The following is a 48,458-nucleotide window of genomic DNA, read 5'->3' on the forward strand; positions in this document are numbered from 1 at the left end:
GGCGATTGTCTTCGCCGCTGCGGCCAGGATCACCTGCCTTTCCCGGCAACAGTCCTTCGATACGCTGCCATTGCGCGCTGCTCAGTTCATATCGACGTGCCATCCACCGCTCTCCAGATCGAATCTGGAAGCCTATGAATCATGCATCAACGCGATTTTGAATCCTGAATGTCCATTGGTCCTAGAGCAGTCACCGACCGGCCAGCCTGTGAGCAGCAAAATTCTTCAGCTGCGCTTCGGCGCCCCTGTTCACTCGCCCAATATCACACCGGAGGCGACAATCTGCGCGGTTCGGGCGGTGAGCTTCTCGCGCTTTACAAGCGTGGGCTTTTTATAGGGCGTTTTCATCTCACCGTTCCGGGCAACCAGGCTGCCTGTGCTGGTCAAGACTGTGAACGCGCTGGCACTGCTTGCGTTCCGCAGGGCGCGTTGGCGGGTTGGAGGTGAGCCCTCTAGTGTGGGCGCGCTCGCTGCACCGGTGGCGCCGCATTTGCCGATATAAAGTCTGCTCCAGTGCCTTGCGGGCCCCGCTTGTAGATCAGCCGAATGACAAGTCCGGCATATCCAATCTGGAGAATAATCATCGCAAGCATAGCGCAGCCAAGCGCCTTCCAGGCGGAGCCGGTTTGCAGCCCGACCCAGATTGCGACCGTGAACGAACTCGCGAACATGCCCACCAGAAATTGCGGAAAATACATCGCCAGTACCCTCGACCCTTAAAGCGCCCGCCGCTCCATCGCGGAGCGGCGGGCCCCCCAAAATACCCCCCGGCTACCGAGGCACAGTCCACCCCGGCATTGCTGACAGTGCAATTGCGATGCCAGACACGGTGGCCCATTACGGGACACCTATGCCGTTGATGCAAGGCGTTGGCGCCGATTAATATTAACCGTGGCTAATATGCAACCCTGGGGGCCGTGAGAGACCAACTTCTGTGAGTTGTGGTCAAGCCGATGGCCGGCTAGCGCCGCTGAAACGCCACGCGAGATTTAGCGGCTTCAACCGCGCGCCAGCAGCGCCTCGACTTCCTGGAGCGTCGGCATGGAAGGCGCGGTGCCCGGCCGGGTCACCGAAATGCCTGCGACGGCACAGGCGAAGCGCACCGCCTCCAGCGGCTCGACGCCCTTGGCAAGCGCCGCCGCAAGTCCACCATTGAAGGCGTCGCCCGCCCCCGTGGTTTCGATTACAGGGCCGGCACTGACGGCGCCGACGTGATCGGATCGCTCCCTGGTGTGCAGCAGCGCGCCCTTCTCGCCAAGCGTCACGATCACGGCGCCGACGCCCTTTGCCAGCAGGCTGTCGGCGGCGCGGCGGGCATCGTCGACCGAAGAGACGGCGATGCCGGTCAGCCCTTCGGCCTCGGACTCGTTGGGTGTGACGTAGTCGCAAAGCGCGTAGATGCTGTCCGGCAGGGTGGCGGCCGGCGCTGGGTTAAGAATGGTAGTCACCCCTGCCCCGTGCGCAATTTGCAAGGCTTTCAGCGCCGCGTCGATCGGCTGCTCGAGCTGGGTGACGAAGACGCCCGCCGAGCGGATCAGGTCGGCATGCGCCTCGATGTCAGCGGACGAGATCAGCATCGCAGCACCCGGGCTGACGATGATGGCGTTGTTGCCGCTGCCCTCCTCGACAAAGATATAAGCCGCCCCGGTGTAGCTGTCCGGCGTGTCGATGACCGCGCTCTTGACGCCCGCATCCTTCCACGTCTGCTTGGCCATGTCGGCGAAGGCATCGATGCCGAGCCGGGTCAGGAAGGTGATGTCGGCGCCGAGTTTGCCGGCTGCGACCGCCTGGTTCGAGCCCTTGCCGCCGGGTCCGAGCTTGAACGAATTGCCGAGGATCGTCTCGCCCATGCGCGGCTGGCGGTCGGCGCGATAGGCGGTGTCGGCGACGAAGACACCCAGGATGACGACTGGCTTGCTGGCGGACATCTCCTTACTCCGCATCCGGCGGAATGACGCCCTTGCGGAAGGCAAAGCAGCCATAGAAGCGGCGCTCACCAGTCTGGATAACGCAATAAGCCTTCTTGGCCCGCTCGTAGAAGGCGTAGCGCTCGATCGAGATCATCGGCCAGGGTTTGCCCTCAGCCGCGTCGATCTCCTGCTGCACCTCCTTCTGCACCGGCGGGATCTCGTTCGGCTTGCCGACGATCTCCATGCGCGCGGCCGCGTCGTTGACGAAGCTGTCCAGCGGATAGAGCGACAGCACCGCCTTCACCACTTCGGCCGCCGGCGCATCGATGCGCAGCAGCTTGCCGAGCACCGTCTGCTTGGCGACGGAGTCGGATGGGAAATTGGTGTCGGCGATGATCAGGTCGTCGCCGTGCCCCATCGCCCGCAGTGCCTGGAGCACGTCGGCGTTGAGCAGCGGATTGATCCCTTTGAGCATTGGGTTTCCTCGATGTGTGTTTGCGGTCAGAGACGCTTGCCGGTCCCTGCGTCGAAGAGATGGACATGGTCGAGCCGCGGCCTGAGCTTCAGCGTATCGCCAGGCTTGAAGTCGTGACGCTCGCGGAACAGCGCCACCATCTCGCCCTCGCCGAAGCGCACGAACACCAGCGTTTCCGAGCCGGTCGGCTCGACCACCGAAATCGTGGACGCCACACCGTCGGGATGGATCTCCAGATGCTCGGGACGGACGCCATAGACGACGGCCTGGCCGTCCGCCGCGGCGATGCTGGCAGGCATCGGAAAGGCCGAGCCTGCTATGTCGACCTCCGGCCTTTCACCCTTCTTCACCGTGCCCTTGAGCAGGTTCATCGCCGGCGAGCCGATGAAGCCCGCGACGAACAGGTTGGCCGGCCGGTCGAACAGTTGCAGCGGCGCGCCGATCTGCTCGATGCGGCCGTCGCGCATCACCACAATCTTGTCGGCCATGGTCATGGCCTCGATCTGGTCGTGTGTGACGTAGATGGTGGTGGTCTTCAGCCGCTGATGCAGTTCCTTGATCTCGGTGCGCATCTGCACGCGCAGCTTGGCATCGAGGTTTGAGAGCGGCTCGTCGAACAGAAACACCTGCGGGTTGCGCACGATCGCGCGGCCCATGGCGACGCGCTGGCGCTGGCCGCCGGAAAGCTGGCGCGGATAGCGCTTGAGATAGGGATTGAGGTCGAGGATGTCGGCCGCACGCTTCACCCGCTCGGCGACGATGGCCGGATCGGTGCCGCGCAGCTTCAGCGCGAAAGCCATGTTCTGCTCCACCGTCTTGTGCGGATAGAGCGCGTAGTTCTGGAACACCATGGCGATGTCGCGCTTGGCCGGCGGCAGGTTGTTGACGATGCGGTCGCCGATCGAAATCGTTCCGCCGGAAACCGTTTCCAGCCCCGCCACCATCCGCAGCAGCGTGGACTTGCCGCAGCCCGAAGGGCCGACCAGGACGACGAATTGACCGTCGGCGATATCGACGCTGACCTCATGTAGAACCTTGACGGTTCCGAAAGCCTTGGCCACATTGGCGATCGCGACTTGAGCCATTGTCTCCCCTATCTTTTTTGGTGAAGCTAGCCATTGCCAACGGCAAGGGCAAGTCGGTATCTTATAGATAAAAAGCCAATCTTGTTGACAAGGTAATCGATTACGCGAATAGTGACGAGTGCCAATCCGAATGCCGGTCCTTATCCCGAAAATCGGATCTCCAGGCGACGCAGGGTGGGGTCCCACGCTGCCCTATGGTATAGGAGAACCGCAGACGTTTCGACGTCCGAGAGATTGGCAGAATCAATTCACGACTGAAGTTCTGGGAGGAACCTTGAGATGAGAGTCGATCTTTACGAAAAACTGGTGCGCACCGGGGCGACCCGCCGCGATTTGCTGAAGGGCGCGGCCAGCATGGCGGCGCTCGCAGCGGCGTCCGGCACGGGGCTTGGCGCGCTGACCAGGCCGGCGGCTGCCGCCGACGACCTGCGCGCGAAAATCCTGCAGATACCCGGCGTCGGCAAAGGCCAGCCGACGGACGCCGACTTCCAGAAAGTCGGTGAGCTCTGCCTGGAAGCGACCAAGGCCAACGTCAAGCAAGGCGAGTTCGCCGGTGTCGAGCTCACCTTCATGGGCCTCAACAACCAGAACCTGCACAACGTGCTGTTCCGCGGCTTCCTGAAGCCGTGGGAGGCCTATACCGGCGCCAAGATCAGCTGGATCGACCTCGCCCAGGCCGACTACAACGCCCGTCTGCAACAGTCGATCGCGACCAAAACCGTCGACTTCGACATCATCGAGATGGGTGCGCCCTTCGAGGGCGACGTCTGCGGCAAGGGCCTCACCTCGGAGATGCCCGACTGGGTCAAGAAGCAGATCGACATGGACGATCTCGTCAATTACCTCAAGCCGCCGGTCGGCACCTGGGACGGCAAGCAGTATCGTGTGACCATCGACGGCGATACGCACAACTTCAACTACCGCACCGACGTATTCTCCGATCCCGACCTCGCCAAGGCTTGGAAGGAGAGCGGCGCGACGACCGAATGGGGCGTGCCCAAGACCTGGCAGGAAGTGCAGGCCGTCACCAAGTTCCTCAAGGGCAAGCAGTTCAAGGGCCAGGACGTCTATGGCTATCTTGACGCGCCCAAGCCCTGGGGCGGCTTCGGTTTCTACTTCCTCGGCAGCCGCGCCTCTGCCTATGCCAAGCACCCCGACGACAAGGCCTGGCTGTTCGACCCGGATACGATGAAGCCGCGCATCAACAACCCGGCTTGGGTGCGGGCCATCCAGGACGTCATCGACGCCCTGCCCTCGGAGCCGCCGGATCAGATCAACGCCGATCCGAACACCACCGGCTTCCAGCAGTTCCTGGCCGGCACGGGGTCGATGATCCCGTGGTGGGGCGATATCGGCTCCAACGTCAAGACCAACGACTCTTCGGTCATCGGCGACGTCACCGGCTTCTCGATCCTGCCGGGCTCGGACGACGTCTACAATTCGAAGACCGGAAAGTGGGACAAGCTGGCCAGCGGCCCGAACTATGCGCCGAACTGCGCCTATCTCGGCTGGGGCGTCTACGTCATGGCCCGCGTCGACAGCGACGAGAAGAAGAAGAAGGCGGCGTGGTCGGCGGCGGCCCATCTCGGCGGCAAGGATCTGTCGCTGTGGTGCGCGGCCTATCCTTCCGGCTTCCAGCCCTACCGCAACTCCCATTTCAACATTCCGGAATGGGTGACGGCCGGCTATGACGAGGCCTTCATCACCTCCTATCTCAAGTCGGAGGGCGACTCCTACAACCATCCGAACGCCGCGATCGAGCCGCGCATCCCCGGCATCTTCCAGTACTACAGCGCCGCCGAGGATATTCTGGCCAACACCTTCGCCGGCAAGATGAAGGCGCAGGAAGGTGCGGATGCCATCGCCGCCGCCTGGGAGAAGCTGACCGACCAGATCGGCCGCGAGAACCAAATCAAGCTCTACAAAGCCTCGCTCGGCATGTAGGCTGTCCCATGAGAAGTCGCGGCCCGGCGACCTCGTCGCCGGGCCGCATGTTGACCGGCAATGGCCGGTCATTTGGACTTCCAGCAATTCCAGGAAAAGCGTGAAGCGGTTTTCCTCCGGAATTGCATCCAAGCAAGGTAGAGGCGAGAGGCGTGGCTGAGCAGACTTCAACCGCCAATGCATGGCCGGCTAACTCCGCAGCGATCGATCTGATTCCGCCCGGCCGCAAGCGCCTCGGCTGGGCCCTGATGATCGCCGCGACGCTCGTGCTGCTGGCGACGATCGTCATGCAGATCCTTTACAAGACTGAGGTCGACACGATCGGCTTCTATACCTGGCGTCCGGTGGTCTACGCCTATGTGCTGTGGGGCGTGGCGCTCGGCGCCTGGCAAGTGCTGACGCGCGGCGAGGACGGCCAGCGCGCGCTGTTCCTGCTGCCGGCGCTGCTCTTCACCGTCGCCATGGTGATCTTCCCGACGCTGTTCGGCTTCTATATCGCGCTGACCGACTGGAACCTCAGCTCCTTCGCTGGCCGCAGGTTCAACGGTCTCGACAATTTCTGGCAGATGCTGGCCGACCCCTACTACCGCAACGCGCTCTTCAACATGGTCCTCTATGTGCTGGCGGTGCTGGTCGAATATGTCATCGCCTTCGGACTGGCGCTGCTGCTCAACGCGCAGATCCGCGCCAGAAAATTCTTCCGTGTGGTCTTCCTGCTGCCGCTCATGCTGTCGCCGGTGGCGGTCTCCTGGATGGTTGGCAAGTCGCTGATGGAATACCGGTTCGGACCGGCATCGACGCTGGCGCGCCATCTCGGCTGGGACAATCCTGCCTTCTTCTCCGACCCGATCATCGCGCGCATCTCGATCATGGTGCTCGACGCCTGGACCTTCATTCCGTTCATGATGATCATGCTGCTCGCCGGCCTGCAAGCGATGTCGCGCGAGGTGATCGAGGCGGCGCGCGTCGACGGCGCGACGACGTGGCAGACCTTCTGGCAGGTTACTTTCCCGCTGATGCTGCCGGTGTCCGTGACGGCGGTGATCCTGCGCATCATCTTCAAGCTGAAGCTCGCCGACATCATCATTACGGTGACGTCCGGCGGGCCCGGCGGCGCCACCGATTCCGTTTCGAGCTTCATCTACCGCGAATATCGCGACCGTTCGAATGTCGGCTACGGCACCATGCTCGCCATGGTCTATCTGATCATCATCGTCGTGTTCGTCACCTGGCTGCTGAAGCTCGCCAGTCGCTTCGTGCGCAACGTCAACTGAGCGTCCATATGAGCGTCCAGACCACCGAATATACCGTTTCCGATATCCGCTCCCCGGCGGCCTTCCTCGCCAGCCGCGTCTTCATCTATGGCGCCCTGGTGTTCTGGTCCTTCGTCTGCCTGTTCCCGATCTATTGGACGATCACCACTTCGTTCAAGTCGGCGGTCGATGTCACGCAGGGGCACCTCATCCCCTTCGTCGACTTCCAGCCAGACTGGAAGGGCTGGCGCTCACTCGGCCTGTCGCCGGATTCGATCGTCCAGACCTCGACGGTGCGCGACGAGTTCCTGAAACGCTTCATGAACTCGGTCATTACCTCTGTCGGCGCGTCGAGCCTCGCCATCATCATCGGCAGCCTCGCCGCCTATGGCCTGACCCGATACCGCTACAAGTTCGCCTGGTTCAAGAACGAGGACATCTCCTTCTTCTTCCTCTCGCAGTTGATCCTGCCGCCGGTGGTGCTGGCGCTGCCCTTCCTGGTGCTTTACCGCGAAGTGGCCCTGCTCGACACCCGCATCGGCCTTGTGCTCCTCTACACGCTGATGGTGCTGCCGATCGTCATCTGGATCATGCGCGACCAGTTCAACTCCATTCCCGTCGAGCTCGAGGAGGCGGCACTCGTCGACGGCCTGTCGATCTGGGGCGCCTTCTTCCGCATTGTCATGCCGATCGCGCTCCCCGGCATGGTCGCCGCCTTCATCCTGGCGATGGTGCTCTGCTGGAACGAATATTTCTTCGCCGCCCTTCTGACGTCGACGGATGCCAAGACCATCCCCGTGATGGTGGCGAGCCAGACCGGCTCGCAAGGTATCAACTGGTGGTCGATGGCAGCCCTGGCGACGGCAGCCATCACGCCGCTGGCGATCATCGGCATCGCGCTCGAACGCTATCTGATCATGGGCATGACGGCCGGTTCGGTGAAGTAGCCGCCTTCCCCCTTCTTGTGGGAGAAGCGAGCTAGGCCCGCAATATCGCCCGCAAATGCTCGAGGATCATCGCCACACCCTTCCGGCCCAGCTCGGCCGAGGCATCTGATGCGCCTTTTGTGTACCAGCCGGTATTGTCCGCGAAATGACCGGCATCCACCGCTTCGGGACATAGCGCCTGCATCAGCGATGTCTCGCCGATGCCGGCATGGTCGAACGGATATTTGCCGGTCATTGTGGCCGGCATCAGCGGGTGCACCTGCACCCAGTTGAAGACGTTCTCGCCCTGGGCATGGCCAGCATAGTAGTCGACCATCTTCTCCGAGCCCCACCAGCCCTCGCCGCGTTCCTTCTCCAGGAAGCGGAAAATCGCCTGCCGGCCGGCGGTCTTGAAGGCGAGATCGGTCGGCATGCCGGCGACGAAATTCTCGGTCTGGTGATGGATGATGGCGTGAATGTTGCGGAAGCCGATGCGCAGCAGGCCATAGAACAATTCCTCCGCAAAGGGCGCCAGCACCGGACCGCCGACCTGCACCGAGCCGCTGCCTTCCGGCGGCGCCACGGCATAACTCGCCGCGCCATAATAGAAGGGCGGCAGGATGACGATGTCCCGCTCCTTCTCGATAAGCTCGAGCGTCTTGATGACGGCCAGCGTGTCCATGCCGACCGCCATGTGCTCGCCATGGTATTCGAGCACCCCGAGCGGCAGCGCGACCGGCCAGTTCTCCTCGATCGCCTTGCGGATCTGGTGCGGCAGCATCAGTTCGTAGCGCATGTCCTACTCCATGTTGGTGTGCCGGGCGCGCATCGTCTCCGGCGTTGCGCCTGTGAGCGCCTCGAGTTTCAGCACCATCACCTCGAACAACAGGAAAAGCGCTGCCTCGAACAGCGAGCCCATCGGCAGCACCGAGCTTCTGGCGGCGCCTTGGTCGCTCGCCATGGTCTGGGCCGGAACGAGCAGCGTGAAGTCCGCAAGCTTTGCCGCGCTGCCCGCCGGTTCGGCCGTGAGCAACACCACCTTGGCGCCGGCCTCCCGGGCCACGCGCATCAAGGTGAGAACGGTGGCGGTCTCGCCCGGTCCGGAACTCGCCAGGAATACATCGCCCTGGCCGAGTGGCGGCGTGGTCATATCGCCGACCACCGAAAACCGGCAGGCCGAGATGGAAGAGCCGCATTGCGAAACCCTTGACCTGCAGCGCTTCGCGGCCGCAGCCATAGACGACGATCTTGCCAGCGCCGGCGAGCATTGCGCAGGCGGCGTCAACCCGACCGTCATCGATGCGCCCCAACACGGCGCCGAGCTCGCCCAGCGCTGTCGCAAACAACTCCGATCCGGCTTGCGTCATGGCTGCCTAATCCTGTCTGCCGATGTCTTGATAGGCATGCGGCTTTGCGGTCGCGTTCGGCGCGAAACGCTTGTTTTCGTTCATGCTATCACCGCGAAAATTCGTGTCCAACGAGCCTCGGCGCTTTTGCTGTGCCACCGGCGTGATAGTGTCATGTCAGACAAATCAATCCAGGACATCGTGCGGATATGAAGACACGGCATTTCGACCGCATCGGCAATGGCGGCATCACCTTCACCGAGCTTGGTTTCGGCACCGCGCCGCTCGGCAATCTCTACCGCGCCGTCTCGGACGAGGATGCCAATGCCACGCTGCAGGCGGCATGGAAAACCGGCTGCCGCTATTTCGACACTGCTCCGCTCTATGGCCTCGGCCTTTCCGAAACCCGGCTCAACCCCTTCTTGCGCGGCAAGAAACGCGACGACTATGTGCTGTCGAGCAAGGTCGGCCGCCTCATGCGCGTCTCTGCGCCCGACCAGCGAACCGGCATCGGCAAGTTCTTCGAGACGCCCTCGCGCCGGGAAGTCTACGACTACAGCTACGACGGCGTGATGCGTTCCTTCGAGGCCTCGCTGGAGCGTCTCGGCGCCGACCGCATCGACATCCTTTATGTGCACGATGTCGACATCTTCACCCATGGCAGCAAGGAGGCTTCCGACCGGCGCATCGAGGAGTTCATGTCTTCGGGCTATTACGCGCTGCTCGCGCTGCGTGACCAGGGGGTGATCAAGGCTTTCGGAGGCGGTATCAACGAGTGGCAGGTTTGCCAGACGCTCGCCGAGCGCGGTGATTTCGACCTCTTTCTGCTCGCCGGCCGCTACACGCTGCTCGAGCAGGATGCGCTTGCGAGCTTCCTGCCGCTCTGCGAGCAGCGCGGCATCGGCATCGTTCTTGGCGGGCCCTACAATTCCGGCATACTGGCGACAGGGCCGAAGCCCGGCGCCTTCTACAACTACACAGAGGCGCCAAAAGACGTGCTCGATCGCGTGGCACGCATCGAGGCGGTCTGCAAGCGCCATGGCGTGCGACTGATCGAGGCGGCGTTGCAGTTCCCGCTGCGGCACCCTTCCGTGATGTCGGTAATACCCGGCGGCCAACGGCCGGCCGAAGTCGAAAGCAACCGTGCACTGCTCGACGTGAAGATCCCGGCAGCATTGTGGGCGGATCTCAAGCAAGAAGGCCTGATGCGCGCCGACGCGCCTACCGGCTGATGCCACACATATGCCCCTGGCGCGGGTCACAAAAAGGAAGAGCCGGGCAAGCCCGGCTCATCTGATCTTAAAAAGAAAAGGTCCTAGTTGACCGCGTCCTTGAGGCCCTTGCCGGCCGAGAACTTCGGCACGGTGCGCGCCGGAATCTTCACTTCCGCGCCGGTCTGCGGGTTGCGGCCGGTCGAAGCAGCACGTTTTGACACGGTGAAATTTCCGAAGCCGACAAGCCGGACATCGCCGCCCTTCTTCAGTTCGCCAGTGATCACAGAGAACACCGCATCGACGGCGGACTGCGCATCAGCCTTCGAAATGCTTGCGGAGTCGGCGACGGCGGACACCAGTTCGTTCTTGTTCATAAAAATTCCCTTCCATGAGAAAACCGGAACTACGACTCATCCGGCAGGAAACGGACTTTAGAAAGAAGCGTTCCGGAACCCAAGCCGAAAACCGCAGAATTCCGGGCTTTTTTCCACTTTTTCGGAGATTTTTCACATGAAAAAGCCGGGCTGAAAGCCCGGCTCTCTCTTTGTGCATTGCAACCTTAGAAGAAACTAATGCGCAAGCGACTTGCCGGCGTCGTCGCCGGCGTCCGCGCCGGCCGGCGGATTGACCGGCTCGACCCATTCGATCGGCTCCGGCATCCTGACCAGCGCGTGCCTCAGCACCTCGCCGACCCGCGACACCGGAATGATCTCCATGTTGTTCTTCACATTGTCCGGGATCTCCGCCAGGTCCTTGGCATTGTCTTCCGGGATCAGCACCTTCTTGATGCCGCCGCGCAGCGCGGCAAGCAGCTTCTCCTTCAGGCCGCCGATCGGCAGCACCCTGCCCCGCAGCGTCACCTCGCCGGTCATTGCCACATCGGCGCGGACCGGAATACCCGTGAGCACGGACACGATCGCCGTCACCATCGCCACACCCGCCGACGGGCCGTCCTTGGGGGTCGCGCCCTCCGGCACGTGGACGTGGATGTCGCGCTTGTCGAACAGCGGCGGCTCGATGCCGAAATCGATGGCCCGCGAGCGGACGTAAGAGGCCGCTGCAGAGATCGATTCCTTCATCACGTCGCGCAGGTTGCCGGTCACCGTCATGCGTCCCTTGCCGGGCATCATGACGCCCTCGACGGTGAGCAGCTCGCCGCCGACTTCCGTCCAGGCAAGACCCGTGACGACGCCGACCTGATCGTCGGCCTCGACCTGACCGAAGCGGAAGCGCGGCACGCCGAGATAATCGGCGAGGTTGTCGGCCGTGATCTTCACCGTCTTCTTCTTCGTCTTCAGGATCTCGGTCACCGCCTTGCGCCCGAGCTTCATCAGCTCGCGCTCGAGGCTTCTGACGCCCGCTTCACGGGTGTAGGTCTGGATGATGCCGCGGATCGCGTCCTCGCCGACCGAGAACTCGTTCGGCTGCAGCGCGTGATCGCGGATCACCTTCGGCATCAGGTGCCGCTTGGCGATCTCGATCTTCTCGTCCTCGGTGTAGCCGGCGATGCGGATGATCTCCATGCGGTCCATCAGGGGCGCAGGGATGTTCAGCGTGTTCGCCGTCGTCACGAACATCACGCTCGACAGGTCGTATTCGACTTCGAGGTAATGGTCCATGAACGTCGAGTTCTGCTCCGGATCGAGCACCTCGAGCAGGGCCGACGACGGATCGCCGCGGAAGTCCTGGCCCATCTTGTCGATTTCGTCGAGCAGGAAGAGGGGGTTGGACTTCTTGGCCTTCTTCATCGACTGGATGACCTTGCCGGGCATCGAGCCGATATAGGTCCGCCTGTGACCGCGGATCTCGGCCTCGTCGCGCACGCCGCCGAGCGCCATTCGGATGAACTCACGCCCCGTGGCCTTGGCAATCGACTTGCCGAGCGAGGTTTTGCCGACGCCGGGCGGGCCGACGAGGCACAGGATCGGACCCTTGATCTTCTTCTGACGGCTCTGCACGGCGAGATACTCGACGATGCGCTCCTTGACCTTGTCGAGGCCGAAGTGATCGGCGTCGAGCACGTCCTGGGCGTAGCCGAGATCCTGCTTGACCTTGGAGTTCTTGCCCCACGGGATCGACAGCAGCCAGTCGAGATAGTTGCGCACGACCGTCGATTCAGCCGACATCGGCGACATCGACCGCAGCTTCTTCAACTCGGCTTCCGCCTTCTCGCGGGCTTCCTTGGAGAGCTTGGTCTTCTTGATGCGCGCCTCGATCTCGGCAGCCTCGTCGCGGCCGTCCTCGCCCTCGCCAAGCTCCTTCTGGATCGCCTTCATCTGCTCGTTGAGGTAGTACTCGCGCTGCGTCTTCTCCATCTGGCGCTTGACTCTGCTGCGGATGCGCTTCTCCACCTGGAGCACGGAGATCTCGGCTTCCATGAAGCCCATCGCCTTCTCGAGACGCTCCTTGACGGAGAGCGTGGCGAGCATCTCCTGCTTCTCGGGAATCTTGATGGCCAGGTGCGAGGCAACCGTGTCGGCGAGCTTGGAATAGTCGTCGATCTGACTGGCGGCACCTACCACTTCGGGTGAGATCTTTTTGTTCAGCTTGACGTAGTTTTCGAAGTCGGTGACGACCGAGCGGGCAAGCGCCTCGATTTCGACCTCTTCCTCCTCCGGCTCGACCAACGCGGTGGCGCGGGCCTCGTGGAAGTCGGCACGATCGGTGAACGAGACGATCTTGGCGCGCGAGGCGCCCTCGACCAGCACCTTCACGGTGCCATCGGGAAGCTTCAGGAGTTGCAGCACATTGGCGAGCGTGCCGATGTCGAAAATCGCATCGGGCTCAGGATCATCGTCGGCTGCGTTCATCTGGGTGGCAAGCAGGATCTGCTTTTCCTGACCCATCACTTCTTCCAGCGCCTTGATCGACTTTTCACGCCCGACAAAGAGCGGGACGATCATGTGCGGGAACACGACGATGTCGCGCAGTGGGAGGACTGCAAACACGCCGTCGCCGGAAGCCCTGGATATTTTGGCCATTGTCCAACCTTTCATGTCGCGGCCGCTAATTGAGCCAACCGCGAATCTTATATTAACGACCGAGCGTCGTTCCGCCTACCACCGTTTGTGACGGGAATTTTACAGCGCAGAATTCTGGCCCTCGGCCTTCCGCTGTTAGGTGGATGCGGGCGGTGCAAAGATCAAGGGTTAGCATGCTTTGATCAGCCACTCCATCACCTACAGGTAAGCCCCTCACAGCAAAACGGCGCCACACGGGCGCCGTTCCATGAAAATTTGCCGGATCAGTGCCATTTCAGGCGCTGACATTGCCCTTCTTTTCCTTCTGCTCGGAATAGATGTAAAGCGGCCGGGCGTTACCCGAGACCACCTCTTCCGAGATCACCACCTCACGCACGCCTTCCAGCGCCGGAAGCTCGAACATCGTGTCGAGCAGGATCGCTTCCATGATGGAACGCAGGCCGCGCGCGCCGGTCTTGCGCTCGATGGCGCGCTTGGCGATCGCCGACAGCGCGTTCTCGTGGAAGGTGAGATCCACATTCTCCATCTCGAACAGCCGCTGATACTGCTTGACCAGCGCGTTTTTCGGTTCCGTCAGGATCTGGATCAGCGCCGGCTCGTCGAGGTCCTCGAGCGTCGCCAGAACCGGCAGACGGCCGACGAATTCCGGGATCAGGCCGAATTTCAAAAGATCCTCGGGCTCGACTTGGCGGAACAGGTCGCCGGTGCGGCGATCCTCGGGCGACGCCACGGTTGCGCCGAAGCCGATCGAGGTCTTGCGGCCGCGATCCGAGATGATCTTGTCCAGTCCGGCAAAGGCGCCGCCGCAGATGAACAGGATGTTGGCGGTGTCGACCTGCAGGAATTCCTGCTGCGGGTGCTTGCGGCCGCCCTGCGGCGGCACGGAGGCCACCGTGCCTTCCATGATCTTCAACAGCGCTTGCTGAACGCCCTCGCCCGAGACGTCGCGGGTGATCGACGGGTTGTCCGACTTGCGCGAGATCTTGTCGATCTCATCGATATAGACGATGCCGCGCTGGGCACGTTCGACATTGTAGTCGGCCGACTGCAAGAGCTTCAGGATGATGTTCTCGACGTCCTCGCCGACGTAACCGGCTTCGGTCAGCGTCGTGGCGTCGGCCATGGTGAAAGGCACGTCGATGATGCGGGCGAGCGTCTGGGCGAGCAGCGTCTTGCCGCAGCCGGTCGGGCCGATCAGCAGGATGTTCGACTTTGCCAATTCGACGTCGTTGTTCTTGCCGGCATGCGCGAGGCGCTTGTAGTGGTTGTGGACGGCCACCGACAGCACCCGCTTGGCGTAGGGCTGGCCGATGACATAGTCGTCGAGAACCTTGAGGATCTCCTGCGGGGTCGGCACGCCCTCGCGCGACTTCACCATCGAGGTCTTGTTCTCCTCGCGGATGATGTCCATGCACAGTTCGACGCATTCGTCGCAGATGAAGACGGTCGGACCGGCGATCAGCTTGCGCACTTCGTGCTGGCTTTTGCCGCAAAACGAGCAATAGAGCGTGTTCTTTGAATCGCCGCCGTTGTTGCTAACTTTGCTCATTTTTCTGTCCTTTCACCGCCTGCCAGCCGATGGTCTGGCCGCATTGGCGTCTCACCAATCTATCGCAGGAATCCGCCGGCGCCAGTGTCCCGGCTCACACAGCGCATTCCGTCCGAAACACAATCAGAAAACGCGACAATGATTCGCAGCAACCCCATGCAAAGCTAAGCCGTCGAAAATCAACATAGCCTTAACGTAGGCAATCCCGAACCTTGAGGGAACAGGCAATTGTGGCCGAAATGCCGCAAGCCGCGCCAAAAGCGCGTTATCCCGCCATTCAGCCGCCAATCAGAGCCTATGCGGCGGGGGTTTCGCCAAGTTCGCGCGTCGTGATGACCTTGTCGATCAGACCAAACTCCTTGGCCTCGTCGGCGGTCATGAAATGGTCGCGGTCGAGCGTCCGCTCGATCTCGTCATAGCTCTTGCCGGTGTGCTTGACATAGACCTCGTTCAAGCGGCGCTTCAGCTTGATGATGTCCTGCGCATGACGTTCGATGTCCGACGCCTGGCCCTGGAAGCCACCGGACGGCTGATGGACCATGACACGGGCGTTCGGCGTGGCAAACCGCATATCCTTGTGGCCGGCGCAAAGCAGCAACGAGCCCATCGAGGCTGCCTGGCCGATGCAGAGCGTCGATACCGCCGGCTTGATGAACTGCATGGTGTCGTAGATCGCCATGCCCGATGTCACCACACCGCCCGGCGAGTTGATGTACAGGTTGATTTCCTTCTTGGGGTTCTCCGCCTCGAGGAACAAAAGCTGTGCACAAACCAGCGTCGCCATCCCGTCCTCGACCGGGCCGGTGATGAAGATGATGCGTTCCTTCAACAGGCGGGAGAAGATGTCGTAGGCACGCTCGCCGCGATTGGTCTGCTCGACCACCATCGGAACGAGGTTCATGTAGGTTTCGACGGGGTTCTTCATGGACTACCCTTGTTGGATGGATTCCGGCGCCGTAGACCTGAGCAATCGGGCGGAATCGGTTCTGGATCGTTGAATCCTAAATAGGATGCCGGCTCACCCTAGCGCAAGGCCGCCCCTCCTAGCCATCTGGTTAAGTCGAAGCAAGCGGCTCGGCCCAAGGAAATGCTGCAGGTTGCGCCGGAGATGGCCCTTTGCCCGAAATGCCAGGGCGCTACCCGGCCGCCACGGTAGCAGTTTCTTAACCGCGCTGCTTAACGACAAGCCGTGAAATCCCCGTCCATGGCGGACCTTCCGATACGCTCCCGCGTTGAACCGGCGTCCTTTTTTCAACGGGTGAACGTCATGTTTAGCCAGAGTTCCTTTTGCACGAGTTCCTTTTGCAAGAGCTCCCTTCGCAAGGGTGCCGCATCGCTCGCCTCGACCAGCCTCGCAATGCTTACCGCCGTGTCGCAGGCCGCGGCCGGCGGCCGCACGCTCGAATGCTACGAGCCGGTGCATCGGCCGGCGATCTACGACACGGTCTATGAAGACGTGATGGTGAGCCCCGGCGGCCAGCTCGTCCACTATGACCCGCCGATCTACGGCACGACCGAGAGCATCGAACAGATCGCCACGCCTCGCATCAGCTATGAAGTCGTACCGGCCGTGACGCGCACCGTCTATCACACGGTCAAGGTGGATGACGGCGGCTATGCCCGGGAATGGCGGGTCATCAACGGCCGCAAGGTGCTGTGCAAGGTGTGGCGTAAGGCGCGCTACGCGCGGGTTGCCACAACGGTCATCGTCGAGCCGGAGCGCGTCCGGCGCGTCGTCCTTCCGGCCGAATACGAAGGCGTCGCCCGCGAGGTGCTGGTGCGGCCAGGAGAGCGGCGCATCACGGAAATCGCGCCCTCATACCGGAGGGTGGCGCGGCGGGTGGTGGTGCGGGAAGGCTCGACCGACTGGCGGCGGGTGCATATCCCGCGGCACTGCGTGGACTAGCCGGAAAATCACGCAGGGGTGTTTCCGACCGGGGCGGCATGGCGAGCCCGGCCGGAATGCCGGCTTAGGCCAGGTCGACGTCGAGGATCGCCATCGAGAAATTATAGTCGCCGTCGTCCTCGTCCTTGAAGACGATGCCGAGGAATTCGTCACCGACATAGACCTCGGCAGAGTCTTCCTTGCGCGGGCGCGCCTTCACCTGCAGCTTGGGATTCTGGAAGACGCGTTTGAAGTAGGCGTCCAGCTTTCTGATTTCGTCTGGCTTCAAAAGTCTTCTCCGAATGCGGCTGTTCGTTGGAACGCGCTTCTGACACGCCGACGATGGCGATGTAAAGGCAAGCCGGCAGCATAACACGCCACAACCGGCGTCGGGAACGGCGACCGGACTCCGGCCACTGGCGATGACCGCAGAATCAGATGTCGAAGCTGACGACGTGGTCCATCGTCTGCGAGGGCAGGAGCTGGTCCATCTGCCGCGAGGGCTGGTCGCAGCCGGTCTCGCCGACGACGCGCGCCGGCACGCCGGCGACCGTCTTGTTGTGCGGCACGGGCGACAGCACCACCGAGCCGGCCGCGATCTTGGAGCAATGGCCGATCTCTATGTTGCCGAGGATCTTGGCGCCTGCGCCGATCAGCACGCCGCGGCGGATCTTCGGGTGGCGGTCGCCACTGGCCTTGCCGGTGCCGCCCAGCGTCACCCCGTGCAGGATCGACACATCATCCTCGATGACGGCGGTCTGGCCGACGACCAGACCCGTGGCATGGTCGAGGAAGATGCCCTTGCCGATGCGGGCGGCCGGATTGATGTCGGTCTGGAACACCGAGGACGAGCGGCTCTGCAGGTAGAGCGCAAAGTCCCGGCGGCCCTGGTTCCACAGCCAATGCGCCAGCCGGTGCGTCTGGATGGCATGAAAACCCTTGAAATAAAGCACCGGCATGATGAAACGGTCGCAGGCTGGATCACGGTCGTAATAGGCCTGGATGTCGACGCGAACCGTCGAGCTCCATTCCGGATCGTCGGCAAGCATGGCCTTGAAGGTCTGGCGGATGAGATCGGAACCGATATCCTGATGTGCCAGGCGCTCGGCCAGGCGGTGAATGATCGCTTCTTCCAGGCTCTCCTGGTTGAGGATGGTGGAATAGAGGAAAGCAGCCAGTAACGGATCGCGGTTTACCGCTTCCATCGCCTCATCCCTGATCGCGCGCCAGATCGGGTCGACCGGCTGCACCATGCTGGGGCGGGCTATCGTAACGCTGTTCATCGACGGTCTCCGGCCTGCTCATTCATCCGGCGGCACATATAGGCCAGATCATAACACGGTTGAACTCAATTTTCCTTAGTGCTTTGTCAAATGGACTTGGTTCACCGAGATTCAAGCGGCGATGGAAAACGAACCCTTGATCGACGATGCGCTGAAAAGCGAGCTTGCCGCGCTCTATCAGAGCGCGGATCGCCACTACCACGGCTTGCCTCACATCGAAGCAATGCTGGCGTTGGCAGCCGAACACCGGCACCTTCTTGACGATCCAGAAGCAGTCGAAGCGGCGATCTGGTTCCATGACGCGGTCTATGACAGCCGCGCCAAGGACAACGAGGCAAAGAGCGCCGCGCTGGCAGAAAGGAAGCTCTCCGGCCGCACCGACCCGGCCCGGCTTGCCCGGATTCTGGCCATGATCAGCGCCACCGCCACGCACCAGTTGCCGCCGCTCGAAGATGAGGGTGCCGCGAGCGATGCCGCCCTTTTCCTCGACATGGACCTCGCGATCCTCGGTGCCGACCCGAACCGCTTCGACGCTTACGAGAAGGCGGTCCGGCGCGAATATGGCTGGGTCGAGGAACCGATGTGGCGCGCCGGCCGCGCGGCTGTCCTGACGAGCTTCCTGGCCCGTCCACATATTTTCTACACACAACCGTTTCGCGATCGGTTCGAGGCGCGGGCCAGGGAAAATCTGGTCCGATCGCTGCAGGTCTTGGAAGACCAGTCTCAACAGACCTGATCGCCACGCCAAACGTGAACGCCTCTGGGATGACCGACACCATGGAAAACAACTTCTTCCAACCCGTCGACGCCGCCCAGGTGCCGCGATTTGCCGGGCTTTCCACCTTCATGCGGCTGCCGGCGGTGCCGAACGCGAAGGGGCTCGATATTGCCCTTGTCGGGATTCCTTGGGATGGCGGCACGACCAATCGGGCCGGCGCCCGCCACGGCCCACGCGAAATCAGGAACCAGTCGAGCCTGATGCGCCGCGTCCACCACGTGTCGGGAACCGAGCCGTTCAGCATTGCCAATGTCGCCGATGTGGGAGACCTCTCGGTCAATCCGATCAACTTGCTCGACGGCTTGAAGCGCATCGAGGACGGCATCGCCGCGATCATTGCTGACAGCGCTCTTCCTTTGGCCGCCGGAGGCGATCATCTGACGACCTTGCCGGTGCTGAGCGCCATCGCCCGCAAGGGCCCCGTCGGCATGATCCACTTCGACGCGCATTCCGACACGAACGACCGCTACTTCGGCGAGAATCCCTATACACACGGAACGCCCTTTCGCCGCGCGATCGAGGAAGGGCTGCTCGACCCGAAGCGGGTTATCCAGATCGGAATTCGAGGCTCGATCTATGAGCCGGGCGAACACGACTGGGCGACCGCTCAGGGCGTGCGCATCGTCTATATGGAAGAGTTCGTCAAACGCGGCGCCGCTTCCGTCATGCAGGAAGCACGCGATCTTGTCGGCGACAGCCTCACTTACGTGACCTTCGACATCGATTGCATCGATCCGTCGATGGCCCCTGGCACCGGCACGCCGGAGCTCGGCGGCTTCACCACCCGCGAGGTGCAGGAGCTGGTTCGATTGCTCGACGGATTGAATTTCGCCGGAGCCGACGTCGTCGAGGTCGCGCCTCCTTTTGATATTGGCGGCATGACGGCGCTTGCCGGCGCGACCATGATGTTCGAGCTGCTTTGCGTCATGGCGAAATCCATCGCCGACAGGAGAACGCGCGGCTAAAGCATTCTCCCCGAAGTGCTTCCAGTTTCGGGAAAAGGACATCGCAAAGGTCAAAAGCAGGTCGCGTTTTGCGCAACCTGCTTTAGACGCGTCGCCGCCCGCAGCGGACGGTATGGGTCAGAGCGGATTTTCGGCGTAGAACTCCAGCACGCGCTGCTTGAAGCTCTTGTCGCCGACGGCGAGCATGTGGTCGCGGCCCTCGATGCGAAAAGCCTCTGCGTGGGGCATCAGCGCGGCAAGCTCGTCGGGCGAGCCGGCGATGTCGTCCTTGGTCCCGACGGCAATCAGGGTCGGCTGGGCGATCCGCGCGACATCGTCCTCGCTCATTGACGCGCGTGAGCCGACTATGCAGACGGCCAGCGCCCGGCGGTCGCTGCGCGTCTGGTCGGCGAAGGCGCGAAACGAGCGGCCGCGCGCATGGCTGATCGTACCAGGATCCTCGGCCAGAAGCGCATCGGCGATTGGATCCCAGTCGCCGACGCCGTCGACAAGACCGATGCCGAGGCCGCCGAACACCAGCGTCGCCACCTTGTCCGGATTGGACAACGCCATGAAGGCGGATACCCGCGCGCCCATCGAATAGCCCATGACATGGGCGTGCTCGATGCCGAGGTGATCGAGCAGCGCGGCCGCGTCCGAGGCCATCTTGGCCGGCGTGTAGTCCGCCTCCTGGTAGCTCTTCGTCGAAGAACCGTGGCCGCGATTGTCGAGGGCGATGGCGCGGTACCCCGCGTCGTTCAGCGTCTTGAACCAGCCCGGCGAGACCCAATTGACGTAGTGGCTGGAGGCGAAGCCGTGGACCATCAGCACCGGATCGCCCTGACCGGACGCCGGCGGGCGGTCGAGGTAAGCGAGTTCGAAGCCGTCATGGGAAAAATATTGCATCTGGCGCAGCCGCGGTCAGTTGGAGCCGGCGCCCGAGGTCTTATCGATCGCTGGGTGACGCAGGAGATCGCCGTCCTTCAGACCGTCCTTGGCGGCCGTTCCCGCCTTCAGCTCAAGCACAAAGCTTACCGGCTGTCCGGGCGAGATGATCGCCTCCGATTCCGGTTCGCCACGCTTGACGGCCTTGATCCTGCCGTCCTGGCCGATAAAGACCAGGTCGAGCGGCATCGGTGTATTCTTCATCCAGAAATTCACCTCAGCGGGCCGCTCGAACACGAACAGCATGCCGTGATCGTCGGCCATGTCCTTGCGGTACATCAGCCCGGCCTCGCGTTCTTCCGAGCTGTCGGCTATCTCGATTGAGAAGGAATGCTTGCCGGAGCCGGTGATCGCGACGAGCCGCGTCGGATCGGCAGGCAGCATCATCGCCTGACCGTCCGCCGAACTCGGTCTCAAGGCGCTGAAAATGGCGGCCAGAGCGATGGCGGCGCAAAGCGCGCCTGCGGTCAGCCAGTTGCGATGAGCCATGTGATACCTCGTCCAGGCCCTGTCCTAGACCATGATCCGAGCGAGTGGAACTGGTTTTTGGACAGGAACGGCCTTGCACCGGGCAGGGCATCCCGATCGTATCGAGAGAGCCCGATGCATGTCGCCCAAAACTGCCAAGCGGTTTTGGCGAACCTGCATCAAGCAAAAAATAAAGTGCGTCGGGCCGCGCTTTAATGCGAGACCGGCAAGGTGCCCATATCGGGGTGTATTTCGGCGGCCATAAGGCCTTTGTCGCCGCGTCCGAAACGGACCAGAACGACCTGGCCGGGCCTCAGCTCGGTAATGCCGTAGCGGCGCAGCGTCTCCATATGGACGAAGATGTCCTCGGTGCCCTCGCCCCGGGTCAGGAAGCCGAAGCCTTTGGTGCGGTTGAACCACTTCACCAGCGCCCGCTCGAGCCCGCTCTCGGCAGTCACGGTGACATGCGTGCGCTGCTCCTGCTCGGCCGGATGCACCGCTGTCGAGGCGTCCATGGAAAGAACCCGGAACGCCTGCAGGCCACGCTCGCCCTGCTTGACGAGACAGACGACGCGCGCGCCTTCCAGCGCGGTCTGAAAGCCATCTCTTCGAAGACATGTCACATGGAGGAGAATATCACCCGAGACGCCGTCGTCCGGAAGAATGAAGCCGTAGCCCTTGGCCACGTCGAACCATTTGATAGCGCCGGCGATTTCGACAAGCCCGGCGGAGTCGCCGCCACTGTCTCGCGTCAAGGCGTCGTCAAGGCTTCCGTCCCGCCTCGTAAAAGAGGCTTTTTCCCCCATAAGAACGCCCCTTTTCCAACTGCAACCGCTAGTGATTCTTGCCATCAGATTAACACTGCGGCTTCCGGGGTGTGCAAGACCTGACGTGCCTTTTTTCACCGTTGAGCACCGGAAAGCCTCAATTGTTGTTTACCGGCGCGGCCTGAAGCGCAAAGGGGCGGCTGAAATCGATCCCTCCATCGGTTTTGTCGGACGATTGCCCTTTGGCGGAGCGGCTCCTATGGTGCGCCGCAAACGTAACGCCGCGAGGAATCCGATATGCGCTATCTTCACACAATGGTCCGCGTCGCCGACATCGATCAATCGCTCGATTTCTACTGTAACAAGCTCGGCCTCAAGGAAGTGCGTCGCTACGAGAACGAGCAGGGACGCTACACGCTGATCTTCCTCGCCGCGCCCGATGACGAGCAAAGCGGCATTGCAGAGAAGGCGCCGCTGGTCGAGCTGACCTACAATTGGGATCCGGAGGAGTACAAAGGCGGCCGCAACTTCGGCCACCTCGCCTATGAGGTCGACGACATCTACGCCACCTGCCAGAAGCTGATGGACAATGGCGTGACCATCAACCGGCCGCCGCGCGACGGCAACATGGCCTTCATCCGCTCGCCGGACGGCATCTCCATCGAGCTGCTGCAGAAAGGCCCGGCCAAGGCAAAGGCGGAGCCATGGGCCTCGATGTCGAATACGGGAAGCTGGTAGGCGCCTGCCCCTCCCGGGGATTTGACCGGCCGGTCTATGGCGTTTTGCCGGATCGCGCCTATCTAAGCGCTTGTGGCGCCAGCCAGATCAGGCTGGCGCTTTTCTTGATCCGCCGGGAGAATTTCATGCCGACCAGCCGCGCCGACGTCGCCACTGAAAACGCCAGCCGCTATCTGCAGCAGCTCTGCAAGCACTGGGCGCACAAGTTCCCGGTCGAATTCGACCCGCATCACGGCGCCATCCAGCTCTCGCTCGGCCGCACCGTGATGGATGCAGACGGCAAGGCTCTCCACATCGCGGTCGCCGCTGACGACGCCGCCTCGCTCGAGCGGCTGGAAACCGTGGTCGCCGACCACATCAAGCGCTTCGCCTTCCGCGAGGAGCTGACCTTCGACTGGCAGAAGGCTGCCTGAAAGAATTGAGCGTCAGCCGGCGGCCTTGCTAGCCATTTCGAGCAGCGCAAGCACGCTGCGCCAGTTCCGCGCCGTGCCCGGCACCTTGAGCGTTCGCCCAATAAGGTTGGCAAACACCGATTTGCCAAGCCCTTCCGGCGCATGCAGGTAAAGCACGTCGCCTTTGATCTCGAAGCGCTCTGGGCCGGCACACTTTTCCGCCAGCCGCTTCGCCTCTTCCGCGGTCGGCTCTCGCTCCAGCGCATAGGCATGCAGCTTGGTAGGCTCGCCCGCAACCTCCGGATAGGGATTGTCCTTCACCAGGCGCTCGAACCAGCCGGCATTGCGCACCATGATGCGGGAATTGAACCCCCATTTCTTCTCGAAGGCCGCTTCGAGTGCTTTGGTCAGCGCCGCAGCGTCGCTGTTGTTGGCACGAAACACGACGTTGCCGCTTTGCACGTAGGTCGATACGTCTGTGAAGCCGAGGTCTTCGAAGAACGACCTCAGCTCCGCCATCTTGACGATGCGGTTGCCACCGACATTGATGCCGGAAAACAGGGCTACGAACACCGTTCCTTTGTCGCCCGTTTTTGGCCCGCTCATATGATGAACCCCGCGAGCGTCTCGTTGTCGGTGATGTCCTGATACTGCACGCCCTCGGCGTCGAAATTGGCCTTCAGCAGATCGAAATTGCGCCGGTCCTTGGTCTCGATGCCGATCAGCACAGAGCCGAAATTGCGCGCCGACTTCTTGAGATACTCGAAGCGCGTGATGTCGTCGTCCGGGCCGAGCATTTCGAGGAAATCGCGCAATGCGCCCGGCCGCTGCGGGAAGCGGATGATGAAGTACTTCTTCAGCCCTTCGAAACGCAGCGCCCGTTCCTTGACGTCCGGCAGGCGCTCGAAATCGAAATTGCCGCCCGAGACGATCGCGACGATGGTCTTGCCCCTCATCTCCTTGCGGGAAAAGTCCTTGAGCGCGTCGATCGCCAATGCGCCGGCTGGCTCCAGCACCACGCCCTCGACATTGAGCATCTCGATCATCGTCGCGCAAAGTCGGTTTTCCGGGACAAGGCGCACCGTGTCGGCGGTGAATTCCTTGAGATGGCGCAGCGGCTCGCGGCCGATTTCAGCCACCGCCGCGCCATCGACGAAGTTGTCGACCTTGGCGAGCCTGACCCGCTTGCCACCGGCGAGGCTCTCGCTAAGGCTAGGCGCCCCCGCCGGCTCGCAGAACACGAAGCGCAATTCAGGTTGCCGGTCGGCGAAATAGTGGGTGACGCCGGCAGCCAGGCCGCCTCCGCCCACCGGCAGCATGACGATGTCGGGCATGCGCCCGCCCGGCATCTGGGTTGCGATCTCGTAGGCGACGGTCGCCTGCCCCTCGATGATGTCCTTGTGGTCGAAGGGCGGCACCATATGCGCGCCGGCGGCTTCGGTGAATTCGAAGGCGGCGCGATAGCAATCGTCGAAGAAGTCGCCGACCAGCCTGATCTCGACGAAATCGCCGCCGAAAAGCCGCGTCTTGTCGATCTTCTGCTGCGGCGTCGTCACGGGCATGAACACCACGCCCTTTTTGCCGAAATGGCGGCAGACGAAGGCAAAGCCCTGCGCGTGGTTGCCCGCCGAGGCGCAGACGAACAGCTCGGCATTGTTGCCGGCGGCGAGCGCCTTGCGGAAGAAGTTGAAGGCGCCCCTGATCTTGTAGGAGCGGACCGGCGTCAGGTCCTCGCGCTTCAGGAGGATGCGGGCGCCGGTCTTTCTCGACAGATAGTCGTTCTCCTGCAGCGGCGTTTCCGGAAAGATCCCGCGGATCGCCTCCGCGGCGCCTGCGACGCGGGAAGAAAAACTGTTCATGAGGCAACCGGCTCCGAGACCATGTGGTTCGCAGCCCAAGCCTATTGCATAGTTTGGTTTTCGCGGCCACCGATGCAGCCGCTCGCCGCCCTCCTGCCGCCGCTTTGGTTTTCGCGCAACAGTGCCGAGGCGATTGGCACCCGCCGATCAAATTTCGGCTGGACACGACTTACTTCCGCCGCACTTCCCCTGTCCGGGAGATTTCGCGGAGGCGGATGGCCAATTGCGGCCCGAATGGAAGTTTCGACGTGCATTTGAAGACGATTTGCATCTTTGCCCTGGCCTTGCTGGTTGCAGGCTGCGCGGGACGACCGTCACAGGAAATCCTGGGCAGCGTCGTGGTGCCGACGACGGCGACCGAGATCGCCGGCAACCATTCGATCTTCATCGCCACCACCCGCAAGCGCTCCGACGACCCGAACAAGGTTTTCGACGGCGAGCGCTCGGCGACGCTCAATTACGCCCGCGTCAACGTCACCGTCCCGCCGGTTCATGAGACCGGTCAGATCGAGCGTCGCTCGCGCGGGACGTCGAACGATCCGACCAAATATTTCATGGCTTCCGAGGTCGTCGGCTACGACACGCAGCCGAAATTCTCCAGCGCGCTCAATGCCGACATCGACGCCCGCGGCGGCCGCGTCATGGTCTTCGTCCACGGCTACAACACCGGCTTCGACGATGCCGTCTACCGTCTGACCCAGATCGTTCACGATTCCGGCTATCCCGGCACGCCGGTGCTTTTTTCATGGGCTTCGGGCGCCAAGACCACCGACTATGTCTATGACAAGGAAAGTGCCGCCGCCGCCCGCGACCAGTTGGAAGTGACGCTGAGAATGCTGGCGCAGACCGGTGCGCGCCGCATCGACATCGTCGCCCATTCGATGGGGACGTGGGTGACGATGGAAACACTGCGACAGCTCGCCATCACCGGTGACCGCGACCTCGGCGGCAAGCTCGGCGATGTTCTCCTGGCCTCGCCCGACATCGACGTCGATGTCTTCAAGAGCCAGATGCGCCGCTACGGCAAGCCCGACAAGCCGTTCATCCTGCTCCTGTCGGACGACGACCGCGCTCTCCGGCTCTCCGGCCTGATTGCCGGTGCACGGCCGCGCGTCGGCGACTACAGGGACGCGGCCGACCTCGCCTCCTACGGCGTCACGGTGGTCGACCTCTCCAAGGTGAAGGGCAACGACAGCTTCAACCACACCAAATTCGCCGACAACCCGATGCTGGTGAAGATGATCGGCCAGCGGCTGCGCCAGGACGACGGCTTTGCCAGCGACCGCGACGTCACCGACCGGATCAGCCAGCTCGCCACTCAATAACCGTGTTCACGCGGTTGCCGCCCTGCACGGACTTTGAACTGGACCAGACCGCTCGCTGGCTTTATCGAAGGAGCCCGAGAGGTTTGCCGCCCTTGGGGGATCCCGGGTGATCGTGCGTTGGAAGATCGTCCTTGGCCTTGCCTTCACGCTCGCCCTGACGGGCTGCGCCGGGCAGAACGCGCATGGTCTGCTCAATCGGAAGGCCGTTACCGCGCCTGCATCCGAAATTGCGGCCAAGCATGAGATCTTCGTCGCCACGACCCGGCAGCAGGCGACCAAGGACCCGCGGCAGGTTTTCGACGGCGACCGTTCGCTGACCACCAGCTACGCGCGTGTCGACGTCACGGTTCCAAGGATCCACCAGCTTGGGGCGATCGAGCGCGCCAAGGGTTCGGCCGACAGCATTCCGGCCAGGCAGTTCACCGCCACCGATGTCGTCCACTATGGGGACGCTTCGCAATTCGCGAAGGCGGTCGGCACAGATATTGCCATACGCGGCGACCGCGCCCTGGTCTTCGTGCACGGCTTCAACAACGGCTTCGACGATGGCGTTTACCGCCTGACGCAGATCGCGCACGACACGAATTATCCGGGCACACCGGTGCTGTTCTCGTGGGCGTCGAGCGGCAAGACGACCGGCTACATTTATGACAAGGACAGCTCCACCGCCGCGCGCGACGACCTGGAAGCGACACTGAGGATGCTTGCCAAGTCCCGCGCCAAAAGCATTGACATCATTGCCCATTCGATGGGGACTTGGCTGACGATGGAAGCTTTGCGCCAGCTCGCCATCACCGGCGACCGCGATCTCAACGGCAAGCTCGGCTACGTCATCCTCGCCTCGCCTGACATCGACGTCGATGTTTTCAAGAAGCAGATGATCCGCTACGGCAAGCCCGACAAGCCTTTCGCCATCCTTCTCTCGGGCGACGACCGGGCGCTCAAGCTGTCCAGCTTCATCTCTGGCGAAAAGCCGCGCGTCGGCGATTACGACAACGCGGCAGATCTCGCCAACTACGGCGTGACGGTGGTCGATCTGACCCAAACGAAGGGCGGAGACCGGTTAAACCATGCCAAATTCGCCGACAATCCGATCCTGGTGCAGTTGCTCGGCAATCGACTGCGCACGCCTGCCGGTCTTGCCTCCGACGAGCCGGATCCAACGCAGCTCAACAATATCGGCCAGGGTCTCGGCAAGGCGGTCGGCTCGGTCGCCGAGGTGGTCATCACCACGCCGTTCAGGGTGCTGACGATCGCCACCGGCGGCTGAGCACCGGTTAGGCGTGTCGAGGTGCGGGTCAGGCCGGCCTCACCCCAACATCGGCGATGCTAGACGAACAGATCGACCTTCTGGAACGACGTCACGTCGACAAGGCCGACATCGGAAATCCTGAGTTCCGGGATGACGACCAGCGCCAGCAGCGAATGCTGCATGTAGGCGTTGTTGAGCGAACAGCCGACCTTGCGCATCGCTTCCGTCAACTGCTCGGCCTTGGCCGCGACGATCTCCGCGCGCTCGTCCGACATCAGCCCTGCGATCGGCATTTCGACGAGCGCCAGTTCCTTGCCCTTGGAGTAGAGCACGACGCCGCCGCCGACCTCGCCCAGTCGGTTCACGGCTAAAGCCATGTCCTCCTTGTTGGTTCCGACGGCGATGATGTGGTGCGCATCATGCGCCACGCTCGAGGCCATCGCGCAGTCTTCCATATAGCCGAACCCCGACACGAAGGCGTTGGTGACGCCGCCCGTGCCCCTGTGGCGTTCGACCAGGGCGATCTGGCAAATGTCGTTGCGGCGATCCATGGCGACCAGCCCGTCCTCGACGGGCAGGTCGGCCTCGAGCGCTCTGGTCGGCGCCTGGTTCTCGATAACGCCGATCACCCGCGCCCGCACCTCGTTGGCACCCTGTGGCGCGGCGATGTCAAAGTCAGAGGCCTTGAGCCTTTTGCCGAGGTTGACCGTGTTTTTCGCCGTCCCGGGATAATCATAGGCCGGAATGTCGATTTCGAGCTTGCCGGCTTTCGCCAGCCTGACGCCGCGGCCATAGACCTCGTCTATCGTCATCTGGGCAAGATCGGAGACGATCAAAAGATCCGCCAGCCGCCCCGGCGCGATCGAGCCGATCTCGCGCTCCAGCCTGAAATGCTGGGCGGTGTTGAGCGTCGCCATCTGGATCGCCGTCACCGGCTTCAGGCCCTGGCTGATGGCGTGCCGCACCACACGATCCATATGGCCTTCGTGCACCAGCGTGCCGGAATGGCTGTCGTCGGTGCACAGGATGAAGTTGCGCGGGTCGATGCCGCCTTCGGTGACCGCCTTGATCTGCGCAGCGACGTCGTACCAGGCGGACCCCAGCCTCAGCATCGCCTTTATGCCCTGGCGCACGCGGGCGATCGCATCCTCGGCGCGCGTGCCCTCATGGTCATCCTCGGCGCCGCCGGCGACATAGCCGTGGAACGGCAACCCGAGATCGCGCGAGGCATAGTGGCCGCCGACGGTTTTGCCGGCCTTCACCGTCTCGACGATCTCGCCCGACATTACCGGATCGTTGGCGGCGACTCCCGGGAAATTCATCACTTCGCCAAGGCCGATGATGTTCTCCCAGGTCATCGCCTCGGCGACGTCTGCGACCGTAAGCTCCGCGCCGGCATGCTCCAGGCCCGGCGCCGAAGGCACGCAGGACGGCATCTGCACATGGACGTTGATCGGCATCGCGACCGCCTCGTCATGCATCAGCCGAACGCCCGGCAGGCCCAGAACATTGGCGATCTCGTGCGGATCGATGAACATCGAGGTGGTGCCGTGCGGGATCACGGCGCGGCAGAATTCCGTCACCGTGACCATGCCGCTTTCGACGTGCATGTGCGCGTCGCAGAGGCCAGGCACCAGATAGCGGCCGCCCGCATCGACCACCTTGGTCCCCTGCCCGATCGTATGGCCGGCATTCGGCCCGCAATAGGCGAAACGTCCGGCCGCGACGGCGATGTCGGTGCCCGGAATGATCTCGCCCGAATGGACATTCACCCAGCGTCCGTTGCGGATCACGAGATCGGCAGCCCGGCGCGCCATCGCGACGTCGACCAGTTGCGTCGCCACTTCGGTCCAGGGCTTGGGTTTCGTCGGATTGGTGCGGCTCGCCATGAAGAAACTCCTGTTTGCCCAACTGTGCCAAGCTGGCGCGGTTTTGACCAGTTGGCAAAACTGCTTTGTTCTTAAGGCAGGAATCCGGTTCCCGACAGATTCTCTCCCGCAGCAGGGCGAAATCTCGCCTAGACTGGATCTCCGGCTATTCGGGTTGCAGAAGAGATGGCAAAAACGATCCGGTTCGCAATCTTCATGCTGTCGGCATGTTGCGCCGGCCTGGCCTTCTTCACCTTGCATTCATTCTGGGCATGGGCCGCCCCAATCGCCATCTTCATCGCCGGCTCGTCACTAGCCGAATATGCTTTCACACGAATGGCCAAGTCCGACGAGAAACAGCGTGACCTGGAAGATCGCGTGCGCAATCCGCCGAAGTAAACCACTGTTGCAGGAATACAATTCCGTTTTCGGGCGAATAACGCTAGGTTGCACCGAGAAGTTTTCGAAACCGCCATTTCGGAGCGCTCGATGGGTCGCCTGACACTTGCCAGTGCCGGCTTTTTCGCCCTGCTGTCCGGGCCGGCCTTGGCCGCGGACGCGATCGCCGACCTGCCCATGACTGCGCCGGGCTTCGATTGGACAGGCTATTATGCCGGCCTGCAGGCCGGCTATGGCTGGGGCTCATCTGACATCTCCGGCACGGAAGGCGAGCCGTTCGCCGCTTCTCCCGATGTCGACGGCGGCTTCGTCGGCGGCCATGTCGCCGGCCTCTGGCAGTTCAATCAGGCGGTGATCGGCGCGCGCGCTGAGCTCAACTATGCCTCGATCGACGGTTCGGCCTTGCTCGACCCTGGCAATGCCGTCGGCACCGAGGTCAAATGGCTGGGATCGATCAATGCCGAAGCCGGCTTGGCGGTCGATCGCTGGCTGATCTATGGCGTCGGGGGCGTCGCCTTCGCCGGTATCGAGACCTCGCAAGATGTCGGCGGCAGCGGCTTCGCCAGGACACGCACCGGCACCGGCTGGACGATCGGCGCCGGGGTCGACTATGCGCTGAGCAGCAACATCGTCGTCGGCGCCCAATACCGTTACTACGATTTCGGCAAGGAGCATTTCGACGTCCCGGACGACTTCTCCGATCGTGATCAGGACCTGAAGCTCCATACCCTGGGCGTAAACTTCAGCTACAAATTCTGATTTGCGGAGCAGCTACGCGGAAAATCCAACCGTATCCTTCAAGGAAAATCCCGATTGGCGGAACTTCATGCCAAAGGGATTTGTCGAGCATGTCAGCGCGCGTGCTAACCCAGCCGCTCCACAATGGTCCTTGCACAAGGTACGCCTCAACAAACGCCCACGTGGCTGCGCCTCTAGGCGCTGAGGAATCCCATAATGATAATGATGGTAGCGGTGGTTGTCTCACTCGGTTTGGCGATCTTCCTAGTGGAACGCTACGACCTGTTCGACGGGAAGAAGTGGCGGCGCGCATCGGAACCGAAGATCGCTCGAGCCTATATGCTGCTATTTGTGACCGTCGCCCTTGCCGGCGCGGCGGTGTTCTTTCACGAGGCCGTGGTTGCTAAAGTGATAACACCGACCGAACGGCTCCCAGGGTAAGTAGCTAGCGCTTCACTTACCCTAGTGCTAATCGGTGCGCCGCGAGCCACACATGAACTCTGGCAATCGTGTGGGATTTTTCGTGGGAGATCGGTGGTAAAACCCCACCATGTGGGAGTGGGCGTGGCGGAACTGGTATACGCAGCAGACTTAAAATCTGCCGGTGTTTCAAGCACTTACGGGTTCAAATCCCGTCGCCCACACCAACTCGTCAAAGGGACTTAAAATCCCTCGATCTCTGATCGTACGGGTTCGATTCCCGTCGTCCGCACCACCCTTCGCTCCTCGCTTCGGGTGGCAGGCCACTCAACCGTTGATCGGATTGAGCTTCAGGTGCTGGATCAAAATGATGGTCTTGGCGTCGACGATACGGCCGTCGGCGATGCCGGCCAGCGCCTCGTCGAGCGGCATTTCCAGCACCTCGATGTCTTCGCCCTCTTCCGGAGCTCCGCCGCCGTCGGAGATACGGTCGGCCGGCGAATAGCGCGCGGTAAAGAACCAGAGCCGTTCGGTCACGCTGCCGGGGCTCATATAGGGCGCGAACAGCCGCTCAACGTTCTTCAAATAATAGCCGAGTTCCTCTTCCGCTTCCTTGCGGATGCAGGTTTCCGGATCGTTTTCGTCGAGCAGACCGGCACAGGCCTCGATCAGCGGCTCGCGATGGCCAGTGACATAGGCCGGATAGCGGAACTGCCGCACCAGCAGCACCGTCGAGCGCTGCGGATCGAAAGGCAGGATCACCGCGCCGTCGCCGCGATCGTAGGTCTGGCGGATCTGCGTCTCCCAGCGCCCATCGCGGCGGCGATAGTCGAGCACCGTCTTCTTGAGCACCGCCCAATCGTCGGACAGGATTTCTTCAGACTGGATGCGGACGCGATCTTCCATGATGGGCTCCATGCTGTCGGCAAGCGTTATCGGCGAACAGGCGCGGGCGCAATCCTGGAAACCGACTGGTCCAGCGTGACTTTCACCGGCTGTTGTCTGGCGCGAAGTGCCGCGGCTGCCTAGATAGCAATATCTCTCCCAGGAGCCGTTTCCATGACATCATCGCTTTTCCAGCCGATCACCCTCGGCGGCCTGACCTTTCCAAACCGTATTGCGGTGGCGCCGATGTGCCAGTATTCGGCCGAGGACGGTTCCGCCAGCGACTGGCATCTGCACCACTGGATGAACCTGGCCATGTCCGGCGCCGGCATGGTGACCGTCGAGATGACCGACGTCGAGCGGCGCGGCCGCATCTCGCATGGCTGCCTTGGCCTCTACTCCGATGACAACGAGGCGGCGGCCAAGCGCACGCTCGATGCGGCCAGGCGCGTCGCCGCGCCCGGCACCAAATTCGGCGTCCAGCTCGCCCATGCCGGCCGCAAGGCATCCAACAGGCGGCCTTGGGAAGGCGGCGGCCCCCTGCAAGCGGGCGAGGATCCCTGGCAGACCGTTTCGGCTTCGGCCATCGCCTATGACACAGGGTGGAATATACCGCACGCATTGGACGAGGAAGAGATCCGGCAAGTCATCCAACATTTCGCCGACGCGGCCAAGCGGGCCGAGCGCGCCGGCTTCGACTTCATCGAGCTGCACGCCGCTCACGGCTATCTGATCTTCCAGTTCCTGTCGCCGCTTTCCAACCAGCGCACCGACCGCTGGGGTGGCTCGCTGGAAAACCGCATGCGCTTCGCCGTGGAGATCGCCAGGGCGGTGAAGAAGGCAGCGCCGGGCCTGATGCTGGGGGCCCGCCTTTCGGTGAAGGAATGGGTCGACGGCGGCTTCGAGATCGAGGAGGCAATCGAAGTGGCCAATGCGCTGAAGGCGGAAGGCGTCGCCTATCTGTGCTGTTCCAGCGGCGGCAATTCGCCGTTGCAGAAGCTGCCCAGCGGCCCCGGCTACCAGGTGCATCTGGCCGAGGCTGTGCGCAAGGGCGCCGGCATTCCGACGCGCGCCGTCGGCCTGATCGACGATCCAGAGCAGGCCGAGGCGATCGTGGCCGACGGCCGCGCCGACATGGTGGCTCTGGCTCGCGCCTTCCTTGCCGATCCGCGCTGGGGCTGGCGCGCGGCGGCGACGTTCGGCGAGGAAATCCGTCCGGCGCCGCAGCTGGCGCGCTCGGTCACGACGATGCAGCACTGGATGAAAGCGGCGGGCTGAACGGCTTGCACAGGTGACGATGGGCTGAGACCTTTGGGCGCAGCCTTCCGCCACCATTGCAACCAAATTGGCCGTTTTACGTTGGCGGCCATGACAGACAGCAAGCCATTTGAGAAGCCGGTGGTGGTCGAACTCGGCCATGTCGGCAAATATCGCCAAATAAGCAGCACCCGCGAAGCGGCCGAGTGCCTGATGACCGTGTGGCCGCTCAATCGCGGCCAGCGGCATCGTGATGCTCTCGATACTTGCCTGAAAGCGCTGGAGGGGTATCGTTCGACGGCGGACGCGCGCCGCGCGCTGATCGAGGCAGCCGAGGAATCTGAAGTGCTGGTTCCCGAAGAAAGGCTGTCCGACGGAAAGCTGCATTGAGCAGGCAAAGGGCTTCTCGACCGGAGGATTCCATGGCGAAACTGACCTACAAGATCGTCGAGCATGACGGCGGCTGGGCCTACATGGTCGGCTCGACTTTTTCAGAAACATTTCCCACCCGCCAGGACGCGCTGCGCGCGGCTGAAATTGCTTCGGCCGAGCAGCAGGTCGCCGGCACCACGGATGGCATCCAGTATGAGGATTCCGAGGGTGTCTGGCATGACGAACTGGCCGATGGCCGCGACCGGCCGCAGACCGAAGTCTCAGAATAGTTTCCGTCGCCCGACCTTGCTGCGACCGACGCTGTAAAAGCTTCACGTCGGTCGCTCGCTGGCGAACGGACTACTTGCCGCAATACTGGTCGTTGACGTTCGGGCCGGCATTCGCGTCGGGGCCGGCCGTATCCGAGGCGCATGGGCCGACGGCACCGTTGCCGAAGCTGTTTAGCGCGCCGGCGTCGCGATCGGAATAAATGCTGCCCGTGGTGTAGGGATCAACCGGCACTTGCTCGCTATGGACCGGGCGATCACGATGCCACCACCACCAAGCGTCCGACGATTATGCCATAGCCGAGGTGCCCATGGCCAGGACAAGCGCCGAGGCTGCAAAAATCTTCGTAAGCATAATTGGTACTCCATCTGGTGATTTGCCGCATTCTTGCTGGCCGGAAATTCGCCAGCCGACACGGATTAAAACCGAGGGTTGGAGCCGAAGTTCCCGTTGAAAGTGTAGGTGAGGCGGAATGTCCGACACTTTTGCGTGACGGTTCGTGGACGGACGCGATCCCTCTCGGCCTTTGACCGAACGGGATCCTCACGCTGGGAATGCGCGCGCGGCGATGCGCTCGATGAAGGCCACGACGCGTTCCGGTTCCACGAATTGCGGCATGTGCCCGAGCCCTTGGACGCGTTCGAAATCGAGCTCTCTGATCCTGCCCGGCATCGGTTCGCCATGAGCCGCGATGCCGATCACCCGGTCATCCGCGCCGAACAGAATGCCGGCCGGCATCAGGATCTCGCCATAGCGCTGTTCGAGGCGGCCGAGATCCTCTTCCACCGCCACGATATCGGTGGAGGTCGCCTGGAAATGGGCGGGCCGCAACCCGAGCCAACCACCTCCGGCGATCATGTAGTCCCCCGGCACGGCTTGCGGCGCAAAGATGAACTTCATCGTCGGCTCCGCATATTTCAGGCTGTACGGTATCGCTAAAGTATGGGCCAAGATCCAGCGCTTCAGGCGCGAGGGAACGTAGAGCAGGTCGAATTTCTGGCGCACCCTCGCCTCCAGATGCGTTAGCGGCGCGATGAGCGCGATGCCGGAAATCGCCGTCGGATGCTCGATCGCAAGTGCAAGCGCGATGGCGCCGCCCAGCGAATGACCGACGATCAAAGGCCGTTCGAGCCCAAGCTCCTCGATGAAGCGCCGCACCACTTCCGCCTGTTCGGGCAGACGGCCGCTCGCCCCGCCCGCCCGCACCGAGTATCCCGAGCCCGGCCGGTCGAGAGCGATTAGCCGGTAGCCGGCGCCGAAGCGGCCGAACAGCGTGTGCCGGAAATGGTGGAGTTGCGCGCCGAGCCCGTGCAGGAACACGATCGGCCTGCCCTCGCCTGCTTCGACATAGTGGATGCGGCTGCCGCCGATCTCGATGAACTTGCCGCACGCCGGTACCAGCCTCTCGGCCTTGGTCGCGATCCACCATGTTGCGAGCATGAAGCCGAGCACGACGGCGGCCGCCGCAACGAGCAGGCCACCGATCAGCCACGGCAAAATCGATATCAGCATCTTGCACCCGAGCCGTACCGACGCACCTTACTCGCAACCGTGTCTGCCACAAGAGCCCCGCCTCGCGTGCGCATTGCGGCCGGCTGTCCGCCGCGTTATTTCAGGCCACCTGCAGCCGGAGTGAGCCATGCCCGAAATCGTCACCGCGGCCATGCTCGTCATCGGCGACGAGATCCTCTCCGGCAGGACCAAGGACAAGAATATCGGCCATCTCGCCGATATCATGACCGCGATCGGCATCGACCTGAAGGAAGTGCGCATCGTTCCCGACGAGGAGGACGAGATTGTCGCCGCCGCCAACGCGCTGCGCGCCCGCTACACTTATGTCTTCACCACCGGCGGCATCGGCCCCACGCATGACGACATCACCGCCGATTCGATAGCCAAGGCCTTCGGCGTGCCTTGCGAATACGATGCCAGGGCTTACGCCATGTTGGAGGCAAGCTATGCCGAGCGCGGTATCGAATTCACCGAGGCGCGCAAGCGCATGGCGCGCATGCCGCGCGGCGCCGACCACATCGATAATCCGGTGTCGATCGCGCCAGGCTTCCGTATCGGCAACGTTCACGTGATGGCCGGTGTGCCGTCGATCTTCCAGGCGATGCTCGACAATGTCGTGCCGACGCTGAAGACCGGCATCAAGATGCTGTCGGCAACCGTGCACTGCCCGTTCGGCGAAGGCCTGATCGGCGGACCGCTGGCCGACATCCAAAAAGCGCATCCCGACACCATTATCGGCTCCTACCCGAAATATGGCGAGGGCAAATTCTGGACCGAGCTCGTGGTACGTGCCCGCGACGAAGCGGCTCTCGAGGCCGCGCGCCAAGACGTTGCGGCCATGGTGGCGGGCCTGTCGGCCGCGAGCTGACCCGGAACCAGAAGGCGCGCGCCGACGTTTCTGGCACGGCACTTTCGTTGCGGCCATTGATGCCGGTGGCGATCTTGCGCCGATAAATTTGAGGGATCTGCCATGCGCTTCAAGACGATCGTCGCCATTCTGCAGAACGAACAGGACGCCGAGCGCGTGCTCGATTGCGCCATCCCGCTTGCCGAGCGGTTCGAAAGCCACCTCGTCGGCATCCACGCCGAAGCGCTTCCCGTCCCCTATACGTCGGCAACCGGTTTCCCCGACACCGAATTCCTGCAGGTCTCGGCCGAGATGAACAAGGAGCGCGCCGAGAAGCTGCAGGCGGTCTTTCTCAGGCGCGTCGAGGATTCCGACCTGTCCTTCGAGTGGCGGAGCCTCGAAAGCTTCTCCGGCGACAGCGCGCTGACCGGCATTTCGAGCGTGCGGGCGGCTGACCTGATTATCGCCGCGCAGCGCGACATCGGGGGCGATCCGGGCGCCGATGTCGATACCCTGGTCTACGATGCCGGCCGGCCGGTGCTTGTCGTTCCGCATGCCGGGCCGCTCGTCACCACCTTCAGGCGTGTGCTGCTGGCCTGGAACGGCAGTAAGGAGGCGGCTCGTGCAGCATTCGATGCCCTGCCCTTCATCAGCGAGGCGGACAAGACTGACATTCTCGTCATCGATCCGCCGGAAACGCTCGACGAGGCTCCCGAGGCGGCGGGCGCCGAGATCGCGGCTGCCTTGTCACGCCACGGCGCCAATGTCAGCGTTTCCGTGCAGAAATCGGGGGCAAGCTCGGTCGACGACATCATCCAGGAGAGGATCGCCGAATCCGGCGCCGATCTGCTGGTACTCGGCGCCTACAGCCACTCCTGGCTGCGACAGCTCCTGTTCGGCGGCGTCACCCGCACCGTGCTGCGCACGGCAAACGTGGCAGCCTTCCTGTCGAGATAAGCCTGTCTCCGCGAAGTGGGAATCGGGTTCGGGGGGACAAGGACATGTACCAAATAGGAACTTGCAGCGCGTCGCCTGAACAGCGCGACGCGGTATAAGTACACAGCCATCCCTGGCTGCCACCTTGCCAAGGCCGGCGCTTTCCGGCTAATTCCGGCTGCATTCCATCGTATCTGCGCGCTGCGGCGCGCGCTTGCGGAGTGCACGAACCATGTCCCTTCCCGAAAAAGCCTTTCCGGTCTCCTGGGACCAGTTCCACCGCGATGCCCGCGCGCTCGCCTGGCGGCTTTCCGGCACCAACAAAGGCCAGTGGAAGGCGATCGTCTGCATCACCCGAGGAGGCCTGGTGCCCGCCGCGATCATTTCGCGCGAGCTTGGCATCCGCGTCATCGAAACGGTCTGCGTCGCCTCCTATCACGACTACACCAGCCAGGGTCAGTTGCAGGTGCTGAAGGAGATCTCGCCTTCGCTTCTTGCCGATGACGGCGCGGGGGTGCTCATCATCGACGACCTCACCGATACCGGCAAGACGGCCGGTATCGTGCGCGCCATGATGCCGAAGGCGCATTTCGCCACCGTCTATGCCAAGCCGAAGGGCAGGCCTCTGGTCGATACATTCGTCACCGAGGTCAGCCAGGACACCTGGATCTACTTCCCGTGGGACATGGGTTTCACCTATCAGAAGCCGATTGCCGACGATCACGCCGGCTGATCGTTGGAAGCTGCTGTTTCCGTCCAGCGCCCGCCCAAATCACTGTTTGCCGCATAGAAAAGGCTCTCGGGGAGAAGGCTCACGGGGCGATGTTTCTCGATTGCCTGGCCCTGGCCGGGTTAACCAACCCGAGTGAAGTTTTTTACTTTTATCGTCCACAATACGTCGTAAGATTCGTTTGATGGCAAATGATTCTAGGGGCTCGGGGCAGCTTCTACGATGTTGACGAGGCCAACGACGCACAACCAGATTGCCGAAAGAGTCCGACGACTCTTCGGCGCAGTGCCCTGCCGCCTGCAGGTTGCGGCCCTGCCTTGGCGCGAGAACGAAAACGGCGTCGAGATCATGCTGATCACCAGCCGCGATACCGGGCGCTGGGTGCTGCCGAAAGGCTGGCCGGAAGCCAGGGAGCCGCTTTGCGTAGCTGCCGCGCGCGAAGCGGGCGAGGAAGCGGGGTTGCACGGCACGGTCTCGCATCTCGAAGCCGGCCGCTATTTCTACGGCAAGGTCCTGGCATCCGGCGAGGAGGTGCCTTGCGAGGTCCTGGTGTTCCCGCTCAAGGTCGACCGCGTCGCGGACCGCTGGAAGGAAAAGCGCGCCCGCACCCGCAAATGGGTCGGCTCCGCCGAGGCCGCCGGCATGGTCAACGAGCCCGATCTTTGCCAGATCATTGCCTATTTCTGCGCCGATCCGCATAGATTCGCCTGAGTCATCGCTCAAATAACGCATATGTGACCCGACGAGCATGCCGCACGTTGCGGTGCGCGAACATCGGTGCTTTGTGTGGTTAATGCAGTGCCGATTCGGCTAATGGCGTCGATCGATGACGAACTCCGCGCAACCACTTGAAGAAAACTCCGGCGAACACCGGCGCGAGCACCGCCAGCGCGTGCTGAAGGGCGGGACGATCATCACCGGTATCCAGAATTCCGAGGTCAGTTGCACGTTGCGCAATCAGAATGCCGGTGGCGCCGAGCTGAAAGTCGCACCGGAATCACGCGTTCCCGATCGTTTCCTGCTCTACGTCCCGCTCGATGGCGTGGCTTATCGCGCGGAAGTCCGCTGGCGACGCAACGACCGCGTGGGCGTCAAGTTCACCGGTACCGAGGCCAAGCCCAAGTTGCACTACGGCTGACGGTCGGTCCGCAAGGCGGGAAGGCACCCGGCCGAAGCCGGAGGCCTTTCCTCAGGCGACCAGGCCTTTGGTGAGTTCGAGCGCCTGGCGCTCGAACAGCCGACGGTAGATACCACCGTTCAGCCGGATAAGCTCGTCATGCGAGCCTTCCTCGATGATGCGGCCGCGGTCGAAAACCAGCAGCCGGTCGAGTGCCCGCACGGTCGAAAGCCGGTGTGCGATGACCAATGTCGTGCGCCCGACCATCAGCCGCTCCATCGCCTTCTGGATGAGCACCTCCGATTCGGAATCCAGGCTCGATGTCGCCTCGTCCAGGATCAGGATGCGCGCATCGGCCAGGAAGGCGCGCGCGATCGCCACGCGCTGGCGCTCGCCGCCCGACAGTTTCACGCCGCGCTCGCCGACCAGGGTTCCGTAACCCTTGGGCAGATCGGCCATGAAGTCGTGCGCGCTGGCGAGCTTCGCGGCATGCTCGATCTCGGCCTGCGTTGCGCCCGGCCTGGCATAGGCGATGTTCTCGGCCAGCGACCGGTGAAACAGGATCGGCTCCTGCTGCACGATGGCGATCTGGCTGCGCAAAGATGATTGCGCAACCCTCGAGACGTCCTGGCCGTCGATCAGGATCCGGCCCCCGTTCACGTCATAGAGGCGCTGGATCAGCTTGACGAAGGTCGTCTTGCCCGATCCCGAATGACCGACCAGCCCGACGCGTTCACCCGCGGCGATCTCGACCGAGAAGTCGCGATAGAGCGGCAGCCGGTGATTGCCGTAATGGAACGTCACCTTGTCGAACGCAATACGGCCGTCGGTGATCCGGATCGGAGCGGCACCGGGCCGGTCCTCGATGCCGAGCGGTTCAGACTGGAAGTCGACCAATTCCTCCATGTCGTTGATCGAGCGCTGCAGGTTGCGGATATGCGTGCCGATATCGCGCAGATAGCCCTGCAGGACAAAGAACGACGTCAGAACGAAGGCGATGTCGCCGGCACTCGCCTCGCCCCACGCCCAAAGCATGAGCGCAAGGCCGATCACGGCCGCCCTCATCAAGAGCAGCATCGTGCCTTGCGCGGTGCCGTTGAACGTGCCGCGCACCCAGGTACGGCCCGTTCGCAGACGCCATTTGGCGACCACGCGGGCAAGCCGCGCTTCCTCGCGCGCCTCGGCGCCAAAACCCTTGACCACGGCATTGCAGCTCACCGCGTCGGCCAGCGCGCCGCCGAGGCGTGTATCCCAGCTGTTGGCGAGGCGTGCCGCCGGCGCGACGTAGCCAAGCGACAGCATGGCGGTGACGGCGATGAACAGCACCGAGCCGATCGCGACCACCAACCCCATCATCGGCCAGAACCAGCCGAGCAGCAGCGTCGAGCCGACCAGCATGACGAACGACGGCAGCAGCGCGATCAGGATCGTGTCGTTGAGCAGGTCGAGCGCCCACATGCCACGCGTTATCTTGCGCACCGTCGAGCCGGCGAAGCTGTTGGCGTGCCAGTCCGTCGAGAAGCGCTGGACGCGGTGGAACGCGTCGGCGGCGATGTCCGACATCATCTTCAACGTCAGTTCGACAATCCCCATGAAGGCGGCGTTGCGCAGCACCACAGCCGCCAACGCCAGCGCCATGAGGATGGAGAACGCCGTCATTGCGGCGTGCCACGCAACCTCGTCGGCGCCGGCGCTGCTGGCGACCGCGTCGACCAGCCGGCCGGAATAGAGCGGCGTCAGCACGTCGGCCAGCGTCGAGAGCAGGAATGCGCCCATGATGAGCGACAGGCGCCACGGCTGGCGGCGCCAGTGGCCGAGCGTGAAGCCGAGCACGCTGCGAAAGGCGCTGGCGCGCAGATCTATTCTGAAACGAGCCATGATGTCATCCGGGCGCAGAGAGGCCCGGTCCCGCTAAAATCAAATTGGAAAACCCGCGCCGGCGCCTTATGGCGCCCTTAAAACGGGGAGGTTCAGTATGGCTGGTCGCGCGCCCTCGGTGGCGACCGGCAGGAGCCAGATGCCTGCCTGCGGCTGGCCTTCCGAACGGAGTTCGGACGGCCGGTGCAGATCTAGGCTTCGCGGCCTCGCATAACGATGTCAAATCCTGCCATACGGTCCTCCCGAAAGGGAATCGCGGAAGCGCTTTTATAGAGGCGGCTCACCATCTCGCCAAGGCAGGGCGGCGCCAGGAGGGCGTCTTGACCGGCCACTGAGACGATTTTGCAACAATGGTGGGTTGCGCTGCCAAGAGCGCCGGTTCAGGCGAACAGCTTTGCGTTTCAGCGGACTAGCTGCGATCCCGGAACCTATTGGTGATCGGGTAGCGGCGGTCGCGGCCGAAATTCTTCTTCGTGATCTTTACGCCTGGGGCCGCCTGCCGGCGCTTGTACTCAGCAATGTAGAGCAGATGCTCGACGCGCGTCACCGTCGCCCGGTCGTGGCCGCGCGCGACGATGTCGTCGACGCCCATCTCGTGCTCGACCAGGCATTCGAGAATGTCGTCCAGCACCGGGTAAGGCGGCAGCGAATCCTGGTCGGTCTGGTTTTCGCGCAGCTCCGCCGACGGCGCCTTATCGATGATGTTCTTCGGAATGACCTCGCCCGATGGGCCGAGCGCCCCCGGCGGCACATGCGCGTTGCGCCAGCGCGCCAGCGCATAGACCTGCATCTTGTAGAGGTCCTTGATCGGGTTGAAGCCGCCATTCATGTCGCCATAGAGAGTGGCGTAGCCGACCGACATCTCACTCTTGTTGCCGGTGGTGACGACCATCGAACCGAACTTGTTCGAGATCGCCATCAGGATCGTGCCGCGCGCACGGCTCTGCAGGTTTTCCTCGGTGATACCTTCCTGAGTGCCCTCGAAGAGCTGGGTCAGCGCATGCCGGAAACCTTCGACCGGCTCGGAGATCGGCACGATGTCGTAACGGCAGCCGAGCGCGCGGGCGCAATCCTCGGCGTCCTTCAGCGAGTCCTTCGAGGTATAGCGATAGGGCATCATGACGGTGCGCAGCCGCTCCTCGCCAAGCGCGTCGACCGCCAGTGCAGCGCAGATCGCGGAGTCGATGCCGCCGGAGAGGCCGAGCACCACGTTCTTGAAGCCGTTCTTGTTCACGTAGTCGCGCAGGCCCAGCATGCAGGCCCGGTAGTCGGCCTCCTCCCGCTCCGGAATCTTCGACATTGGGCCTTCGGAACAGACCCAGATGCCATCCCTTCGCTTCCAGGTGGTGACGTCGACCGCTTCCTCGAACTGGCTCATCTGGAAGGCAAGCGTCTTGTCCGCGCCGATGGCGAAGGAGGCGCCGTCGAAGATGAGTTCGTCTTGGCCACCAAGCTGATTGGCGTAGATCATCGGCAATCCGCATTCGATGACCTGACGGATCACCACCTGGTGGCGGACGTCGATCTTGGCGCGGTAGTAGGGCGAGCCGTTCGGCACAAGCAGGATCTCGGCGCCGCTCTCGGCCAGCGTCTCGCAGACGGCGATGTCGCCCCAGATGTCCTCGCAGATCGGGACACCGATGCGCACCCCGCGAAAATTCACCGGCCCTTGCAGCTCCGGCCCGGCCTGGAAAACGCGCTTCTCGTCGAACTCGCCATAGTTCGGCAGGTCGAGCTTGTAGCGCTCGGCGATGATCTTGCCGCGATCGGCGAAGACGATGGAGTTATGCGTGCCGGTCCGGCGCTTCAGCGGCGTGCCGATGATGACGCCAGGACCGCCATCGGCGGTGTCGGCGGCGAAATCCTGCGCCGCCTTTTCGCAAGCATTCGGGAAGGCCGGCTTCAGCACCAGGTCTTCCGGCGGATAGCCGGCGAGGAAGAGCTCCGTGTAGAGCACCAGATCGGCGCCCTGGCGGGCCGCATCCGCCCTTGCCTCGCGCGCCTTGGCGAGATTGCCGGCGACGTCGCCGACGGTCGGGTTGAGCTGGGCGACGGCAATGCGCAGTAGGTCGGGAGCGGTCTGGGTCATGAATTGGATTTAGCGTGGCGGCAATCGCCGGGCAATGGCGATTGCTTGTGCCACCCAGGACTGGCCGGCGAATGCCGGTCATGTCCCGCCTCAGCCGGAGGCGATCAGGCCTGCTCGCCCATGTATTCGCGCAGCGTCTCCGGCGAATGGTTCTCGCCGATCGACATCGCCAGAATGCGCGAGATGTGCCGGCGCGGCAGCCCGGTCGCCGCGGACCATCGGTTGATCTGCGCCTGGATCTTGTCGAGATCCCGCTTCGAAGTCGGGCTTTCGGCGATGTCGAGACCGGCGTCGCGCAGCGTCGCCGCCATGTCGGCGGAAACAATGAAGGTGTCCCACTCCAGCCAGCGCAGAAAATCCTGGCCGGTGTTGCCGCCGAGCCGGCTGCCATGCTTGCCGAGATAGGCGGTCAGCCCGACCTGGTCGTCGGCCGGCCAGTCGGCCAGGAACTTGCCGAAGCCGCCATGTTCCTTCGAGACGCGGTCGACGAAAGCCGCGTTGTCGCGCACGGATTTGATCTTTTGCGGGTTGCGCACGATGCGCTTGTCGGACGCCAGCTCGTGCCAGAAGTCGTCCGGCTGGAACAGGAGCCGCTTCGGCTCGAAGCCAAGGAACGCCTCCTCGAAACCAGGCCCATTTCTGCTCGATCACACGCCAGACGAAACCGGCGGCAAAGATGCGCTCGGCCATGGTGGAGAGGATGCGGTCGTCATGAACTTTCGCCACGGCAGTGTTGTCGGGCATGGGTCCGAGCAGCGACGCCAGCGCCTCTTCACCGCCCTTGCGTTTTGCCGCCCGGGCACGAATTTGCTGGAAGTCGGCCATTTCCGCCCTCGCCTGTTCCGACCAATCTATCACTTCCCGTCAGGCTCGGTAGCCTCTACCTCTATAAGCAATTCCAGGAAAAGTGCGCAGCGGTTTTCCGTCCGGAATTGCGTGAGATAAGTCAGCAATCTCAGGAAAAACGCGCAGCGGTTACCATCCGGATTCTTGGAACGCGGGCCTGACGACGGAGAGGACGATGAACAAGACGGTCGAGGATCTGTCGAACCGCTGGCTGAAGCGAAAGCCGGACGGTCTCTCTCCTCTCGAGAGCCGCGTGCTGAAGTCGACGCTGGAACGCACCACCATCACCAGGGACACCAACAAGGCTGTCGCCTTTCATCAGAGCTATGGCGATCGCGTTGCCGACACGATCGCCCGTATCGGCGGCTCATGGTCCTTCATTCTGGGCTTCATCGCCTTTCTGGTGCTGTGGACCTTCGGCAATGTCTGGCTCCTGTCGCGGAACGCCTTCGATCCCTACCCCTTCATCTTCCTCAACCTCGTGCTCTCGATGGTCGCCGCCCTGCAAGCCCCGGTGATCATGATGTCGCAGAACCGCCAGACCGAGCGTGACCGCATCGACGCCGCCCATGACTACGAGGTCAACCTGAAGGCCGAGATCGAGATCATGGCGCTGCATGAGAAGCTCGACGAACTGCGCCACAGTGAGCTTATCGGCATGCGCGACGAGATCCTGCGCATGGCCGAGCAGATCAGGCGGATCGACGAGAAGCTGTCGGCGCGGTCGGCGGGCTGATGACCGAGGCCATCCATCGTCTCATCGAGCAATACGGGCTGATCGCGGTCTTCCTCGGCTGCGTCGCCGAGGGCGAAAGCGCTGCCATCCTCGGCGGCTTTTTCGCCCATCAGCACATATTCGTGCTCTGGCAGGCTTTCCTGGCCGCGTTTCTCGGCGCCTTCGCCGGCGACACGGCTTTCTTCACCCTCGGCCGCAGCTTTGCCGATCATCCCTATGTCGTCAGGCTGCGAAGGCGGCCGGGTTTTCGCCGCGCCTACCGGCTGCTCAACACCCATCCCAACATCTTCGTGCTGACGAACCGCTACGTCTACGGAATGCGGCTTGTCGGCGGCATCGCCGCAGGGCTGTCGACCGTGTCGGTGCCGCGCTTCGTCATCCTGAACGCCATCTCGTCGGCGGTCTGGGCAGCCCTCTTCGGCACCCTCGGCTATGTCTTCGGGCTGGGGGCGGAGCGCATGGTCGGCCAGGCATTTGCCCGCCATGAGCGCGTGTTCGTCGCCCTCGCCATCGGCATCGCTGTAGCCGTCCTGGCCGGGCTGGTTGCCCACCACTTTGCCGGAAGGGAGCGCGCAAAGGACGCAAAAGAGGATCAGGCCGAATCCTAAGCTGTCGGATCCGTTCCTCCCGGTCAGATCGGCGCCTCGAGGATGCGCTCGACGATGGCAATGCCCCACACGGCGCCCGCGATCACGATCGAAATCAGCACCGCCAGCGAGCCGCAATCCTTGGCGAGTTGGATGTCGATGTGGAACTCGCGGGAGATCGCGTCGCACGCCGCCTCGATGCCTGTGTTGAGCACCTCGACCAGGATCATCAGCAGAACCGCGCCGATCAGCAAGGCGTAGCCGCGCCAGGATACCGAGATGAACCAGCCGGCCGGCAGAGCGAACGCAAGCAGCATCAACTCCTGCTGGAACGCCTTTTCGTGAGCAGCCAGCTTGCGGAAAGCCCGCACCGAATTGATGAAAGCGTCGATCAGCCGCTGCATGCCCAGCCCCGTTTCGAATCACCGTGAGGGGATATCGCAACAGCCGGGTCAAGGGAATAAGGCAGGCGGCCCAAAAGTCACTCGATCGCGACCTTTATCGACGGCGTCGACTTGTCGAACTGCGGCAGGCCGTCGTCGATTGCATAATAGTCGCCCTTGTCGCCGACGAAGATGTGGCTTTCGGCCGAAAGCCCGGTCGGCTTGTCGAACGAGCCGGCCATGATGGAGATCGTGTCGAGCTCGTTGTGCTTCCAGAACAGCACCGAGCCGCAGCTGCGGCAAAAGCCGCGTTTCGCAATGTCGGACGCGCCGTACCAAGCAAGCGCGTCGGCCCCCTCGATGTCGATGTCGGCGTCCCTCGAAGAAGTCGCTGCAACGAAATGGCCGGTTTGCTTGCGGCACTGCGAGCAGTGGCAATAGACCACTCCGCGCAGCGCTCCTCTCGTCGTGAAGCGCACCGCTCCGCACAGGCACGATCCAGTGTGATTTTCGCCCATCCCGGCCTCCTTCAACGCCATTCACCTCGAGCGCGCCGGACAAGATTCCAGTTTTGCGCTCGTCCGGCGCAGGCAAATGCGACACCGAAGCGGCGCGTTTCAAAAGCTGCGCCTGCACCGCAGTGCAACCTGAAGCAGCAAAAACGGTCTGGAAACGCCCGCCATTAAGGAAACTTTAGCGCAGCTGCATTTATGGTTCCTGCAGGCGATGGTCGTGTTGGGGACGCGGCCTAACATCGCAATTCTGATTCGATCCCCGCAGGTCTCCGGTCGCGCACTGAAGGGGGTAGTGAACAGACTATGCAGCCGGCAGCCGTCCCGAGCGACAGAAATGGCGACATCGCCAGCACCGTTGTGGCGACCATGCGCCAGCTCGGCCTGCTCGGCCTGCCGCGCAACTACGAAATCTTCTATGAAGCGCTGAGCGGCAGCAATCACGAGCTCAGCCTCGCTGTCGTCTCGTTGAGCAACCGGCCGACGCAAGAGGATCTCGATCGCATCGGGCGCACCTTCTTCCCGCAGCACCACGGGCCTGCGATCGTCGAACACGCCCGCGAGGTGGTCGCCAAGGAGCTTGAGGACGTCGCCGCGCTGCTGCGCAGCGAGCGCAGCCATATCGAAAAGTACGGCCGCATCCTCGACGAGACGTCGAGCGGCCTGAGCAATCGCAGCCTGCTTTCCCAGGATCTGCTGCAAAAGATCGCCGGCGCGATGTCTGCCGCCACCAGCTCGACGCTGGATCACAACCGCCAGATCGCGAGCACGCTCAGCGAAAAGACGGCCGAGCTCGAGAGCGTCAAATCGAAGTTGGAGGAATACAAGCGGCTCGCCAATACCGATCCGCTGACGCAGATCTGGAATCGCCGCGCCTTCGACAAGGAAATCACGCGCATCTACAACAGCAACCGCGGTATCCTCTTCAACGCGCTCATCCTTGCCGACATCGATCGCTTCAAGGACATCAACGACCGGTACGGCCATCCGGTCGGCGACAAGATCATCCAGATCATCGCCGAAATCTTGCAGTCCAGCATCCGTGCCGACATGTTCGTCGCGCGCACCGGCGGCGAGGAGTTCGCGCTGATCGTCGAAGGCGCCAGCGAGGACACCACCTACGAAATCGCCGAGCGCATCCGCGTGCTGATCGAACAGACGCCGTTCACCAGCAGCCAGACCGGGATGAACTATGGCACGGTGACTGTCTCGATGGGCATTTGCATGGCTTCCGAGGCCGACACCCCCGAAGACCTCTACACCAAGGCCGACCGCGCGCTCTACCGCTCCAAGATCGGCGGCCGCAACCGCGTCACCAGGCATTCCACAATGGCCGGCCGTGCCGGCAAGGGCTGGCTGCTCTACAAGAAGGACTGAGGGCACATTGGACATCCTTTCCAAATGAATTTCTGTGGACTATATTTTCCACGGAAATGAAAGGTGCGCTCATGCCACGTCCAGTCGCTGCCGCGACGGCGGCAGAAAATGCCGTCATCACCAAGGCCACGCTTCGCGCGGCCGACCTGCTCGAGATCACGGCGCGAACGCTTGCTCTGGTCATCGGCGTCTCTGAGGCGACGGTCTCGCGCATGCGCAAGCAGGAGTTCCTGCTCGAGCGCGGCACCAAGCCGTTCGAGCTTGCGGTGCTGTTCGTGCGGCTGTTCCGCTCGCTCGACGCCATCGTCGGCGGCGACGAGACGGTCGCCCGGGCATGGCTGAAGAACCCGAACACGGCGCTCGACGGCACGCCGCTCGAAAAAATCCTGACTATTGCCGGACTTGTCGATGTCATTGCCTACCTGGATTCCCGACGCGCTCTCGTCTGAGGCCGTCAGGCTCGAAGGCAAATATTGGCGGATGGTCGAGGCGCAGCATCGCGTCTCGACCCTGAAGCTCGTCGACAGGCTCGACGAGCAGGGCCTGCTCGAAGACCTCATCGAGGAAAGCAAGCCGCGGATCCCGCTGGAATGCCGCCATCTTCACTATCTTCTGGCGACGCCCTTCCGCTACGGCTCGATTTATCCGTACGGCTCGCGCTTCCGCCGCGCCGGCAAGACCAAGGGGGTCTACTACGCCGCCGAGACGGTGCTGACGGCAGTGGCGGAAATGGCCTTCTACCGCTTGCTGTTCTTTGCGGAATCACCGCAGACGCAATGGCCGAACGACGCGGCCGAATATACCGCCTTTGCCGCGGCGATCAGATGCGAGAAGGCCGTCGACCTCACGCGGCCGCCGCTCGACCGCGACGAGAAGGCTTGGACGGATCCGACTGACTATGCCGCCTGCCAGGCCATCGCCGACGTGGCGCGCGAGGCGGGGATGCAGGCCATCCGCTACCGCTCGGCGCGCGATCCGAAGGGCGCTAACATCGCGCTCTTGACGTGCAGCGGTTTTGCCAAGGCCAAGCCGCTGGAGCCTCATACCTGGCGCATCCGCATCGGCTCGTTCGGGGTCCAGGCAATCTGCGAATTTCCAGACAGGCGGCTGGAATTCTCAAGGACGAGCTTTGTCGATCCGAGGCTGGCGAACATGCGCTGGGAGCGCGGGCGCTAGAGCGGCGGATTTTCATGTGAGTCCATAGCCTGCGGCAGTGAAGTAGTTTCTGCATTCTGTTAAGGAGAACAGATTGCAGATATCGCCGATGGCCTGCCACAGAGCGTCGATGGTTCTGATGGCCTTTGCGCGCAGATGCGCCTTGAGCTTGGCGAAGGCCATTTCGATCGGGTTGAGATCCGGACT

At 62.8% G+C, this 48,458-nt stretch carries 50 protein-coding genes, 1 tRNA gene and 4 pseudogenes; 28 read left to right on the forward strand and 27 right to left on the reverse strand.

Going from position 1 to position 48,458, the window contains the following annotated elements:
- From A9K71_RS32655 to ugpC, 4 genes and pseudogenes are all read right to left on the reverse strand, one after another.
- Positions 1-103: pseudogene (locus tag A9K71_RS32655) on the reverse strand (IS5/IS1182 family transposase); the annotation flags it as partial.
- 895 nt (positions 104-998) lie between these two features.
- Positions 999-1,928 carry a ribokinase gene (gene rbsK / locus A9K71_RS18385; protein WP_066998826.1) on the reverse strand — a complete coding sequence of 310 codons (930 nt, stop codon included), beginning with the start codon at positions 1,926-1,928 and terminating at the stop codon, positions 999-1,001.
- A gap of 4 nt (positions 1,929-1,932) precedes the next feature.
- Entirely contained in the window at positions 1,933-2,385 is a 453-nt protein-coding gene (locus A9K71_RS18390; protein ID WP_066998829.1) for an RbsD/FucU family protein, read from the reverse strand.
- A gap of 26 nt (positions 2,386-2,411) precedes the next feature.
- Positions 2,412-3,470 (reverse strand): sn-glycerol-3-phosphate ABC transporter ATP-binding protein UgpC, encoded by a 1,059-nt coding sequence (gene ugpC, locus A9K71_RS18395; RefSeq protein ID WP_066998832.1) that lies wholly within the window; start codon positions 3,468-3,470, stop codon positions 2,412-2,414.
- 279 nt (positions 3,471-3,749) lie between these two features.
- On the opposite strand from ugpC, the gene A9K71_RS18400 reads away from it, so the two are divergent.
- The 3 genes from A9K71_RS18400 to A9K71_RS18410 all read left to right on the forward strand — a co-directional run bounded on the left by A9K71_RS18400 (position 3,750) and on the right by A9K71_RS18410 (position 7,614).
- Positions 3,750-5,414 (forward strand): sugar ABC transporter substrate-binding protein, encoded by a 1,665-nt coding sequence (locus A9K71_RS18400; protein ID WP_066998835.1) that lies wholly within the window; start codon positions 3,750-3,752, stop codon positions 5,412-5,414.
- Between the two features lie 152 nt (positions 5,415-5,566).
- Positions 5,567-6,688 (forward strand): sugar ABC transporter permease, encoded by a 1,122-nt coding sequence (locus A9K71_RS18405; protein ID WP_095779633.1) that lies wholly within the window; start codon positions 5,567-5,569, stop codon positions 6,686-6,688.
- Between the two features lie 8 nt (positions 6,689-6,696).
- Entirely contained in the window at positions 6,697-7,614 is a 918-nt protein-coding gene (locus A9K71_RS18410) for a carbohydrate ABC transporter permease (protein ID WP_066998838.1), read from the forward strand.
- A gap of 31 nt (positions 7,615-7,645) precedes the next feature.
- Here the strand turns inward: A9K71_RS18410 and A9K71_RS18415 are convergent, their stop codons facing one another.
- A complete protein-coding gene (locus A9K71_RS18415) occupies positions 7,646-8,389 on the reverse strand; it encodes a creatininase family protein (protein WP_066998843.1) in 744 nt (247 codons plus the stop codon).
- Between the two features lie 3 nt (positions 8,390-8,392).
- Positions 8,393-8,960: pseudogene (gene hxlB / locus A9K71_RS18420) on the reverse strand (6-phospho-3-hexuloisomerase).
- Between the two features lie 188 nt (positions 8,961-9,148).
- On the opposite strand from hxlB, the gene A9K71_RS18425 reads away from it, so the two are divergent.
- The gene (locus tag A9K71_RS18425) at positions 9,149-10,171 is read left to right on the forward strand and encodes an aldo/keto reductase (RefSeq protein ID WP_066998847.1); all 1,023 of its coding nucleotides are present in this window, start codon (positions 9,149-9,151) and stop codon (positions 10,169-10,171) included.
- Between the two features lie 83 nt (positions 10,172-10,254).
- On the opposite strand, the gene hupB is transcribed toward A9K71_RS18425, so the two are convergent.
- The 4 genes from hupB to clpP all read right to left on the reverse strand — a co-directional run bounded on the left by hupB (position 10,255) and on the right by clpP (position 15,608).
- The gene (gene hupB / locus A9K71_RS18430) at positions 10,255-10,527 is read right to left on the reverse strand and encodes a DNA-binding protein HupB (protein WP_027166452.1); all 273 of its coding nucleotides are present in this window, start codon (positions 10,525-10,527) and stop codon (positions 10,255-10,257) included.
- Between the two features lie 195 nt (positions 10,528-10,722).
- Positions 10,723-13,134: an endopeptidase La gene (lon, locus tag A9K71_RS18435; protein WP_066998851.1), complete on the reverse strand. Its 2,412-nt coding sequence runs from the start codon at positions 13,132-13,134 to the stop codon at positions 10,723-10,725.
- Between the two features lie 274 nt (positions 13,135-13,408).
- On the reverse strand, positions 13,409-14,683 hold the full coding sequence (clpX, locus tag A9K71_RS18440) for an ATP-dependent Clp protease ATP-binding subunit ClpX (RefSeq protein ID WP_059185169.1): 1,275 nt from the start codon (positions 14,681-14,683) through the stop codon (positions 13,409-13,411).
- Between the two features lie 295 nt (positions 14,684-14,978).
- Positions 14,979-15,608 carry an ATP-dependent Clp endopeptidase proteolytic subunit ClpP gene (gene clpP, locus A9K71_RS18445; protein WP_066998854.1) on the reverse strand — a complete coding sequence of 210 codons (630 nt, stop codon included), beginning with the start codon at positions 15,606-15,608 and terminating at the stop codon, positions 14,979-14,981.
- A gap of 432 nt (positions 15,609-16,040) precedes the next feature.
- Between clpP and A9K71_RS18450 the strand changes: the two genes are divergently transcribed.
- Entirely contained in the window at positions 16,041-16,589 is a 549-nt protein-coding gene (locus A9K71_RS18450; RefSeq protein ID WP_066998857.1) for a hypothetical protein, read from the forward strand.
- A gap of 64 nt (positions 16,590-16,653) precedes the next feature.
- Here A9K71_RS18450 and A9K71_RS18455 read toward each other — a convergent pair whose 3' ends face one another.
- Positions 16,654-16,857 (reverse strand): DUF3126 family protein, encoded by a 204-nt coding sequence (locus A9K71_RS18455; protein ID WP_040969488.1) that lies wholly within the window; start codon positions 16,855-16,857, stop codon positions 16,654-16,656.
- Positions 16,858-17,002: 145 nt separating this feature from the next.
- Positions 17,003-17,851 (reverse strand): serine O-acetyltransferase, encoded by an 849-nt coding sequence (gene cysE / locus A9K71_RS18460; RefSeq protein WP_066998859.1) that lies wholly within the window; start codon positions 17,849-17,851, stop codon positions 17,003-17,005.
- A 121-nt stretch (positions 17,852-17,972) separates the two neighbouring features.
- Here cysE and A9K71_RS18465 point away from each other — a divergent pair, with 121 nt between their 5' ends.
- Both A9K71_RS18465 and speB read left to right on the forward strand, forming a co-directional pair.
- Positions 17,973-18,587, forward strand: coding sequence for a hypothetical protein (locus A9K71_RS18465; protein WP_066998862.1), 615 nt, complete (start codon positions 17,973-17,975; stop codon positions 18,585-18,587).
- 41 nt (positions 18,588-18,628) lie between these two features.
- On the forward strand, positions 18,629-19,594 hold the full coding sequence (gene speB, locus A9K71_RS18470) for an agmatinase (RefSeq protein WP_066998952.1): 966 nt from the start codon (positions 18,629-18,631) through the stop codon (positions 19,592-19,594).
- Positions 19,595-19,711: 117 nt separating this feature from the next.
- Here the strand turns inward: speB and A9K71_RS18475 are convergent, their stop codons facing one another.
- The 3 genes from A9K71_RS18475 to A9K71_RS18485 all read right to left on the reverse strand — a co-directional run bounded on the left by A9K71_RS18475 (position 19,712) and on the right by A9K71_RS18485 (position 21,792).
- Positions 19,712-20,479, reverse strand: coding sequence for an alpha/beta hydrolase (locus A9K71_RS18475; protein ID WP_066998865.1), 768 nt, complete (start codon positions 20,477-20,479; stop codon positions 19,712-19,714).
- A 15-nt stretch (positions 20,480-20,494) separates the two neighbouring features.
- Positions 20,495-21,007, reverse strand: coding sequence for a DUF192 domain-containing protein (locus A9K71_RS18480; protein WP_066998868.1), 513 nt, complete (start codon positions 21,005-21,007; stop codon positions 20,495-20,497).
- Positions 21,008-21,198: 191 nt separating this feature from the next.
- On the reverse strand, positions 21,199-21,792 hold the full coding sequence (locus A9K71_RS18485; RefSeq protein ID WP_066998870.1) for a cold-shock protein: 594 nt from the start codon (positions 21,790-21,792) through the stop codon (positions 21,199-21,201).
- Positions 21,793-22,050: 258 nt separating this feature from the next.
- Between A9K71_RS18485 and gloA the strand changes: the two genes are divergently transcribed.
- Positions 22,051-22,491, forward strand: a complete 441-nt coding sequence (gene gloA / locus A9K71_RS18490) for a lactoylglutathione lyase (protein WP_066998873.1) — start codon at positions 22,051-22,053, stop codon at positions 22,489-22,491.
- 125 nt (positions 22,492-22,616) lie between these two features.
- Positions 22,617-22,904, forward strand: a complete 288-nt coding sequence (locus A9K71_RS18495) for a DUF2218 domain-containing protein (RefSeq protein WP_066998954.1) — start codon at positions 22,617-22,619, stop codon at positions 22,902-22,904.
- 12 nt (positions 22,905-22,916) lie between these two features.
- Here the strand turns inward: A9K71_RS18495 and A9K71_RS18500 are convergent, their stop codons facing one another.
- Positions 22,917-23,489, reverse strand: coding sequence for a DUF1697 domain-containing protein (locus tag A9K71_RS18500; protein WP_066998876.1), 573 nt, complete (start codon positions 23,487-23,489; stop codon positions 22,917-22,919).
- The gene (ilvA, locus tag A9K71_RS18505) at positions 23,486-24,742 is read right to left on the reverse strand and encodes a threonine ammonia-lyase IlvA (protein WP_066998878.1); all 1,257 of its coding nucleotides are present in this window, start codon (positions 24,740-24,742) and stop codon (positions 23,486-23,488) included. Before ilvA ends, A9K71_RS18500 begins: the two co-directional genes overlap by 4 nt.
- Positions 24,743-24,957: 215 nt before the next feature.
- On the opposite strand from ilvA, the gene A9K71_RS18510 reads away from it, so the two are divergent.
- Both A9K71_RS18510 and A9K71_RS18515 read left to right on the forward strand, forming a co-directional pair.
- Positions 24,958-26,067 (forward strand): alpha/beta hydrolase, encoded by a 1,110-nt coding sequence (locus A9K71_RS18510; protein ID WP_066998881.1) that lies wholly within the window; start codon positions 24,958-24,960, stop codon positions 26,065-26,067.
- A gap of 106 nt (positions 26,068-26,173) precedes the next feature.
- Positions 26,174-27,337: an alpha/beta hydrolase gene (locus A9K71_RS18515; protein ID WP_066998884.1), complete on the forward strand. Its 1,164-nt coding sequence runs from the start codon at positions 26,174-26,176 to the stop codon at positions 27,335-27,337.
- A gap of 59 nt (positions 27,338-27,396) precedes the next feature.
- Here A9K71_RS18515 and ade read toward each other — a convergent pair whose 3' ends face one another.
- A complete protein-coding gene (ade, locus tag A9K71_RS18520) occupies positions 27,397-29,208 on the reverse strand; it encodes an adenine deaminase (protein WP_066998889.1) in 1,812 nt (603 codons plus the stop codon).
- A 165-nt stretch (positions 29,209-29,373) separates the two neighbouring features.
- Here ade and A9K71_RS18525 point away from each other — a divergent pair, with 165 nt between their 5' ends.
- The 4 genes from A9K71_RS18525 to A9K71_RS18540 all read left to right on the forward strand — a co-directional run bounded on the left by A9K71_RS18525 (position 29,374) and on the right by A9K71_RS18540 (position 30,971).
- On the forward strand, positions 29,374-29,586 hold the full coding sequence (locus A9K71_RS18525) for a hypothetical protein (protein ID WP_066998892.1): 213 nt from the start codon (positions 29,374-29,376) through the stop codon (positions 29,584-29,586).
- 90 nt (positions 29,587-29,676) lie between these two features.
- Positions 29,677-30,345, forward strand: coding sequence for an outer membrane protein (locus tag A9K71_RS18530; RefSeq protein ID WP_066998895.1), 669 nt, complete (start codon positions 29,677-29,679; stop codon positions 30,343-30,345).
- 246 nt (positions 30,346-30,591) lie between these two features.
- Complete coding sequence (locus A9K71_RS18535) at positions 30,592-30,765, forward strand: hypothetical protein (RefSeq protein ID WP_156752709.1); 174 nt, start codon at positions 30,592-30,594, stop codon at positions 30,763-30,765.
- A gap of 117 nt (positions 30,766-30,882) precedes the next feature.
- Positions 30,883-30,971, forward strand: a tRNA-Leu gene (locus A9K71_RS18540).
- A gap of 100 nt (positions 30,972-31,071) precedes the next feature.
- On the opposite strand, the gene A9K71_RS18545 is transcribed toward A9K71_RS18540, so the two are convergent.
- Positions 31,072-31,650, reverse strand: a complete 579-nt coding sequence (locus A9K71_RS18545) for an NUDIX domain-containing protein (protein WP_066998957.1) — start codon at positions 31,648-31,650, stop codon at positions 31,072-31,074.
- Positions 31,651-31,803: 153 nt separating this feature from the next.
- Between A9K71_RS18545 and A9K71_RS18550 the strand changes: the two genes are divergently transcribed.
- The 3 genes from A9K71_RS18550 (at position 31,804) to A9K71_RS18560 (ending at position 33,548) form a co-directional block, all read left to right on the forward strand.
- Positions 31,804-32,907 (forward strand): NADH:flavin oxidoreductase/NADH oxidase, encoded by a 1,104-nt coding sequence (locus tag A9K71_RS18550; protein ID WP_066998900.1) that lies wholly within the window; start codon positions 31,804-31,806, stop codon positions 32,905-32,907.
- A gap of 90 nt (positions 32,908-32,997) precedes the next feature.
- Entirely contained in the window at positions 32,998-33,276 is a 279-nt protein-coding gene (locus tag A9K71_RS18555; RefSeq protein ID WP_066998903.1) for a DUF982 domain-containing protein, read from the forward strand.
- A 32-nt stretch (positions 33,277-33,308) separates the two neighbouring features.
- A complete protein-coding gene (locus A9K71_RS18560) occupies positions 33,309-33,548 on the forward strand; it encodes a DUF2188 domain-containing protein (protein WP_066998906.1) in 240 nt (79 codons plus the stop codon).
- 70 nt (positions 33,549-33,618) lie between these two features.
- Here the strand turns inward: A9K71_RS18560 and A9K71_RS32660 are convergent, their stop codons facing one another.
- Positions 33,619-33,780, reverse strand: a complete 162-nt coding sequence (locus A9K71_RS32660; protein ID WP_245299676.1) for a hypothetical protein — start codon at positions 33,778-33,780, stop codon at positions 33,619-33,621.
- A 309-nt stretch (positions 33,781-34,089) separates the two neighbouring features.
- A complete protein-coding gene (locus A9K71_RS18570) occupies positions 34,090-35,058 on the reverse strand; it encodes an alpha/beta fold hydrolase (RefSeq protein ID WP_066998909.1) in 969 nt (322 codons plus the stop codon).
- A 127-nt stretch (positions 35,059-35,185) separates the two neighbouring features.
- On the opposite strand from A9K71_RS18570, the gene A9K71_RS18575 reads away from it, so the two are divergent.
- The 5 genes from A9K71_RS18575 to A9K71_RS18595 all read left to right on the forward strand — a co-directional run bounded on the left by A9K71_RS18575 (position 35,186) and on the right by A9K71_RS18595 (position 38,709).
- Positions 35,186-35,926 (forward strand): competence/damage-inducible protein A, encoded by a 741-nt coding sequence (locus tag A9K71_RS18575; RefSeq protein WP_066998913.1) that lies wholly within the window; start codon positions 35,186-35,188, stop codon positions 35,924-35,926.
- A gap of 102 nt (positions 35,927-36,028) precedes the next feature.
- Positions 36,029-36,862: a universal stress protein gene (locus tag A9K71_RS18580; protein WP_066998916.1), complete on the forward strand. Its 834-nt coding sequence runs from the start codon at positions 36,029-36,031 to the stop codon at positions 36,860-36,862.
- Between the two features lie 211 nt (positions 36,863-37,073).
- Positions 37,074-37,574 (forward strand): xanthine phosphoribosyltransferase, encoded by a 501-nt coding sequence (gpt, locus tag A9K71_RS18585; RefSeq protein WP_066998919.1) that lies wholly within the window; start codon positions 37,074-37,076, stop codon positions 37,572-37,574.
- Positions 37,575-37,793: 219 nt separating this feature from the next.
- Entirely contained in the window at positions 37,794-38,282 is a 489-nt protein-coding gene (locus A9K71_RS18590) for an NUDIX hydrolase (protein WP_066998922.1), read from the forward strand.
- A gap of 115 nt (positions 38,283-38,397) precedes the next feature.
- Positions 38,398-38,709, forward strand: a complete 312-nt coding sequence (locus tag A9K71_RS18595) for a PilZ domain-containing protein (protein WP_066998925.1) — start codon at positions 38,398-38,400, stop codon at positions 38,707-38,709.
- Positions 38,710-38,760: 51 nt separating this feature from the next.
- Here the strand turns inward: A9K71_RS18595 and A9K71_RS18600 are convergent, their stop codons facing one another.
- The 3 genes and pseudogenes from A9K71_RS18600 to A9K71_RS18610 all read right to left on the reverse strand — a co-directional run bounded on the left by A9K71_RS18600 (position 38,761) and on the right by A9K71_RS18610 (position 43,480).
- Complete coding sequence (locus A9K71_RS18600) at positions 38,761-40,566, reverse strand: ABC transporter ATP-binding protein (RefSeq protein ID WP_066998928.1); 1,806 nt, start codon at positions 40,564-40,566, stop codon at positions 38,761-38,763.
- A 409-nt stretch (positions 40,567-40,975) separates the two neighbouring features.
- Complete coding sequence (locus A9K71_RS18605) at positions 40,976-42,655, reverse strand: NAD+ synthase (RefSeq protein WP_066998931.1); 1,680 nt, start codon at positions 42,653-42,655, stop codon at positions 40,976-40,978.
- 104 nt (positions 42,656-42,759) lie between these two features.
- Positions 42,760-43,480: pseudogene (locus tag A9K71_RS18610) on the reverse strand (DNA-3-methyladenine glycosylase I).
- Between the two features lie 196 nt (positions 43,481-43,676).
- Here A9K71_RS18610 and A9K71_RS18615 point away from each other — a divergent pair.
- Together A9K71_RS18615 and A9K71_RS18620 are read left to right on the forward strand one after the other, a co-directional pair.
- Entirely contained in the window at positions 43,677-44,237 is a 561-nt protein-coding gene (locus A9K71_RS18615) for a DUF1003 domain-containing protein (RefSeq protein ID WP_066998934.1), read from the forward strand.
- Positions 44,237-44,845 (forward strand): DedA family protein, encoded by a 609-nt coding sequence (locus A9K71_RS18620; RefSeq protein WP_066998937.1) that lies wholly within the window; start codon positions 44,237-44,239, stop codon positions 44,843-44,845. The genes A9K71_RS18615 and A9K71_RS18620 overlap by 1 nt, the downstream gene beginning before the upstream one ends.
- Positions 44,846-44,868: 23 nt before the next feature.
- Here the strand turns inward: A9K71_RS18620 and A9K71_RS18625 are convergent, their stop codons facing one another.
- Positions 44,869-45,228, reverse strand: coding sequence for a diacylglycerol kinase (locus A9K71_RS18625; RefSeq protein ID WP_066998940.1), 360 nt, complete (start codon positions 45,226-45,228; stop codon positions 44,869-44,871).
- Positions 45,229-45,305: 77 nt separating this feature from the next.
- Positions 45,306-45,725, reverse strand: coding sequence for a GFA family protein (locus A9K71_RS18630; RefSeq protein WP_066998960.1), 420 nt, complete (start codon positions 45,723-45,725; stop codon positions 45,306-45,308).
- Between the two features lie 300 nt (positions 45,726-46,025).
- Here A9K71_RS18630 and A9K71_RS18635 point away from each other — a divergent pair, with 300 nt between their 5' ends.
- The 3 genes from A9K71_RS18635 to A9K71_RS18645 all read left to right on the forward strand — a co-directional run bounded on the left by A9K71_RS18635 (position 46,026) and on the right by A9K71_RS18645 (position 48,272).
- Positions 46,026-47,096: a diguanylate cyclase gene (locus A9K71_RS18635; protein ID WP_066998943.1), complete on the forward strand. Its 1,071-nt coding sequence runs from the start codon at positions 46,026-46,028 to the stop codon at positions 47,094-47,096.
- A 71-nt stretch (positions 47,097-47,167) separates the two neighbouring features.
- Positions 47,168-47,545: an antitoxin Xre/MbcA/ParS toxin-binding domain-containing protein gene (locus tag A9K71_RS18640; protein WP_066998964.1), complete on the forward strand. Its 378-nt coding sequence runs from the start codon at positions 47,168-47,170 to the stop codon at positions 47,543-47,545.
- Positions 47,505-48,272 (forward strand): RES family NAD+ phosphorylase, encoded by a 768-nt coding sequence (locus A9K71_RS18645; protein ID WP_066998946.1) that lies wholly within the window; start codon positions 47,505-47,507, stop codon positions 48,270-48,272. The genes A9K71_RS18640 and A9K71_RS18645 overlap by 41 nt, the downstream gene beginning before the upstream one ends.
- Before the next feature lie 12 nt (positions 48,273-48,284).
- Here A9K71_RS18645 and A9K71_RS31625 read toward each other — a convergent pair.
- Positions 48,285-48,458 (reverse strand): annotated as a pseudogene (locus A9K71_RS31625) (IS630 family transposase); the annotation flags it as partial.

This window comes from Mesorhizobium sp. WSM3873 (assembly GCF_001672445.1).
In the GTDB taxonomy this organism is placed as follows: domain Bacteria; phylum Pseudomonadota; class Alphaproteobacteria; order Rhizobiales; family Rhizobiaceae; genus Mesorhizobium.

Bases quoted from the DNA above. Each gene is read 5' to 3' on its own strand.
- A9K71_RS18400 (WP_066998835.1), top strand. From the start codon at position 3,750: ATGAGAGTCGATCTTTACGAAAAACTGGTGCGCACCGGGGCGACCCGC.
- A9K71_RS18625 (WP_066998940.1), bottom strand. From the start codon at position 45,228: ATGCAGCGGCTGATCGACGCTTTCATCAATTCGGTGCGGGCTTTCCGC.
- clpX (WP_059185169.1), bottom strand. From the start codon at position 14,683: ATGAGCAAAGTTAGCAACAACGGCGGCGATTCAAAGAACACGCTCTAT.
- A9K71_RS18605 (WP_066998931.1), bottom strand. From the start codon at position 42,655: ATGACCCAGACCGCTCCCGACCTACTGCGCATTGCCGTCGCCCAGCTC.
- ade (WP_066998889.1), bottom strand. From the start codon at position 29,208: ATGGCGAGCCGCACCAATCCGACGAAACCCAAGCCCTGGACCGAAGTG.
- A9K71_RS18450 (WP_066998857.1), top strand. From the start codon at position 16,041: ATGCTTACCGCCGTGTCGCAGGCCGCGGCCGGCGGCCGCACGCTCGAA.
- A9K71_RS18475 (WP_066998865.1), bottom strand. From the start codon at position 20,479: ATGCAATATTTTTCCCATGACGGCTTCGAACTCGCTTACCTCGACCGC.
- A9K71_RS18630 (WP_066998960.1), bottom strand. From the start codon at position 45,725: ATGGGCGAAAATCACACTGGATCGTGCCTGTGCGGAGCGGTGCGCTTC.
- A9K71_RS18575 (WP_066998913.1), top strand. From the start codon at position 35,186: ATGCCCGAAATCGTCACCGCGGCCATGCTCGTCATCGGCGACGAGATC.
- A9K71_RS18410 (WP_066998838.1), top strand. From the start codon at position 6,697: ATGAGCGTCCAGACCACCGAATATACCGTTTCCGATATCCGCTCCCCG.
- ilvA (WP_066998878.1), bottom strand. From the start codon at position 24,742: ATGAACAGTTTTTCTTCCCGCGTCGCAGGCGCCGCGGAGGCGATCCGC.
- speB (WP_066998952.1), top strand. From the start codon at position 18,629: ATGGAAAACAACTTCTTCCAACCCGTCGACGCCGCCCAGGTGCCGCGA.
- A9K71_RS18635 (WP_066998943.1), top strand. From the start codon at position 46,026: ATGCAGCCGGCAGCCGTCCCGAGCGACAGAAATGGCGACATCGCCAGC.
- A9K71_RS18645 (WP_066998946.1), top strand. From the start codon at position 47,505: ATGTCATTGCCTACCTGGATTCCCGACGCGCTCTCGTCTGAGGCCGTC.
- A9K71_RS18485 (WP_066998870.1), bottom strand. From the start codon at position 21,792: ATGGGGGAAAAAGCCTCTTTTACGAGGCGGGACGGAAGCCTTGACGAC.
- A9K71_RS18560 (WP_066998906.1), top strand. From the start codon at position 33,309: ATGGCGAAACTGACCTACAAGATCGTCGAGCATGACGGCGGCTGGGCC.
- A9K71_RS18590 (WP_066998922.1), top strand. From the start codon at position 37,794: ATGTTGACGAGGCCAACGACGCACAACCAGATTGCCGAAAGAGTCCGA.
- gloA (WP_066998873.1), top strand. From the start codon at position 22,051: ATGCGCTATCTTCACACAATGGTCCGCGTCGCCGACATCGATCAATCG.
- A9K71_RS18480 (WP_066998868.1), bottom strand. From the start codon at position 21,007: ATGGCTCATCGCAACTGGCTGACCGCAGGCGCGCTTTGCGCCGCCATC.
- A9K71_RS18465 (WP_066998862.1), top strand. From the start codon at position 17,973: ATGGAAAACGAACCCTTGATCGACGATGCGCTGAAAAGCGAGCTTGCC.
- gpt (WP_066998919.1), top strand. From the start codon at position 37,074: ATGTCCCTTCCCGAAAAAGCCTTTCCGGTCTCCTGGGACCAGTTCCAC.
- rbsK (WP_066998826.1), bottom strand. From the start codon at position 1,928: ATGTCCGCCAGCAAGCCAGTCGTCATCCTGGGTGTCTTCGTCGCCGAC.
- lon (WP_066998851.1), bottom strand. From the start codon at position 13,134: ATGGCCAAAATATCCAGGGCTTCCGGCGACGGCGTGTTTGCAGTCCTC.
- A9K71_RS18640 (WP_066998964.1), top strand. From the start codon at position 47,168: ATGCCACGTCCAGTCGCTGCCGCGACGGCGGCAGAAAATGCCGTCATC.
- A9K71_RS18620 (WP_066998937.1), top strand. From the start codon at position 44,237: ATGACCGAGGCCATCCATCGTCTCATCGAGCAATACGGGCTGATCGCG.
- A9K71_RS18525 (WP_066998892.1), top strand. From the start codon at position 29,374: ATGGCAAAAACGATCCGGTTCGCAATCTTCATGCTGTCGGCATGTTGC.
- A9K71_RS18425 (WP_066998847.1), top strand. From the start codon at position 9,149: ATGAAGACACGGCATTTCGACCGCATCGGCAATGGCGGCATCACCTTC.
- cysE (WP_066998859.1), bottom strand. From the start codon at position 17,851: ATGAACAGCGTTACGATAGCCCGCCCCAGCATGGTGCAGCCGGTCGAC.
- A9K71_RS18510 (WP_066998881.1), top strand. From the start codon at position 24,958: ATGGCCAATTGCGGCCCGAATGGAAGTTTCGACGTGCATTTGAAGACG.
- A9K71_RS18600 (WP_066998928.1), bottom strand. From the start codon at position 40,566: ATGGCTCGTTTCAGAATAGATCTGCGCGCCAGCGCCTTTCGCAGCGTG.
- A9K71_RS18500 (WP_066998876.1), bottom strand. From the start codon at position 23,489: ATGAGCGGGCCAAAAACGGGCGACAAAGGAACGGTGTTCGTAGCCCTG.
- A9K71_RS18580 (WP_066998916.1), top strand. From the start codon at position 36,029: ATGCGCTTCAAGACGATCGTCGCCATTCTGCAGAACGAACAGGACGCC.
- A9K71_RS18495 (WP_066998954.1), top strand. From the start codon at position 22,617: ATGCCGACCAGCCGCGCCGACGTCGCCACTGAAAACGCCAGCCGCTAT.
- A9K71_RS18570 (WP_066998909.1), bottom strand. From the start codon at position 35,058: ATGCTGATATCGATTTTGCCGTGGCTGATCGGTGGCCTGCTCGTTGCG.
- ugpC (WP_066998832.1), bottom strand. From the start codon at position 3,470: ATGGCTCAAGTCGCGATCGCCAATGTGGCCAAGGCTTTCGGAACCGTC.
- A9K71_RS18415 (WP_066998843.1), bottom strand. From the start codon at position 8,389: ATGCGCTACGAACTGATGCTGCCGCACCAGATCCGCAAGGCGATCGAG.
- A9K71_RS18530 (WP_066998895.1), top strand. From the start codon at position 29,677: ATGGGTCGCCTGACACTTGCCAGTGCCGGCTTTTTCGCCCTGCTGTCC.
- A9K71_RS18555 (WP_066998903.1), top strand. From the start codon at position 32,998: ATGACAGACAGCAAGCCATTTGAGAAGCCGGTGGTGGTCGAACTCGGC.
- A9K71_RS18390 (WP_066998829.1), bottom strand. From the start codon at position 2,385: ATGCTCAAAGGGATCAATCCGCTGCTCAACGCCGACGTGCTCCAGGCA.
- A9K71_RS18615 (WP_066998934.1), top strand. From the start codon at position 43,677: ATGAACAAGACGGTCGAGGATCTGTCGAACCGCTGGCTGAAGCGAAAG.
- A9K71_RS18545 (WP_066998957.1), bottom strand. From the start codon at position 31,650: ATGGAAGATCGCGTCCGCATCCAGTCTGAAGAAATCCTGTCCGACGAT.
- hupB (WP_027166452.1), bottom strand. From the start codon at position 10,527: ATGAACAAGAACGAACTGGTGTCCGCCGTCGCCGACTCCGCAAGCATT.
- clpP (WP_066998854.1), bottom strand. From the start codon at position 15,608: ATGAAGAACCCCGTCGAAACCTACATGAACCTCGTTCCGATGGTGGTC.
- A9K71_RS18595 (WP_066998925.1), top strand. From the start codon at position 38,398: ATGACGAACTCCGCGCAACCACTTGAAGAAAACTCCGGCGAACACCGG.
- A9K71_RS18550 (WP_066998900.1), top strand. From the start codon at position 31,804: ATGACATCATCGCTTTTCCAGCCGATCACCCTCGGCGGCCTGACCTTT.